47 protein-coding genes, 1 pseudogene and 1 riboswitch (1 of these 49 running past the window's edge) are annotated in these 57,467 nt (G+C 73.9%); of the genes and pseudogenes, 23 read left to right on the forward strand and 25 right to left on the reverse strand.

Annotated elements, in window-relative coordinates:
- Positions 1-119: 119 nt before the first annotated feature.
- The 4 genes from ACZ4V6_RS19935 to ACZ4V6_RS19950 all read right to left on the reverse strand — a co-directional run bounded on the left by ACZ4V6_RS19935 (position 120) and on the right by ACZ4V6_RS19950 (position 5,576).
- On the reverse strand, positions 120-629 hold the full coding sequence (locus tag ACZ4V6_RS19935) for a nucleoside deaminase (RefSeq protein ID WP_467829003.1): 510 nt from the start codon (positions 627-629) through the stop codon (positions 120-122).
- Between the two features lie 192 nt (positions 630-821).
- The gene (xdhC, locus tag ACZ4V6_RS19940) at positions 822-1,706 is read right to left on the reverse strand and encodes a xanthine dehydrogenase accessory protein XdhC (protein ID WP_467829006.1); all 885 of its coding nucleotides are present in this window, start codon (positions 1,704-1,706) and stop codon (positions 822-824) included.
- Position 1,707: 1 nt separating this feature from the next.
- Positions 1,708-4,104 carry a xanthine dehydrogenase molybdopterin binding subunit gene (gene xdhB / locus ACZ4V6_RS19945; RefSeq protein ID WP_467829009.1) on the reverse strand — a complete coding sequence of 799 codons (2,397 nt, stop codon included), beginning with the start codon at positions 4,102-4,104 and terminating at the stop codon, positions 1,708-1,710.
- Positions 4,101-5,576 (reverse strand): xanthine dehydrogenase small subunit, encoded by a 1,476-nt coding sequence (locus ACZ4V6_RS19950; RefSeq protein ID WP_467829011.1) that lies wholly within the window; start codon positions 5,574-5,576, stop codon positions 4,101-4,103. Before ACZ4V6_RS19950 ends, xdhB begins: the two co-directional genes overlap by 4 nt.
- A gap of 678 nt (positions 5,577-6,254) precedes the next feature.
- Here ACZ4V6_RS19950 and ACZ4V6_RS19955 point away from each other — a divergent pair.
- From ACZ4V6_RS19955 to ACZ4V6_RS19970, 4 genes are all read left to right on the forward strand, one after another.
- A complete protein-coding gene (locus tag ACZ4V6_RS19955; protein ID WP_467829013.1) occupies positions 6,255-7,313 on the forward strand; it encodes a vWA domain-containing protein in 1,059 nt (352 codons plus the stop codon).
- A 225-nt stretch (positions 7,314-7,538) separates the two neighbouring features.
- Positions 7,539-8,000 (forward strand): VOC family protein, encoded by a 462-nt coding sequence (locus tag ACZ4V6_RS19960; RefSeq protein WP_467829015.1) that lies wholly within the window; start codon positions 7,539-7,541, stop codon positions 7,998-8,000.
- Positions 8,001-8,212: 212 nt separating this feature from the next.
- The gene (locus ACZ4V6_RS19965) at positions 8,213-8,869 is read left to right on the forward strand and encodes a TetR/AcrR family transcriptional regulator (protein WP_467829017.1); all 657 of its coding nucleotides are present in this window, start codon (positions 8,213-8,215) and stop codon (positions 8,867-8,869) included.
- A gap of 409 nt (positions 8,870-9,278) precedes the next feature.
- A complete protein-coding gene (locus ACZ4V6_RS19970; protein WP_467829019.1) occupies positions 9,279-10,895 on the forward strand; it encodes an MFS transporter in 1,617 nt (538 codons plus the stop codon).
- A gap of 15 nt (positions 10,896-10,910) precedes the next feature.
- Here ACZ4V6_RS19970 and ACZ4V6_RS19975 read toward each other — a convergent pair whose 3' ends face one another.
- The 7 genes from ACZ4V6_RS19975 to ACZ4V6_RS20005 all read right to left on the reverse strand — a co-directional run bounded on the left by ACZ4V6_RS19975 (position 10,911) and on the right by ACZ4V6_RS20005 (position 19,267).
- Positions 10,911-11,750: an ATP-binding cassette domain-containing protein gene (locus tag ACZ4V6_RS19975; RefSeq protein ID WP_467829022.1), complete on the reverse strand. Its 840-nt coding sequence runs from the start codon at positions 11,748-11,750 to the stop codon at positions 10,911-10,913.
- A complete protein-coding gene (gene cbiQ, locus ACZ4V6_RS19980) occupies positions 11,747-12,496 on the reverse strand; it encodes a cobalt ECF transporter T component CbiQ (protein WP_467829024.1) in 750 nt (249 codons plus the stop codon). The genes ACZ4V6_RS19975 and cbiQ overlap by 4 nt, the downstream gene beginning before the upstream one ends.
- Positions 12,497-12,844: an energy-coupling factor ABC transporter substrate-binding protein gene (locus ACZ4V6_RS19985; RefSeq protein ID WP_467829026.1), complete on the reverse strand. Its 348-nt coding sequence runs from the start codon at positions 12,842-12,844 to the stop codon at positions 12,497-12,499. It abuts the gene before it with no gap.
- Positions 12,841-13,536: an energy-coupling factor ABC transporter permease gene (locus tag ACZ4V6_RS19990; protein WP_467829029.1), complete on the reverse strand. Its 696-nt coding sequence runs from the start codon at positions 13,534-13,536 to the stop codon at positions 12,841-12,843. Before ACZ4V6_RS19990 ends, ACZ4V6_RS19985 begins: the two co-directional genes overlap by 4 nt.
- Positions 13,537-13,566: 30 nt before the next feature.
- Positions 13,567-13,750, reverse strand: a riboswitch (cobalamin riboswitch).
- Positions 13,751-13,878: 128 nt separating this feature from the next.
- Positions 13,879-14,454 (reverse strand): potassium channel family protein, encoded by a 576-nt coding sequence (locus ACZ4V6_RS19995; protein WP_467829032.1) that lies wholly within the window; start codon positions 14,452-14,454, stop codon positions 13,879-13,881.
- Entirely contained in the window at positions 14,451-15,836 is a 1,386-nt protein-coding gene (locus tag ACZ4V6_RS20000) for a chloride channel protein (protein WP_467829035.1), read from the reverse strand. The genes ACZ4V6_RS19995 and ACZ4V6_RS20000 overlap by 4 nt, the downstream gene beginning before the upstream one ends.
- A 299-nt stretch (positions 15,837-16,135) precedes the next feature.
- A complete protein-coding gene (locus tag ACZ4V6_RS20005; RefSeq protein ID WP_467829038.1) occupies positions 16,136-19,267 on the reverse strand; it encodes an FAD-binding and (Fe-S)-binding domain-containing protein in 3,132 nt (1,043 codons plus the stop codon).
- A gap of 215 nt (positions 19,268-19,482) precedes the next feature.
- Between ACZ4V6_RS20005 and ACZ4V6_RS20010 the strand changes: the two genes are divergently transcribed.
- The 10 genes from ACZ4V6_RS20010 (at position 19,483) to ACZ4V6_RS20055 (ending at position 31,565) form a co-directional block, all read left to right on the forward strand.
- Entirely contained in the window at positions 19,483-19,875 is a 393-nt protein-coding gene (locus ACZ4V6_RS20010; RefSeq protein WP_467829040.1) for a cell division protein SepF, read from the forward strand.
- Positions 19,876-20,121: 246 nt separating this feature from the next.
- Positions 20,122-21,306 (forward strand): AAA family ATPase, encoded by a 1,185-nt coding sequence (locus tag ACZ4V6_RS20015; protein WP_467829042.1) that lies wholly within the window; start codon positions 20,122-20,124, stop codon positions 21,304-21,306.
- Positions 21,303-21,665: a nucleotide pyrophosphohydrolase gene (locus ACZ4V6_RS20020; RefSeq protein ID WP_467829045.1), complete on the forward strand. Its 363-nt coding sequence runs from the start codon at positions 21,303-21,305 to the stop codon at positions 21,663-21,665. The genes ACZ4V6_RS20015 and ACZ4V6_RS20020 overlap by 4 nt, the downstream gene beginning before the upstream one ends.
- Positions 21,666-21,877: 212 nt before the next feature.
- On the forward strand, positions 21,878-22,411 hold the full coding sequence (locus ACZ4V6_RS20025; protein ID WP_467829048.1) for a DUF6099 family protein: 534 nt from the start codon (positions 21,878-21,880) through the stop codon (positions 22,409-22,411).
- A gap of 51 nt (positions 22,412-22,462) precedes the next feature.
- Positions 22,463-23,386, forward strand: a complete 924-nt coding sequence (locus tag ACZ4V6_RS20030) for an LLM class F420-dependent oxidoreductase (protein WP_467829050.1) — start codon at positions 22,463-22,465, stop codon at positions 23,384-23,386.
- 149 nt (positions 23,387-23,535) lie between these two features.
- Positions 23,536-25,044, forward strand: coding sequence for a 3' terminal RNA ribose 2'-O-methyltransferase Hen1 (locus tag ACZ4V6_RS20035; protein ID WP_467829052.1), 1,509 nt, complete (start codon positions 23,536-23,538; stop codon positions 25,042-25,044).
- On the forward strand, positions 25,041-27,599 hold the full coding sequence (locus ACZ4V6_RS20040; RefSeq protein WP_467829055.1) for a polynucleotide kinase-phosphatase: 2,559 nt from the start codon (positions 25,041-25,043) through the stop codon (positions 27,597-27,599). Before ACZ4V6_RS20035 ends, ACZ4V6_RS20040 begins: the two co-directional genes overlap by 4 nt.
- Before the next feature lie 100 nt (positions 27,600-27,699).
- Positions 27,700-28,923, forward strand: a complete 1,224-nt coding sequence (locus ACZ4V6_RS20045; protein ID WP_467829057.1) for an arginine deiminase — start codon at positions 27,700-27,702, stop codon at positions 28,921-28,923.
- Between the two features lie 89 nt (positions 28,924-29,012).
- Complete coding sequence (gene argF, locus ACZ4V6_RS20050; protein WP_467829059.1) at positions 29,013-30,020, forward strand: ornithine carbamoyltransferase; 1,008 nt, start codon at positions 29,013-29,015, stop codon at positions 30,018-30,020.
- Positions 30,021-30,122: 102 nt separating this feature from the next.
- Positions 30,123-31,565 carry an amino acid permease gene (locus ACZ4V6_RS20055; RefSeq protein WP_467829061.1) on the forward strand — a complete coding sequence of 481 codons (1,443 nt, stop codon included), beginning with the start codon at positions 30,123-30,125 and terminating at the stop codon, positions 31,563-31,565.
- On the opposite strand, the gene ACZ4V6_RS20060 is transcribed toward ACZ4V6_RS20055, so the two are convergent.
- Positions 31,522-32,010, reverse strand: coding sequence for an ATP-binding protein (locus tag ACZ4V6_RS20060; RefSeq protein ID WP_467829064.1), 489 nt, complete (start codon positions 32,008-32,010; stop codon positions 31,522-31,524). The two genes, ACZ4V6_RS20055 and ACZ4V6_RS20060, sit on opposite strands and share 44 nt — an antisense overlap.
- Positions 32,011-32,287: 277 nt before the next feature.
- On the opposite strand from ACZ4V6_RS20060, the gene ACZ4V6_RS20065 reads away from it, so the two are divergent.
- Positions 32,288-33,115 (forward strand): enoyl-CoA hydratase family protein, encoded by an 828-nt coding sequence (locus ACZ4V6_RS20065; RefSeq protein WP_467829067.1) that lies wholly within the window; start codon positions 32,288-32,290, stop codon positions 33,113-33,115.
- Between the two features lie 6 nt (positions 33,116-33,121).
- Positions 33,122-35,488: a bifunctional salicylyl-CoA 5-hydroxylase/oxidoreductase gene (locus tag ACZ4V6_RS20070; protein WP_467829069.1), complete on the forward strand. Its 2,367-nt coding sequence runs from the start codon at positions 33,122-33,124 to the stop codon at positions 35,486-35,488.
- A 430-nt stretch (positions 35,489-35,918) separates the two neighbouring features.
- Here the strand turns inward: ACZ4V6_RS20070 and ACZ4V6_RS20075 are convergent.
- The 3 genes and pseudogenes from ACZ4V6_RS20075 to ACZ4V6_RS20085 all read right to left on the reverse strand — a co-directional run.
- Positions 35,919-36,563, reverse strand: a pseudogene (locus ACZ4V6_RS20075) (sulfotransferase); the annotation flags it as partial.
- A 96-nt stretch (positions 36,564-36,659) separates the two neighbouring features.
- A complete protein-coding gene (locus ACZ4V6_RS20080; protein ID WP_467829072.1) occupies positions 36,660-37,490 on the reverse strand; it encodes a PaaX family transcriptional regulator in 831 nt (276 codons plus the stop codon).
- A 15-nt stretch (positions 37,491-37,505) separates the two neighbouring features.
- A complete protein-coding gene (locus ACZ4V6_RS20085; RefSeq protein ID WP_467829640.1) occupies positions 37,506-39,239 on the reverse strand; it encodes an AMP-binding protein in 1,734 nt (577 codons plus the stop codon).
- 64 nt (positions 39,240-39,303) lie between these two features.
- Here ACZ4V6_RS20085 and ACZ4V6_RS20090 point away from each other — a divergent pair, with 64 nt between their 5' ends.
- A complete protein-coding gene (locus ACZ4V6_RS20090; RefSeq protein ID WP_467829075.1) occupies positions 39,304-40,509 on the forward strand; it encodes an acyl-CoA dehydrogenase family protein in 1,206 nt (401 codons plus the stop codon).
- A complete protein-coding gene (locus ACZ4V6_RS20095) occupies positions 40,506-40,904 on the forward strand; it encodes a RidA family protein (RefSeq protein WP_467829077.1) in 399 nt (132 codons plus the stop codon). The genes ACZ4V6_RS20090 and ACZ4V6_RS20095 overlap by 4 nt, the downstream gene beginning before the upstream one ends.
- Before the next feature lie 40 nt (positions 40,905-40,944).
- Here the strand turns inward: ACZ4V6_RS20095 and ACZ4V6_RS20100 are convergent, their stop codons facing one another.
- On the reverse strand, positions 40,945-41,139 hold the full coding sequence (locus tag ACZ4V6_RS20100) for a DUF5999 family protein (RefSeq protein WP_467829079.1): 195 nt from the start codon (positions 41,137-41,139) through the stop codon (positions 40,945-40,947).
- A 242-nt stretch (positions 41,140-41,381) separates the two neighbouring features.
- On the opposite strand from ACZ4V6_RS20100, the gene ACZ4V6_RS20105 reads away from it, so the two are divergent.
- The gene (locus tag ACZ4V6_RS20105; RefSeq protein ID WP_467829081.1) at positions 41,382-41,819 is read left to right on the forward strand and encodes a DUF6299 family protein; all 438 of its coding nucleotides are present in this window, start codon (positions 41,382-41,384) and stop codon (positions 41,817-41,819) included.
- Between the two features lie 128 nt (positions 41,820-41,947).
- Here the strand turns inward: ACZ4V6_RS20105 and ACZ4V6_RS20110 are convergent, their stop codons facing one another.
- The 5 genes from ACZ4V6_RS20110 to ACZ4V6_RS20130 form a co-directional block, all read right to left on the reverse strand.
- Positions 41,948-43,216, reverse strand: a complete 1,269-nt coding sequence (locus ACZ4V6_RS20110) for an ABC transporter substrate-binding protein (RefSeq protein WP_467829084.1) — start codon at positions 43,214-43,216, stop codon at positions 41,948-41,950.
- Positions 43,213-44,238, reverse strand: a complete 1,026-nt coding sequence (locus ACZ4V6_RS20115; protein ID WP_467829087.1) for a hypothetical protein — start codon at positions 44,236-44,238, stop codon at positions 43,213-43,215. Before ACZ4V6_RS20115 ends, ACZ4V6_RS20110 begins: the two co-directional genes overlap by 4 nt.
- Positions 44,235-45,623 (reverse strand): vWA domain-containing protein, encoded by a 1,389-nt coding sequence (locus ACZ4V6_RS20120; protein ID WP_467829089.1) that lies wholly within the window; start codon positions 45,621-45,623, stop codon positions 44,235-44,237. The genes ACZ4V6_RS20115 and ACZ4V6_RS20120 overlap by 4 nt, the downstream gene beginning before the upstream one ends.
- Before the next feature lie 91 nt (positions 45,624-45,714).
- The gene (locus tag ACZ4V6_RS20125) at positions 45,715-48,024 is read right to left on the reverse strand and encodes a tetratricopeptide repeat protein (protein WP_467829091.1); all 2,310 of its coding nucleotides are present in this window, start codon (positions 48,022-48,024) and stop codon (positions 45,715-45,717) included.
- 43 nt (positions 48,025-48,067) lie between these two features.
- Positions 48,068-49,390, reverse strand: coding sequence for a S1 family peptidase (locus ACZ4V6_RS20130; RefSeq protein WP_467829093.1), 1,323 nt, complete (start codon positions 49,388-49,390; stop codon positions 48,068-48,070).
- A gap of 100 nt (positions 49,391-49,490) precedes the next feature.
- Between ACZ4V6_RS20130 and ACZ4V6_RS20135 the strand changes: the two genes are divergently transcribed.
- From ACZ4V6_RS20135 to ACZ4V6_RS20145, 3 genes are all read left to right on the forward strand, one after another.
- Positions 49,491-49,835: a trypco2 family protein gene (locus ACZ4V6_RS20135; protein ID WP_467829096.1), complete on the forward strand. Its 345-nt coding sequence runs from the start codon at positions 49,491-49,493 to the stop codon at positions 49,833-49,835.
- A 173-nt stretch (positions 49,836-50,008) separates the two neighbouring features.
- The gene (locus ACZ4V6_RS20140; RefSeq protein WP_467829099.1) at positions 50,009-50,710 is read left to right on the forward strand and encodes a GNAT family N-acetyltransferase; all 702 of its coding nucleotides are present in this window, start codon (positions 50,009-50,011) and stop codon (positions 50,708-50,710) included.
- Between the two features lie 64 nt (positions 50,711-50,774).
- A complete protein-coding gene (locus tag ACZ4V6_RS20145) occupies positions 50,775-51,656 on the forward strand; it encodes a Vgb family protein (protein ID WP_467829102.1) in 882 nt (293 codons plus the stop codon).
- 121 nt (positions 51,657-51,777) lie between these two features.
- Here the strand turns inward: ACZ4V6_RS20145 and ACZ4V6_RS20150 are convergent, their stop codons facing one another.
- Both ACZ4V6_RS20150 and ACZ4V6_RS20155 read right to left on the reverse strand, forming a co-directional pair.
- Entirely contained in the window at positions 51,778-53,307 is a 1,530-nt protein-coding gene (locus ACZ4V6_RS20150) for a helix-turn-helix domain-containing protein (RefSeq protein WP_467829105.1), read from the reverse strand.
- 76 nt (positions 53,308-53,383) lie between these two features.
- Complete coding sequence (locus tag ACZ4V6_RS20155) at positions 53,384-53,581, reverse strand: DUF4236 domain-containing protein (protein WP_467829107.1); 198 nt, start codon at positions 53,579-53,581, stop codon at positions 53,384-53,386.
- A 291-nt stretch (positions 53,582-53,872) separates the two neighbouring features.
- Here ACZ4V6_RS20155 and ACZ4V6_RS20160 point away from each other — a divergent pair, with 291 nt between their 5' ends.
- The gene (locus ACZ4V6_RS20160) at positions 53,873-56,668 is read left to right on the forward strand and encodes an aconitate hydratase (RefSeq protein WP_467829110.1); all 2,796 of its coding nucleotides are present in this window, start codon (positions 53,873-53,875) and stop codon (positions 56,666-56,668) included.
- Between the two features lie 82 nt (positions 56,669-56,750).
- Here ACZ4V6_RS20160 and ACZ4V6_RS20165 read toward each other — a convergent pair whose 3' ends face one another.
- A complete protein-coding gene (locus tag ACZ4V6_RS20165) occupies positions 56,751-57,281 on the reverse strand; it encodes a hypothetical protein (protein WP_467829112.1) in 531 nt (176 codons plus the stop codon).
- Positions 57,282-57,442: 161 nt separating this feature from the next.
- Positions 57,443-57,467, reverse strand: the 3' end of a protein-coding gene (locus ACZ4V6_RS20170; protein WP_467829115.1) for a GH92 family glycosyl hydrolase. Its footprint extends 3,779 nt past the window's final position; only the last 25 of its 3,804 coding nucleotides appear in the window; the start codon falls outside the window, past its right edge; its stop codon occupies positions 57,443-57,445.

Below are 57,467 nucleotides of genomic sequence, written 5' to 3' on the forward strand. Positions count from 1 at the left end.
ACAGCCAGGCCGCACTTGAGCGGTTCTTGCGCGGGGTGAGGGAGGGGGCCGGGCCCGCCCGCACCGCGCGGGCCTCGGTACGTACGGACGCCGGTCCGGTGCCGGTGGGCGGTGAACCGTCAGTAGTCGATGCGGTCGGACTTGGCCAGCCACGCGTCGAACGGCGCCGTGCGGTTCGGCAGGTCCAGGTGCTCGATCTGCGTGGGCCACATCGACTGGGGCTTCTTGTCGAACAGGTCGTAGAACTTGCGGTCGTCGAAACCGGCCACCGCGGCGTCGTGCCGGTCGGCCGAGTAGACGATCCCGTCGACGCGCGCCCACAGCGCCGAGGACAGGCACATCGGGCACGGCTCGCACGAGGTGACGAGGACACAGCCCTCGAGCGAGAAGGAGCCCAGTTCCCTGCAGGCGGCACGCAGCGCGCTCACCTCGGCGTGCGCCGTCGGGTCGAGGGTCGCGGTGACCTGGTTGTTCCCGAGCGCGACGATCTGCCCGTCCTTGGCGACCAGCGCGCCGAACGGGCCGCCGCCGTTCCTCACGCTGTCGGTGGCCAGGCTGATCGCCTTCTCCATCCAGGCGTGCTTGAGTTCCTGGATGCTCGCTTCTTGGGTGTGCGCGGTCACGGTCACTCCTTCTCGGAAACGGTGGGGACTTCCCCAAAAGCCCTGCCCGTGCGGGACACCGCCGCATCCCCCGGCCGTCGAGGACCGTCGCGATGCGAAGGGCGGCTTGTGTGAGAAGTACACAGCCTGCCGAGGAGCGTCAGCCAGAGGTGGAAAACATGAAAACCCCGCAGGCGGAGACCGGCTCTCCGTAGTTTCCTACGAGGCCGGTCCGTCGTCCTCCCTGTGGGTTGGCTCGACTCCCGGGCCGGCCGGCGCCGGTCCCCGCACCGCTCGGCGCCGGTCCCGTTCGAAGGTCAGGAGCAGGTCCGCCGCGACGCTCACCGCGATCGTGGCGGGCTCCTTGCCGGTGATCCCGGCCAGGCCGATCGGGGTCTTGATCCGGTCGATGGCGGCGGCGTCGTGACCGCCCTCGGTGGCCAGACGGTGCCGGAACCGCGTCCACTTGGCGGCCGAGCCGATCAGGCCGATCGAGCCGAGACCGGCGGTGCGCAGGGCGGCGTCGGCCAGTGCGGCGTCCTCGGCGTGGTCATGCGTCATGATCAGGACGTGGGTGCCCGGCGCCAGCTCCTCGAGCACCTCCTCCGGAAGCAGCGGCGTGTGGTGCACGTGGACCTGCGCCACCGCGTCCGCCAGCACGCCGAGCCGTTCGTCGGTGAGCATGTCGGGCCGGGTGTCGATCAGGTGCAGGTCGAGGTGGTGGCGGGCCAGGATGCGGGCAAGCTCCAGCCCGACGTGGCCGACGCCGAAGACCGCCACCGCCGGCACCACCGGCAGCGGTTCGAGCAGGACGGTGACGGCTCCGCCGCAGCACTGCACGCCGTGCCGGTTGGTCACCTTGTCGTTGAGCTTGAAGTCCATCAGCTCCGGCTCCGCCTCGGGCGTGCCGATCAGTTCGCGGGCCCGGTCGATCGCGACCGCCTCGATGTTGCCGCCGCCGATCGAACCCCATGTCCCGGACCGTCCCACGACGAGTTTGGCGCCGGCCTTGCGGGGGGCGTGACCGCGCACGGCCGCGACGGTCACGAGCACGCCGGCCTCCCGGCGTGCCCGCAACCGCGCGACCGCGGCCACCCAGGTCATGTCAGGCATTGCTCAGGGCGCTGCCGCCGACGGGGACCTCGCCGGCGTCGCCGTCGCCCCGGGTGCCGCCCCCGCGGGCGGCTTCGATCGCCCAGTACACGGCCTCCGGAGTCGCCGGGGAGGCGAGCTCCAGGCTGATGCCGGCCGGTCCGAACGCCGCGGCGGCCTGCCGCAGCGCCTCGCGCACCGAGAACGCCAGCATCAGCGGGGGCTCACCGACCGCCTTGGACCCGTACACCGCGCCTTCCTCGGTGGCGTTCTCCAGCAGCCTGACGTTGAACTCCCCGGGCATCTCCGAGAAGCTCGGCAGCTTGTACGTGCTCGCCGCCTGGGTCAGCAGCCGGCCGCGGTTCGGGCCGTCGCCGGTGTCCCAGCGCAGGTCCTCCAGCGTCAGCCAGCCAGCGCCCTGCACGAACCCGCCCTCGACCTGGCCGATGTCGATCATCGGGGACAGGCTGTCGCCGACGTCGTGCACGATGTCCACCCGCCGGATGCGGTAGGCGCCGGTGAAGCCGTCCACCTCCACCTCGGTCGCGGCGGCGCCGTGGGCGAAGTACTTGAACGGCGAGCCCCGGAACGTCTTCGCGTCCCAGTGCAGACCCTCGGTCCGGTAGAAACCGGCCGCCGACAGCTGCACGCGCTGGAAGTACGCGGTGCGCACCAGGTCGTCCCAGGCCAGCTCCTCGTCGCTGCCCAGGGCGCGCGCGACGCCCTCGACGATGCGCACGTCCGAGGCGTTCGCACCGAGCTGCGAGGCGGCCACCCGCAGCAGTCGCCCGCGCAGCTGCTCGCAGGCGTTCTTGATCGCGCCGCCGTTGAGGTCCGCGCCGGAACTGGCGGCGGTGGCCGAGGTGTTGGGCACCTTGTCGGTGCGCGTCGGGGCGAGGCGCACCTTGTGCAGCGGGATGCCCAGCGTGGTGGCGGCCACCTGCATCATCTTGGTGTGCAGGCCCTGGCCCATCTCGGTGCCGCCGTGGTTGATCAGGACCGAGCCGTCCTTGTAGATCAGCACCAGCGCGCCGCCCTGGTTGAAGGCGGTGAGGTTGAACGAGATGCCGAACTTGATGCCGGTGATCGCCAGCGCCCGCTTGGTGTGCGGGTGCGCGGCGTTGAAGGCCGCGATCTCCCGCTTGCGGTCGGCGATGCCGGCGTCCTCCTGCACCTGCCGCCAGACGGTGGAGATCCGCTCGGGCTGCGTGACCGGCTGCCCGTACGGCGTGGTCTGGCCCTGGCCCGGCTGGTAGAAGTTGCGCTCGCGCAGCTCCATGGGGTCCAGGCCGAGCCGCGGCGCGCAGCGGCCCAGGATGTCCTCGATCACCAGCATGCCCTGCGGGCCGCCGAAGCCGCGGAAGGCGGTGTTGGAGACCGTGTTGGTCCTGGCGATGCGGCCGGCGACGCGCGCGTTGGGGATCCAGTACGTGTTGTCGATGTGGCACAGCGCGCGGGCCAGCACCGGCTCGGACAGGTCCAGGCTCCAGCCGCCGTCGGCGACCAGGGTGGCGTCCAGGGCCTGGATGCGGCCGTCCGCGTCGAAGCCGATCTTCCACGTGGCGTGGAAGCCGTGCCGCTTGCCGGACATGGTGAGGTCCTGGGTCCGGTTGAGCCGGAACCGGACCGGCCGGCCGGTGAGCTTGGCGCCGAGCGCGGCGACGGCCGCGAACCCGTGCGGCTGCATCTCCTTGCCGCCGAAGCCGCCGCCCATCCGCAGGCACTGCACGGTCACCTCGTGGGCGGGCACGCCGAGCACGTGGGAGACGATCTCCTGGGTCTCCGACGGGTGCTGGGTGCTGCTCTGGACGAACACCTGCCCGTTCTCGTCGACCTGGGCGAGCGCCGCGTGCGTCTCCAGGTAGAAGTGCTCCTGGCCGGCGAACTGGAACTCGCCGGTGAACACGTGCGCCGAGTCTGCGAACCCGGCGTCGATGTCGCCGTTCTCCATCACGGGCTGGGCGCCGTGGTAGCTGCCGGCCGCCATCGCGTCCTGCAGCGTGACCAGGGCGGGCAGTTCGTCGAGTTCCACCTCGACGGCCGCCGCCCCGAGCCGGGCCGCCTCCAGGGTCTCGCCGAGCACCCAGGCGACGGCGTGGCCGTGGAACATGACCTCGTCGGGGAAGAGCGGCTCGTCGTGCTTCATGCCGGCGTCGTTGACGCCGGGCACGTCGGCCTTGGTCAGCACGCGCACCACGCCGGGCACCGCGAGCGCGGGCTCGGTGTTCAGCGCGAGGATCTGGCCGTGGGCCTTCATGACCTGGACCGGGTAGGCGTGCAGCACGTCCTTGGTGCGGTGGACCAGGTCGTCGGTGTAGAGCGCGGTGCCGGTGACGTGCAGGCTCGCGCTCTCGTGCGGCATCGAGACACCGACGACGGGCTTCTCGGGACGCTCGGACAGATGGCTCATGACGACACCGCCTCGGTGGTCTGTGCGTGCAGCTTCAGCAGGCTCTGGCCGAGCATCGCGGCGCGGTAGTCGGCGCTGGCACGGTGGTCGCTCATCGGCGTGCCCTGTGCCCGCAGCACCTGCGCCGCGGCCTCGACGGTCTCCGTCACCCACGGCTCGCCCTCCAGGGCCGCCTCGGTGGCGAGGGCGCGGATCGGGGTGGCGGCCACGCCGCCCAGGCCGATGCGCGCCTTGCGGACGATCCCGTCCTCGATGTCGAGGGCGAAGGCGACCGCCACGCTGGAGATGTCGTCGAAGCGTCGCTTGGCGATCTTGTGGAAGGCCGTGACGGGCGACAGCGGCAGCGGGACGCGCACCGCGCGGATCAGCTCGCCCGGACGGCGCACGCTCTGCCGGTAACCGGTGAAGTAGTCGGCCAGCGGGACCACGCGCTCACCGTCGGCGTCGGCGAGCACCAGCGACGCCTCCAGCGCGAGCAGCACCGGCGGGCTGTCACCGATGGGGGAGCCGGTACCCAGGTTGCCGCCGAGGGTCGCGCTGTTGCGGATGAGCCGGGAGGCGAACTGCGGGAACAGCTCCGCCAGGAGGGGGACGCTGCCGTCCAGGCGGCGCTCGATCTCGGTGAGGGTCAGCGCGGCGCCGATCTCGATGTGGTCGGACTCGACGCGCAGCTCCCGCAGTTCGGGCAGCCGGTCGACGGCGACCACGCAGTTCGCCCGGCGGGAACGGATGTTGACCTCGACGCCCCAGTCGGTGCTGCCCGCGACGACCACGGCGTCGGGACGCCCGCGCAGCAGCCGGACCGTCTCGGCCAGGGTGCCCGGCCGCACGAACACGCTGTCGCCCCGGGTGTATTCGGTGGCGACCGGTTCGGGCGGGGACTGCTCGCGACGCTGCGCCAGCGGGTCGTCCTCGGTGGGGGCGCCGACGGCGAACGCGGCGTCGCGGATCGGGCGGTAACCGGTGCAGCGGCACAGGTTCCCGCTCAGCGAGTGCAGGTCGAAACCGTTCGGGCCGTGCTCGGTGTCGTGTCCGTCGGCCGCGTCGGCGTCCGTGGCCGCGTGCGCGCAGCGGTCGGGCCGGTAGTACTCGGCGGCCATGCTGCACACGAACCCCGGCGTGCAGTAACCGCACTGGGAGCCGCCGCGGACCGCCATCTCCTCCTGCACCGGGTGCAGCGTGGGCGGTGTGCCGGCTTCACCGGGGGTGGCGAGGCCCTCGGAGGTGACGATCTCCTGACCGTCGAGGGAGGCGACCGGGACCAGGCAGGCGTTGACCGCCACCCAGTCGGTGGGCTTGTTCACCCCGGGACGGGCCACCAGGACCGAACACGCGCCGCACTCACCCTCGGCGCAGCCTTCCTTGGTCCCGGTGAGGCCGCGCTCACGCAGGAAATCCAGGACCGTCGTCTGGGGTGCGGCCGGGGAAATCGGTGTGCTCTTCCCGTTGACCGTGATCCGTGCCTCTACCATGGCACATCCTCATTTCGGAGCGCGGTCGTACAGATGTTGCTCGTCGCCATTTCAGGGACTTTCTCTTTCGGTGGCGCAGCTGAAGCGTGAGAATCCCGGCCGGAAATCGGCGCGCGAGAGCGTGCCGCGGACGGGTGAGGAAAATCAGGGGAAACCGGGGCCAGTGATCCGGCACACCGGGAAAGAAGGGCTGTTCAGCAGCCGTGTGCTACACGACCCGGGACCCAGACGGTCCGCTGCGCGAGGCGATGCAGGTCGGAGATGATCGACATCCGACTTCGCCTCCTTCCGGCAGCTCACGAGTCGGTCCGGTCGAAAATACGGTGCCACGGGCCTGCCGGTCAAGGCTCTGCCGCCGGCCGATTCCCGCCGCCGCGCGAGCACCCGCTCACGAGGCGACCGGGCGGGGCCGTCCCGCGGCCGCCGCGTACCCGTCCCACGGAAGTCGTCCTCGCATTTACGAGGGGTTCGGGTCGCATTTCCTCGCATGTGCGACGGGCCGTTCGGGAATTGCGTCGGCGTATTTCCCCCGGGCACGGGCGGCAGGGGCCGGGCCGGCGTCCCCTGGGCGCCGGGCGCGCCGTCGCGGGACGGGTGATCGCGCGTCAGGAGCCGTTGTCAGTGCCTCCTCCTAGGGTTCGAGCACCAGTCGGGGAGCCTCGCAGAAGGAGCAGAACCATGTCCGCCAACAGGATCCAGCACAAGGTGAATCACGTCGCGCTGGTCGTGGACTGCTCGGGTTCCATGCATCGGCACCAGAGCCAACTCGTCCGCGTCGTGGACGAGTTCGTGGCCGGCCTCAAGGCCGAGTCGGACAGCCTCGGTCACGAGACCCGGATCAGCCTCTACTCCTTCGACCACCGGGTGGAGAACCTGGTCTGGGACATGGACGTGAAGCACCTGCCGTCCATGCGGGGGCTGTACAAGGTCAACAACGGCGCCACGGCCCTGATCGAGGCCTCCCTCAAGTCCCTGGACGACCTGGGGCACATCTGGGAGGAGTACGGCGAGCACAGCTTCCTCCAGATCGTGGTGACGGACGGCGAGGAGAACGCCTCCGGCGGCGACAGGCGCCACGACGGCGACATGACCGTCCTCGGCCCCTGGCTCGACAGGATCACGGCGAAGATGAACGGTCTCCCGGGCCACTGGACGTCCGCGATCCTCGTCCCGAACTCCCTGGCGAAGCGCACTGCCCAGAACTACGGCTTCCCGGCGGGCAACATCGCCATCTGGGACGCGGACTCCCAGGAGGGTGTCGAGGAGGCGATCGGCACCGTGCGGGCCGCCGCCACCGGCTTCCTGAGGGGCCGCGAACAGGGTGTCCGCGGCACGAAGAACCTGTTCGCCGTCGGCCAGGACATATCCGTCGACGACGTGCGGGCGAACCTCGAACCGATCCCGGCCGGCAAGTACCGGCTCCTGAAGGTCGACAAGGAGACCGAGATCCGGCCCTTCGTCGACTCGCACCCGGGCGTGACGTACGAACGCGGCTGTTGCTTCTACCAGTTGGGCGCCCGGGCTCTGGTCCAGCCCGACAAGGAGGTCGTCGTGGTCGAGAAGAGGACCGACCGCGCCTACACGGGGGACGCGGCGCGCAGCCTCCTGTTCGGCACCGGTGTCCAGGGCACCGTGTCCGTGAAGGCGGGCAACAACCCCGAGCTGGAGGTGTACGTGCAGAGTCGTTCGGTGAACAGGAAGCTCAAGCCGCGGACGCGCCTGCTCGTCATGGTCTGAGGGCAACCCGCCGCTCCGCCCCGCCTGCCCGGGCGCGGACGGCCCGCGGGGCTGGTCCAGCCCCGCGGGCGGGTGAACACCGCCGACCGCCGGCCGTATGCGTGCCGCCGATGCGGGAAAGCCGATGCGGGAAAGCGGACGGATTCCGGCCGCGAGGGGTGTCAGGGTGGGCGCGATGTGCACGGACGCACTCGACCGACATCCCGTTGTGAACGGAGCAACCCGATGAGCCGTCATTTCCAGGTCACCTTCGACGCCCATGACCCCCGGGCGCTGTCGAGCTTCTGGCGCGACGTCCTGGGCTACGTCCACCCCGGCCCGCCCGGAACCGACGTGCCCGAGGGCGCCGACCCGCTCGCCGCGTGGGACGACTTCCTCGCGGGGATCGGCGTACCGGAGGAGCAGCGCGACAGCCGCTCGGCCATCGAGGACCCGGACGGGCACGGCCCGCGGCTGTTCTTCCAGCGGGTCCCGGAGGGCAAGAGCGCCAAGAACCGGGTCCACCTCGACGTCCGGGCGGCCCCCGGACTCCAGGGGGAGGAGCGGATGGCGGCGCTGGAGGCCGAGTGCGAACGGCTCGTCGCGCTGGGCGCGACGCGGGTGCGCCGCTTCGAGCCGGAGCCCCCGATGAGCACCGGTTTCATCGTGATGACCGACCCCGAGGGCAACGAGTTCTGCCTGGACTGACACGCCCGGCCGCGGTCGCCGGAGGCCGCGGCCGGTCCCTCGTCCGGCTCGCCGGGCGGGTCGCCGCCGGGCGGGCCCGCGCCCGTGCGGTGCGGACCGGCCGGCGCCCGCGGGACCGGAGGCGGCGACCGGCCCGCGGGAGTCCTCCGTGCCAGAATGGTCGCCCCGCCGTCCCGCCCCGCCCCGCCGCACCGATCCACCGAGGTCCTCCCGTGTCCAAGCCCGTGGCCCGCGAGCCGCAGCGACGCAACGCGCGCTCCAACCGGGCGCGCATCCTGGCCACGGCCCGCCGGGAGCTGGGGCGGAACCCGGACACCACCCTCGAGGAACTGGCGCGGGCCGCCGGCGTCGTACGGCGCACCCTGTTCGGTCACTTCCCGGGGCGCGCGGCGCTGCTGGAGGCCCTCGCCGAGGAGGCCTCCGAGGTGCTGCGGAGCACGATGGCGTCGGCCGCGGAGGGGTCCGGGCCCACCGAACCGGCCGAGCGTGCCCTCGCGTACTTCATGCTGATGATGTGGCCCGTCGGCGACCGCTACCGGATGCTGCTGGCGCTGGCCCGGCACGACCTGGGCGCGGAGCGCGTGGCCGAGATCCTCACGCCGGCCCGCGCCGAGGTCACCGCCATCCTGGAACGTGGCCAGCGCGACGGCGCCTTTCCCGCCCACCTGCCGCCCGCCGTGCTGAGCGCCGGGCTGGAGGCGATGACGGTCGCCCTGCTGGAGCAGGTCAACACGGGCGCGCTGGAGGACGACGGCACCCGGGCCGTCGTCGCCGCGCTCGTCGCGGCCGGCGTCCCCCAGGAGCGGGCCCGCACCGTCGTCGAGTCCGTGGCCCCGACGGTCCCCGCGAAGCCGGCGACCGGCGACTGATCCCCGCGGACCCCGTCCGCGCTCCCGGTGCGAGCGGGTCCCTTCCGTGCCGGACGCCCGGCGCGTGCGGACCCGCGCGCCGGGTCGTTTCCGCGCCCGCGCCCGCGCCCGTGCCCGTGCCCGACGGGCCGTCTCCGTCGCGGCGCGGGCCGTGGCACCCGCCGCGATCGGTGCGGCCCGCCCCGGGAAGCGCCCGTCCGGGTGCGGCGCGCCACGCCGGCCGCCTCACCGGGCGTGCCGTCGGTGCCGCCGTCCGTCCGCGTCCGGCCCGGTGCGGGATCCGGGGGCGTGCGGCGGCCGCCGACGGGCACCCGAAGGCTGTTTGCACATCGATGGGCAAGAACCTAACCTGACACGAGACTGCACATCGATGGGCAATTAACTCGCCCTCGCATCCGGGAGCCCCTCCATGCCCCTACTGGCCACCACACCCGTCGAGAAGATGACCGGGCCGTACCCACGGCGCTGGTGGGCCCTGACCGTGCTGTGCCTCAGCCTGCTGATCGTCGTCATGGCCAACACCTCCCTGATCGTGGCCGCCCCGGCCATGACCGCCGACCTGGGTCTGAGCAGCAGCGACCTGCAGTGGGTCATCGACGGCTACACCGTCCCGTACGCCGCGCTGATGCTGGTGCTGGGCGCGATCGGCGACAAGTACAGCCGCCGCGGCGCCCTGGTCGCCGGCCTGGCCGTCTTCGCGGGCGGCTCGGTGATGGGCAGCCTGGTCCACGAGACCGGCCTGGTCATCGCGGCCCGGGCGATCATGGGCGTCGGCGCCGCCGTCGTCATGCCGGCCACGCTGTCCCTGCTGGTCGCGATGTTCCCGAGGGGTGAGCGGGCCCGCGCCATCACGGCCTGGACGGCCACCTCCGGACTCGCCATCGCCGTCGGCCCGCTGGTCGCCGGCTGGCTGCTCGGCGACCACTCCTGGGGCTCGACCTTCCTGGTCAACGTCCCCGTCGCGGTCCTCGCCGTCATCGGCGCGCTGCTTCTCGTACCCCCGTCCCGCGCGACCGGCATGGGCCGCATCGACTACGTGGGCGGCCTGCTCTCCATCGTCTCCGTCGGCAGCCTGGTCTACGCGACCATCGAGGGCCCGCACTTCGGCTGGGGCGCCGGTCCGGTCACCGCCGCCGTCGTCGCGGCCGTCGGCCTGGCCGCCTTCGTGGCCTGGGAACTGCGCCACCCGCAGCCCATGCTGGACGTGCGCAGGTTCCTCCAGCGGCCGTTCAGCGGCTCGATGCTGGCCGTGCTGTTCTTCTTCTTCGGCACCTACGGCGCCATCTACTACTCCACGCAGTTCCTGCAGTTCGTCCTCGGCTACGGCGCCCTGGAGACCGGCGTGCGGCTGCTGCCGCTGGCCGGGGCCGTGTTCGTCGGCGCCGCCGTGACCGGGCGCCTGACCCCGAAGCTGGGCGTCAAGGCCATGATCGGGTCCGGCATGGTGATCGGCACCGTCGGCGTCTTCCTGCTCGTCCTCGTCGACGAGGGCTCGACGTACTCCGGCTTCCTGGCCCCGATGCTGCTGCTCGGCCTCGCGATCGGCCTCAGCGTCTCCCCGGCCACCGACACCATCATGGGCTCCTTCCCGGAGAGCGAACTCGGCGTCGGCGGCGGCGCCAACGACACCGCGCTGGAACTCGGCGGCTCGCTCGGCATCGCCGTCCTCGGCTCCCTGCTCGGCACCGCCTACCGGGACGACCTGGCCGACCTGGCCGGCGACCGGCTCCCGGCGGCCGCGCTGGACACCGCCCAGGACTCCGTCGGCGCCGGACTGGCCGTCGCCGAACGGGTCGCCACGTCGCCGTCGGCCGGGCCGCAGCAGGCCCAGGCCCTGGTCGACGCCGTCCACGAGGCCTTCGCCCACGGCGTCGCCACGACCAGCCTGATCGGCGGGATCATCATGGCCGCCGGCACCGCGATCGTCCTCGCCGTCCTGCCCGGCCGCCGCGCCGCCGCACAGCACCGGCCCGCGGACGAGCCGGCGCCGGCCCGGGACGCGGAGTACAGCGACTCCGCGAACTGAGCGGCGCCGGGCGGGTCAGTCGGCCAGGGCCGCCAGGTCCTCCGCCGTGCGCGGGCCCGCGGCCGGGTCCGTCAGCAGCCCCCGGGCGCACAGCAGCCGTGCCGCCGCCACGCCCCACGGCAGCCGCAGTCCCGCCGGACCGAGCAGGTCCGTGCGGGCCAGCGTCGGCGCCGTGGGGCCGGTGTGCACCCCGGTCGGGGTGAGCAGGGCGGCGTCGTCCGACCAGCGCAGGGCGAGATCGACGTCGTGCGTGGCCATCACCACCGTGGTGCCGCCCTCCCGCAGCCGGTCGAGGGTGGCCAGCAGCCGCTCCTGTCCGTCCGGATCGAGCCCGGCGGTCGGCTCGTCGAGGATCAGCACCCGGGGCCGCATCGCGACCGCGCCGGCGATCGCGGTCCGCTTGCGCTGTCCGTACGACAGCAGGTGCGTGGGCCGGTCGGCGAGCGCGGCGATGTCCAGCGCGGCGAGCGCCTCCTCGACCCGGGAGCGGACCTCCGGATCCGGCAGCCCCAGGTTCAGCGGCCCGAAGGACACGTCCTGGGCGACGGACGCGGCGAACAACTGGTCGTCCGGGTCCTGCACCACCAGCTGCACCGTCGTCCGCAGCCGCGTCAGCCCCGCGCGGTCGTACGTCACCGGCCGCCCCTCGACGCTCAACCGCCCGGCGTGCGGCCGAAGTCCGCCGCTGAGCAGCCGCATCAGCGTCGTCTTGCCGCTGCCGTTGCGGCCCAGCAGCGCCAGCGCGCGCCCCTCGCGCACCTCGAAGTCCAGGCCGCTCAGCACCAGCGGCCCCTCCTCGTACCCGAAGGACGCGCCCCGCAGGGAGACCAGGGCCGGTTCGGCGGGCTCGTTCACGACAACGGCCTTTCCAGTACGAAGGTGAGCACGGCCAGCGCCGCCAGCAGCGTGACGCTCGCCGCGGTGAAGGGCACGGAGACCCGGGCCTCGGGCACCAGCACGCGCAGCGTGCCGTCGTAACCGCGCCCGGCGAGCCCCGCCTGCAGCCGCGTCGCCCGGCCGAAGGCCCGCACGAACGCCGTGGCGCCCAGCCCGCCGAGCGAACGCCAGGCGGCGGCCCGGGTGGTGTGCCCCAGCCGCGCGGCCTGCGCCTCGCGGATCCGGCGCACGGAGTCCAGCAGCAGGAAGCTCATGCGGTACGTCACCAGCGCCACGTCCACCACCGGCGCCGGCACCCCGGCCCGCACCAGACGGGGCAGCAGGTCGGACATCGGGGTGGTGAACGCGAACAGCAGCACCCCGAGGGACGCCGCCGACGTGCGCAGCAGCAGCTCCCCGGCACGCGCCGCGCCGCCGTCCGCCACGCCCACGAACCCGCCGGGACCCCCGACCCGCACCAGCAGCGGCAGCGCGCCGGTCACGCAGAACCCCAGCGGCACCCGGTACGCCCGCCACAGCCGCCGCCGGGGCACACCCGCCGGACCGAGCAGCACGGCCAGCGCCGCGACCAGCACCAGCGCCGCGCCCGGCCAGGGCGGCAGCGAGACCGCCAGCACGGTCAGGCCCAGCCCGAGCACGGCCTTGTCCACCGGGTGGCGGTGGCGCCACCGGCTGCTGTGCGCCGCCGCGTCGATCGGCAGCACTCAGTCCCCTTCGGACGCGCGCGCGTCCTGCCGGGCGGCCCGGGCCGCCCGCTCCTCGCCCTGCCGCCGTCCCCGGCGCAGCCCGAAGTAGTAGGCCAGCACCCCGGCACCGAGCGCCGCCTGCACGGCGAACAGCGCGGACTCGATCTCCCCGGACGGCGGCTCGTACAACGGCGAGAACCACGGCTCGTAGTCCGGCTCGATCTGCGTGATCGCCGTCTCCGCCTCGGCGTCGGCACCGGTGAACGGCTCCTCCTTGTGGTCGCCGAGGCCGAGCACCAGCGGCAGCACCGCGAGCGCGGCCACGACGGCCAGCAGCAGGACGTTGATCTTCGTGTTGCGGCTCATCGGACGACCGCCTCCTCGCGGGCGCCGGTGCCGGCCGGCAGCACGCCCAGCCGGGTCAGCTCGCCCTTGCTGGACTGCACCAGCAGCCGCATCACGACCACCGTGAGCAGGCCCTCGCTCACCGCGAGCGGGATCTGCGTGACGGCGAAGATGGACCCGAACTTGCCGAGCGCGCCCAGGAATCCGCTGCTCGGGTCGGGGAAGGCCAGCGCCAGCTGCACGCTGGTGACGCAGTACGTGGACAGGTCGGCGACGAACGCCGCGAAGAACACCGTGACCATCAGCGGCGCCCCGTACCGGCGCAGCAGGCGGTAGGTGCCGTACCCGGCCCACGGGCCGGCGATCGCCATCGAGAAGGCGTTGGCGCCGAGCGTGGTCAGCCCGCCGTGGGCGAGCAGCAGCGCCTGGAAGAGCAGGGTGATGGTGCCCAGGACCGCCATGACGGGCGGCCGGAACAGGACGGCGCCCAGGCCGGTCCCGGTGGGGTGCGAGCAACTCCCGGTGACGGACGGCAGTTTCAGGGCCGACAGTACGAACGTGAAGGCTCCGGACGCCCCGAGCAGCAGCGTGCTCTCGGGATGTTCCCGGACCTCACGGGTGAGTGACCGTACTCCGTGGACGACGAACGGCGCGGACGCGACGCCCCAGGCGATCGCGTGCGCCGGAGGCAGGAAGCCCTCGGCTATGTGCATGGCTCAGCAGACCCTCTCCAGCACCTCGTGGATGGACGACGCGCCTTGGCCGGTCTCCTGGCTGACGGGTACCACCGCCCGAACTCCGCCTTCCCGGGTCACGAGGACCCAGTGGCTGCCCGCGAGGGCCGGAGCCGGACTTCCCGATCACAGTGGCGAGGGCCGCACCGGTACTTCACCGGATTTCCCGTTCACCAAGGCGTGGCGACAGTAGTGCGCCCACGAGGGTGGTGACAAGCGGGCCTCCCGGCGGCCGGCCCCCGGGGCCGGGGGGACTTCCCGCGCGGGCACGCCGTCGTACGGGGCCGCGCGCCCCCGCCCGACGTGGCGAAGATCTCAGCCTCACATGCCCTCGCCGTCGGGGGCGCCGCCGCCGGAGTCCCGGGCCACCCGGGAACGCAGCTGCTGGCTCAGCGCCGTCCCCGCGGCGGTGAGGAAGACGAAGCTGTAGACGATCTGCAGGAGCGTCACGAGCCGTGCCGTCTGGCCCCGTGGGGTGATGTCCCCGTACCCGACGGTGGCCAGGGTGACGACGGTGAAGTACAGGGAGTCGACACGCGTGTGCAGCCCGTGGAACTCACCGGGCTGCTTGGCCAGGAGGTAGTAGGCCGCGGCGAAGACGTGCACCGACAGCAGGACCAGCAGGGAGATGGCCACGCCGGGGTGGGTCTCCGTGCGGCCGGTGAGGACGCGGCGGATCTGCCGCAGCAGCAGAACGGCGACGGTCGCCAGGCCCAGGGCGAACAAGAGCCAGCTCAGAACCGGGTGACGGGGACCCAGCCGGTCGAGGGGCAGCAGGAAGTAGGCGGCGACCAGGCACACGACCGCACCGCCCCGCGCCAGCCAGGGACGCGCCGAACGCCAGGGGACACCGGACCCGGCCCGGTGCGCCCGCCCGGCGCCCCCGCGGCCGGTCACCGGCCCGTCCCCGGCCCGGAACGCGCCTCCGCCCCCGCCGGCGGCCCGGGCTCCGGCGGGCTCCGGCGGAGCGCCTGGGCGACGACGAAGGCGACCACCGACGAGATGACGACCAGCGGCATCTGTTCGTGCGCGTCCGCGCCCAGCAGCAGGACCGCGAGCACCGAACTGGCCAGCGGCAGCCCCGTCACCGCGGCCATGGCGGCGGGCATGCCGAGGGCGAGGGCCGGGGTCACGCCGAAGCCGGGCAGGCCGGAGCAGGCCACGGCCGTGGCCGCGCCCAGCAGCAGGGAGGGGAAGATCGGACCACCGCGCAGACTGCCCAGCGCGATGCCCCACGCCAGCCCCTTGCACGCGACGAGCGCGACCAGCGCCCCCACGGACCAGGCGTGCGGATGCGCGGCGAGCTGGGCCAGGGCGGCCTGCCCGGACAGCGCCGCCTCCGCCGGTGAACGGCCGGTGATCAGGGCGTACGCGGTGATGCAGACGCCGACCGCCGTGGCGCACAGGACGGTTCGGACGGCCGTGCGGTGCTCCGCCCAGGCCCTGGTGCGGCGGCCGAGCCCGCGGGCCAGCGTGACCAGCACCGCGATCAGCGCCGCCGTCGGGACGCCCCACAGGAAGTCGCCGGCGTCGGGGGCGGTGCTCGGCGGCACGTCGGGCAGCGACAGCGCGCCGATCGTCAGGCCGGTCCACTGCCCGAAGCCGGTGAAGACCAGGGCGCCCGTCGCGCTGGCCAGCAGACAGGGCAGCAGCAGGGCGACCATCCGGGTGCCGGCCAGCCCCGCGCCCTCCAGGAGCAGGACGGCCGCCGCCACCGGGCCGCCGAGGATGGTGGAGATCGCGGCGGTGGAGCCGGCCGTCGCCAGGACCGCGCCCGCCTTCGGATCCGCGCGCGCGCCGGCCCGCCGCACCGCGAGCAGGGCGAGCCCGCTGCCGAGGGCCATCAGGGGCGCCTCGGGTCCCAGGACCACACCGAGCGGCAGGGTGGCCAGTGCGGCCAGGACGGTGCCGGGCAGCTCCTTCGGCCCGACGGGCCCGCCGCCCAGCCCGTTCACCGGCAGATGGCCTCCGCCGCCCGGCATCCGGGTGACGATCGGCGCCAGGACCAGCCCCGCCAGCACCAGCGCGGGCAGCGGCCACCACCAGGGCGGGGTGCCATACCCGGCGGCCTTCGGCAGCGACGTCCACACCCAGTGCTGGAGCTCGTGCTGGAGGCCGACGAAGAAGAAGCAGGCCAGCGCGATGGGAACGCCGATCAGCACGCACAGCAGCAACAGCAGCAGGTAGCCGGGGCTGAGCAGGGTGTTCCGCAGGGACTGCTCGGCCTCGGCGGGGACGGCGTTCGCCGGTGCGGCCGGCGGACTCCCGGGCGCGGTCACGGGGCCGTCCGGCGCACCGCCGGTACGGAGCCGGCGAGCGGCGGCAGGGGTCGAGTCGTCACGGGCCCTCCCATCGGTCCGCCCACCTCTCGGCACGGACCGACGGCCCGTCGCGCTCCGTGCGCATCGTGTGCGTCTCAGTAAACGCGAGGCGGTGCGGCGCCGCATGCCACGGACCGCCCTCCGGGGCCCGGCACCCCGGACGGCACACTGCCGCGCCCTCCCGGTACGGCGGCCGGCGCCGCGGGCACGCGTCCCGCCCGCCCCGCGCGTCGGCGACGGCCGGACGCCGGCCCCGCTCAGCGCCGCCGCAGTGCCCGGGCCAGGGCCGCCGCCGTGCCGGCGGCGGCCAGGCCGGTGCCCGCGAGGGCCAGTGCCCGTGCCCGGCGGCCGGGCGGCGCGGGGCGGACGCCCGGCGCGGTGCCGTACGCGCTGTCCCGCACGCCGGTCCCCGCGGCCGGGCCGGGCAGCGCCGAGGCCAGCAGCTCCGCCAGGTGCACGCCCTCGTGACCGCCGCTGTCGAACTCGTGGATCTGGGTACGGCAGCTGAACCCGTCGGCGAGCACGACGGTCGCCTCGTCCTCCTCCCGCAGCCGCGGCAGCAGCACCCGCTCCGCGCACGCCTCGCTGACGTCCAGGTGGCCGCGTTCGAAGCCGAAGTTGCCGGCCAGCCCGCAGCACCCGGAGTCCAGCCGCTCGGCGTCCACCCCGGCCCGGCGCAGCAGTTCCCGGTCGGCGTCCCAGCCCATGACCGCGTGCTGGTGGCAGTGCACCTGGGCCAGCGCCTTCGCGGACCGCTCGGGCACCCGCGGCGGCTCGTAGCCGGGGGAGTGCCCGGTCAGCAGCTCCGACAGCGTGACCGTCTGCCCGGCCAGCCGGTTCACGTCCTGGTCGCCGGGGAACAGTTCCACCGCGTCCGCCCGGAACACGGCCGTGCAGCTGGGCTCCAGGGCCACCACCAGTCCACCCGCCCGCACGTGCGGGGCCAGGGCGCGCACCGTCCGGGTGAGGACCCGCTGCGCCGTGCCGAGCTGCCCGGTGGAGATCCAGGTCAGCCCGCAGCACAGCGGCTCGCCCGGCAGCTCCACCCGCCAGCCCGCGTGCTCCAGCACCCGCACGGCCGCCTGCCCGACGTGCGGGTGGAAATGGTTCGTGAAGGTGTCCGGCCACAGCAGCACGGTGCCGCGCCGCCCGTCGCCCTCCGGCTCGTGCCGGGCGAACCACTGCTCGAACGTCCGTTCCGCGAACAGCGGCACCTCCCGGTCCGCCACCCCCGCGAGGGCCACGGCGGCCCGGGACAGCAACGGGGCGTGGGTGAGGGCGTTGACGACCGGCCCGAGGCGGGTGCGGCCCACGGCCCGCGCGAGCACCGGCAGCCAGCCCATCGACCAGTCGGAGCGCGGCCTGCGCCAGGGCCGCCCCGCGTAGTGGTGGGACAGGAACTCCGCCTTGTACGTGGCCATGTCCACGTCCGCCGGGCAGTCCTTCCTGCAGCCCTTGCAGGCCAGGCACAGGTCGAGGGCGTCCTTGACCGCCTGCGAGCGCCAGCCGTCCCGGAGCGCCGCGTCCCCGTGCCCGTCGAGCATCTCGAACAGCAGCCGGGCCCGGCCCCGCGTGGAGTGCTCCTCCTCCCGGGTCACCTGGTACGACGGGCACATCACGGTGCCGTCGCTGGTGTGCTGGCGGCACTTGCCGACGCCGACGCACCGGTTGGCGGCCTGGGCGAACGACCCGCCGTCGTGCGGGAAGCGGAAGTGCAGGTCGCGGGGGTCGTACGGGGCCCAGTCGCCGCCGAGGCGCAGGTTCTCGTCGAGCCGGTGGGGGGCGACGACCTTCCCGGGGTTCATCCGGTCCAGCGGGTCGAAGACGGCCTTCAGCCGGCCGAACGCCTCCACCAGCTCGTCGCCGAACATGCGCGGCAGCAGCTCGCCCCGGCTCTGTCCGTCGCCGTGCTCGCCCGACAGCGACCCGCCGAACTCGGCGACCAGGTCGGCCGCCCGTTCCATGAACCGGCGGTAGGCCGCCACCCCGTCCGCGGTGTACAGGTCGAAGGGGATGCGGGTGTGCACGCAGCCCTGCCCGAAGTGGCCGTACAGGCTGGGTCCGGTGTCGCTGAGGTAGCCGAACTCCTCGAACAGCGCCCGCAGTCGGCGCAGGTAGGCGCCGAGCTTCCCGGGCGCCACCGCCGAGTCCTCCCAGCCCTCGAAGGTGTCGCGCCTGCCGGGGATGTGGGCGGTCGCGCCGAGCCCGGCCTCGCGGACCTGCCACAGGTCCTGCTCGTGCGCCGGGTCGTCCATGAACGCGCAGTCGGCGTCGTGCTCGGAGCGGTGCAGCGCGTCCAGCATCCGGTGGGCCCGCGCACCGGCCTCCTCCACCGTGTCGCCGCCGAACTGCACCAGCAGGTAGGCGTCGCCGTCGGGCATCTCGGCCAGCGCGTCCTCGTTGAGGTGCTTGATCCGCTCGTCGCGCACCAGCCGGGCGTCGACGCCCTCCAGCGCGATCGGCTCGTGCGGCAGCAGACCGGGCACCGCGTCGGCGGCCTCCTCGATGCTGTCGAAGCCCAGCACCACCAGGGTGCGTTCCTTCACCACCGGCACGAGCTCCAGTTCCGCCCGCAGGACGGTGACCAGCGTCGACTCGCTGCCCACCAGCAGCCCGGCGACGTCGAAACCGTACTCCGGCAGCAGCGAGTCCAGGTTGTAGCCCGACACCCGGCGCGGGATGTCCGGGAACCGGCGGCGGATCTCGTCGGCGTACGTGTCGCGCAGCGCCCGCAGCCGCCGGTACACCGTCGCCCGCAGGTCGCCCTGCCGTTCGATCTCGGCGTACTCCTCGTCGCCGGTCTCCCCGCACCAGAAGCGGGTGCCGTCGTAGAGCAGCACCTCCAGGCGGGCGATGTTGTCGACGACCTTGCCGTACGCCTGGGCGGTGGCACCGCAAGAGTTGTTGCCGATCATGCCGCCGATGGTGCAGTTGGCGTGGGTGGCGGGCTCGGGTCCGAAGCGCAGGCCGTGCGGGGCGAGCCGCCGGTTGAGGTCGTCCAGCACGATCCCGGGCTGTACGACACAGGTGCGGGCGTGCGCGTCCACGGACTCCACGCGCGTGCAGTACTTCGACCAGTCGAGCACCACACCGGCGTTGGTGCACTGCCCGGCCAGGCTGGTCCCGCCGCCCCGCGACAGCACCGGCGCGCCGAACTCCCGCGCCACGGCCACCGCCTCGGCGCCGGCCTCGGGGGTGCGCGGGACGACCACGCCGATCGGCGTCTGCCGGAAGTTCGAGGCGTCCGTCGAGTACGCGGCCCGGCTGCCCGCGTCGAACCTGACCTCGCCGTCGACCCGTGTGCGCAGGGCCGCCTCGAGCGCGGTCGTGTCGACCGGCGGCGGCGTCCCTTCGCGGACGACGGGTCCGGGCAGATCCAGTGCGCCCATGGGCCCTCCTCGGGGAGATGCGCGGTGCGGCGGCCACGGCCGGCCGTACCCGCGGCACGGCAGCCGGCGGGTACCCCGCCGCAGGACACGGCAATCTCCGGGTGGCGCTGCGCGCCGGGACGGTCGCCGACCGTGTCGTTGTTGGGCCGAACGGGTGAGTTGACGTAAGAATTGGCTGGTGCACGCATTGAAGGCGAGTGGAATCGGGGGAGCCGGTGAACAGCTACGACGTCACCGATGAACAATGGGAAGGGCTCGCCCAGGTCGTTCCGTTGCGCGGGCGCGACGCCTGGCCGTCGTCGGTCGGCCATCGCGCGATGCCGGAGGCGGAGACGGAGGCACGCCGCCGTTTCGTCGTCCTGCGGGTCAACGTCTTCGCGGACGCCCGCGAGGTCGCCGAGACGCTGATGACCGGCATCCCGGTGCTGCTGGACCTGACCAACGCCGAGACCGAGGTCGCCAAGCGCGTCCTGGACTTCAGCACGGGCGTGGTCTTCGGCCTGGCCAGCGGCATGCACCGGGTCGACCGCAACGTGTTCCTGCTGACTCCGGCCGGGACCGAGGTCAACGGCCTGATGGAGGGCGCGGCCGGGGTTCCGGGGATGTGACGGCGGAGGCGGGGGTGTGCCCCGGCGCCGGTCCCGCCGCCGGGGGCGGGCTGTCCGCCCCCGGGCCGGTGGCGTCCGGGTCGGCCGCCGGCGTGCGGGGGCGCCCCCGCACGCCGGCGCGCGGGGCCGCCCACCCGGCCCCGCGGCGCGACGGACACCCGTGAGCCGGCCGTCCCGTCCCCCGTTCGTAGGAACGACGCGCAGACGGAACGGTTCGCCCGGAACGCGGAGCCCTACGGTCCGGACATGGCCGTGTCACCCGCGTCGACGGCGTCCGCGCCGACGGCCTCCATCGCCCCCGCCCCCGCTCCCGCGCACCCGGACCGACCGCGCGTCACGGAACTGCGGCTGTCCGCGTTCGCCCGGCACCGGGGCACCGAGATCCCGCTCGCGCCCCTCACCCTGCTCGCCGGGCCCAGCGGCTGCGGCAAGACCAGCGCGCTGCGGGCGTACGAGGCGCTCGCCAGGCTCGGCGGCGGCGCGGAACTCGGCGCGGTCTTCCCCGACCCGCTCGCCTGCGTCCCCGAACGGGCCCGGCCCGACGCCCAGCGGCGCCGCGGTTTCCGCATCGGCTGCACGGTCGACGGTCCCGAGGGCCCCGTACGCCTCGACGTGGCCGTGCAGGCGGAGCCCGAGCTGCGCATCGTGGGGGAGCGGCTGACGGCCGGCGGGCTCGTCCTGCTGCAGACCGCCCTGCGCGACCCCGGCCGGCGTGCCGTGCAGGCCGCCTGGCACACGGCGGGTTCGGCGCCGGTCACGCGCGCCCCGCTGCCCGACGACCGGCTCGGCACCCCGCTGCTGCCGCTGCGCGTGGCCGGCAAGACGGACGGGCAGCGCAGGGTGCTGGCGGCGGCCGAGCAGACGGTGGTCGCCCTGCGCTCCGTCTTCGCCTGCGACCCGCGCCCCGCCGGGATGCGCGAGCCCGTTCCCACCGGCTCCGGGCGGCTGCTCGGCGGCTGCGACAACCTCGCCGACGTCCTGTGGCGCACCCGGGCCGAGTGCGGCCGGCGGCACGCCCGGTTCGTCGCCGCCGTACGGGCCGGGTGCGCGGGCCCGGTCGAGGACGTCCTGGCCGAGCCGGTCGCCGGCGGAGCGGTCCGCGCGCTGCTGGACCGGGGCGACGGCGTCCGCACCGGCCTTCCGCGCCTCGGCTACGGCGAGCTGCGCTACCTCGCCCTCGCGCTCGTGCTGTTCACCGGCCCCGGTGTGCTGGAGGTCGACCCGGCCGGCGAGGTGCCCGCCGCGCTGCAGACGCTCACCGTCCTCGCCGACGGCCTCGACCGCGGCCTGGACGTGCGCCAGCGCGCGGAACTGCTCCGGCTGGCGGCCCGGATGTGCGACCGCGGCCACATCCGCCTCGTCGGCACCGTCGCGGACGCCTCGTGGACGGCGGCGGCGCAGGGCGTCACGGTGGTACACCTGGGGCCGTGACCGATCATCCCCGTCCTGCCCCGGACCTGGCGGCGTTGCGGCGCAGACTGGCCGAGTTCGCCGCCGCGCGGAACTGGCAGCCCTACCACACCCCGAAGAACCTGGTCGCCGCCCTCAGCGTGGAGGCCTCCGAACTCCTCGAGATCTTCCAGTGGCTGACGCCCGAGCAGTCGGCCCGCGTCATGGACGACCCGGGGACCGCGCACCGCGTCCGGGACGAGGTCGCCGACGTCCTGGCGTACCTGCTCCAGTTCTGCGAGGTGCTCGGCATCGATCCGCTCGCCGCGCTGGACGCGAAGATCGACCGCAACGAGTCCCGTTTCCCCGCGCGCGGGGAGCCCGGAGGGCACGGGGACTGAGGACGGAGGAGAGGGGTCCCGGGGAGGAGCGCAGAGGAGTCGCGCACTCCGTTATCACTCTACGTAGTTGGTTCCGCGTCCGTATCCTTATTGTTGTCCGAATATTTCTGCCCAGCTCTGGCTTTTCGCCCCACACGCCTTCACTCTGGGTAGTGGACAACGGAGTTCGGGCGGACGCGTCGCGGACGCGTCGGAACAGACGGGGGCAGCGCATGGACGCGGTGCGGCTCATCGTGACGAGCGGGCGTGCCCTGGCCGCCGGCGGCGAGGTGCCGGAGATCCTGACGGAGGTGTGGCAGGCGCAGGCCCTCGCCCAGGCGATCGGCAGCCGGCTGGCGGTCCACGGACCACCCGAACTGCGCGGCGAGGCCCTGGGACTGACCGAACTGGCGGGCCGGGGCTGCGGCGTGCTGAGCACCCCCGACCTGGCCCCGGGCGAACTGCGCGCCGCCCGGCTCACCGAACTGGGCGACGCCCGCCAGGCCCTGATGTGCCTGGGCACCCTGCTCGGCGAGATCGGCATCGCCCTCGTCGGGATCGCCTGCGCGGTGGACGACGAGGGCACGTACTGGCAGTGCATGGAGGCCATCGACGCGGCGGACGAGTCGCGGGACCGGGTCCTGGAGATGCTGCGCAAACTGGCGGACCGGGACGCGGCGTCACCGGAACGGGAGGCGGGACAGCTCCCCCTCCTCCCGGCGCCCGGCCGGTGCCGTTCACCCGGCGGGGCCGGGTGCGCGCCGTGACGCGCGGGAGCCTGTCCGGCGGACGCGGCCCGACCAGGCAGGATGGAAGGCATGGAACTGCGTATCTTCACCGAGCCCCAGCAGGGGGCCACCTACGACACCTTGCTCACCGTGGCGAAGGCCACCGAGGACCTAGGCTTTGACGCCTTCTTCCGCAGCGACCACTACCTCGCCATGGGCTCCGCGGACGGCCTCCCCGGCCCCACCGACGCCTGGATCACCCTCGCCGGCCTCGCCCGCGAGACCCGGCGCATCCGGCTCGGCACGCTCATGACCGCCGGCACCTTCCGGCTGCCCGGCGTGCTCGCCATCCAGGTCGCGCAGGTCGACCAGATGTCCGGCGGCCGCATCGAGCTGGGCCTGGGCGCCGGCTGGTTCGAGGAGGAGCACAAGGCGTACGGCATCCCCTTCCCGAAGGAGAAGTTCGCCCGCCTCGAGGAGCAGCTGGCGATCGTCACCGGGCTGTGGGCCACGGAGGCCGGCAAGACCTTCGACTTCCACGGGAAGTTCTACGACCTCACCGGGTCGCCCGCGCTGCCCAAGCCCGCGCAGGCGAAGGTCCCCGTGCTCATCGGCGGCCACGGCGCCACGCGCACCCCGCGTCTCGCCGCGCGGTACGCCGACGAGTTCAACATCCCCTTCGCCTCGATCGAGGACACCGAGCGCCAGTTCGCCCGGGTGCGGGCCGCCGCCGAGGAGGCCGGGCGCGGCGCCGACGCGCTGACCTACTCCAACGCCCTCGTCGTCTGCGTCGGCAAGGACGACGCCGAGGTCGCCCGCCGGGCCGCCGTGATCGGCCGCGAGGTCGACGAGCTGAAGGCCAACGGCCTGGCGGGCTCTCCGGCCGAGGTCGTCGACAAGATCGGCCGCTACGCCGCCGCCGGCGCCCAGCGGATCTACCTCCAGATCCTCGACCTCGACGACCTGGACCACCTGGAGCTGATCTCCTCCCAGGTGCAGACGCAACTGTCCTGACCGTGACCCCGCGATAAACGAAGGCGCCGGTCGGCCGCCCTGTGCGATGGTGTGACCGTCGTCCTGCCGAGCCCCCAGGATCACCACTCCTGGGGGCTTTCGCGTACGACGGCGCAGTTGTGTCCGCCCAAGCCGGAGAGGCCCTCCGCATGTTCCTGACCATCACCACCACCGGTACCCCCGAGCGCCCCGCGACCGACCTCGGCTTCCTGCTGCACAAGCACCCCGGCAAGGCGCAGGCGTTCTCCACCTCCTTCGGCACGGCCCACGTGCTCTACCCCGAGGCGGAGGAACAGCGCTGCACGGCGGCGCTGCTGCTGGAGGTGGACACGGTGGCCCTGGTCCGGCGCGGCAAGGGCAAGGGCCGGGGCGGCGCCCCCGACGCGGCACTCGCGCAGTACGTCAACGACCGTCCCTACGCGGCCTCCTCCCTCCTCGCCGTGGCGCTGAGCAACGTCTTCTCCAGCGCGCTGCGCGGCGTGTGCAAGGCCCGCCCCGAGCGTGCCGCCGAGCCGCTCCCGCTGCGGATCGAGGTGCCCGCGCTGCCCGCCCGCGGCGGCCCCGGCCTCGTACGCCGCCTGTTCGAGCCGCTCGGCTGGGCGGTGACCGCGGAGCCCGTCCCGCTGGACACCGCGTTCCCCGAGTGGGGCGACTCCCGGTACGTGCGGCTGACGCTGGAGGCGGACACCCTCACCCTCTCCGACGCGCTGCGCCACCTGTACGTCCTCCTGCCGGTGCTCGACGACGCCAAGCACTACTGGGTCGCCCCGGACGAGGTGGACAAGCTGATGCGGGCCGGCGGGGCCTGGCTGCACCACCACCCCGAGGTCCGGCTGATCACCAACCGCTACCTGTCCCGCCGCTGGTCGCTGACGCGCGAGGCGATGGGCCGGCTGGAGCTCGTCCGGCTGGCCGAGACCGACGACAGCGACGTCGAGGAGATCGACAACGCCGTGGCCGAGGAGGCGGCCCCGGAGACCGAGGAGAAGCCCACCCCGCTCGCCGTGCAGCGCCGCGAGGCGATCCTGACCGCGCTGCGGGACGGCGGCGCCGCCCGCGTCCTCGACCTCGGCTGCGGCGAGGGCCACCTGGTGCGCGAGCTGCTCAAGGAGCCGCGGTTCACCGAGATCGCCGGTGTGGACGTGTCCGTGCGCGCGCTCGCCATCGCCTCCCGCCGGCTGAAGCTGGACCGCATGGGCGAGCGGCAGGCCGCCCGCGTGCGGCTCTTCCAGGGCTCCCTCGCCTACACCGACAAGCGCCTCAAGGGCTACGACGCCGCCGTGCTCAGCGAGGTGATCGAGCACCTCGACCTGCCGAGGCTGCCCGCGCTGGAGTACGCCGTCTTCGGCTCGGCCCGCCCCCGCACCGTCGTCGTCACCACGCCGAACGTGGAGTACAACGTGCGCTGGGAGACCCTCCCGGCCGGCCGCGTACGCCACCGCGACCACCGCTTCGAGTGGACCCGCGAGGAGTTCCGCACCTGGGCGCGGACGGTCGCCGAACGGCACGGCTACGGCGTGGGGTTCCGCCCCGTCGGCCCCGACGACCCCGAGGTGGGCCCGCCCACGCAGCTGGCCGTGTTCACCCTGGCCGCGAGCGGCCCCCGGCCCGCGAACGACCCGAAGACCGCGAACGAGAAGGAGGCGGAGGCCGCATGACCACCACCGACACCACCGGTGCCGCCGCACGGGCCCGCGCCCTGCCGGTCACCGACCTCTCCCTCGTCGTGCTGATCGGCGCCTCGGGCTCCGGCAAGTCCACCTTCGCCCGGCGTCACTTCACGCCCACCGAGGTCATCTCCTCCGACTTCTGCCGGGGGCTGGTCGCGGACGACGAGAACGACCAGAGCGCGAGCCGGGACGCCTTCGACGTCCTGCACTACATCGCGGGCAAGCGGCTCGCCGCCGGCCGCCGCACCGTCGTGGACGCGACGAACGTGCAGCAGGACGCCCGGCGTCAGCTGATCGACCTGGCCAGGAAGCACGACGTCCTGCCGATCGCCATCGTCCTCGACGTGCCCGAGCAGGTCTGCGCCGAGCGCAACGCGACCCGCACCGACCGGGCCGACATGCCCCGCCGGGTCATCCAGCGCCACACCCGCGAACTCCGCCGCTCCCTGCGCCACCTGGAGCGCGAGGGCTTCCGCAAGGTGCACGTCCTGCGCGGCACCGAGGAGATCGAGCACGCCACCGTCGTCACCGAGAAGCGGTTCAACGACCTCACCCACCTCACCGGCCCCTTCGACATCATCGGCGACGTCCACGGCTGCGCCGCCGAGCTGGAGGCCCTGCTCGGCAGGCTCGGCTACACCGACGGCGTCCACCCCGAGGGCCGCACCGCCGTCTTCGTCGGCGACCTCGTCGACCGCGGCCCGGACAGCCCCGGCGTACTGCGCCGCGTGATGGCGATGGTGAAGTCGGGCGACGCGCTGTGCGTGCCCGGCAACCACGAGAACAAGTACGGCCGCCACCTCAAGGGCCGCAAGGTCCAGCACACCCACGGACTCGCCGAGACCATCGAGCAGATGGAGGGCGAGAGCGAGGAGTTCCGCGCCGAGGTGCGGGAGTTCATCGACGGCCTGGTCAGCCACTACGTCCTCGACGGCGGCCGGCTCGTGGTCTGCCACGCCGGTCTGCCGGAGAAGTACCACGGCCGCACCTCCGGCCGGGTCCGCAGCCACGCCCTGTACGGCGACACCACCGGCGAGACCGACGAGTTCGGCCTGCCGGTGCGCTACCCGTGGGCCGAGGACTACCGGGGCCGCGCCGCCGTCGTCTACGGCCACACCCCCGTCCCCGAGGCCACCTGGCTCAACAACACCATCTGCCTGGACACCGGCGCCGTCTTCGGCGGCAAGCTCACGGCGCTGCGCTGGCCGGAGCGCGAGCTGGTCGACGTGCCCGCCGAGCGGGTCTGGTACGAGCCGGCGAAGCCGCTGCGCACCGAGGCGCCCGGCGGGCACGACGGCCGGCCGCTGGACCTGGCGGACGTCCAGGGCCGCCGGGTCGTGGAGACCCGGCACGCGGGCCGGATCACGGTACGGGAGGAGAACGGCGCCGCCGCCCTGGAGGTCATGAGCCGCTTCGCGACCGACCCCCGGCTGCTGCCGTACCTCCCGCCGACCATGGCACCGACCGCCACCTCCGGGGTGGACGGCTACCTGGAGCACCCGAAGGAGGCGTTCGCGCAGTACGCGGCCGACGGGGTGGCGCGGGTCGTGTGCGAGGAGAAGCACATGGGCTCGCGGGCGGTGGCCCTGGTCTGCCGCGACGCGGAGGCGGCGAGCCGCCGCTTCGGCGTGGAGGGCCCCACCGGATCCCTCTACACCCGCACCGGCCGCCCCTTCCTCGACGACGCGTCCCTCACCGAGGAGGTCCTCGGCCGGCTGCGCACGGCGATCGGCGACGCCGGCCTGTGGGACGAACTGTCCACCGACTGGCTGCTGCTGGACGCCGAGCTGATGCCGTGGTCGCTGAAGGCCTCCGGACTGCTGCGCTCCCAGTACGCCGCCGTGGGGGCCGCCTCCGGCGCGGTGTTCCCGGGCGCGCTGGCCGCCCTGGAGGGCGCCGCGGCCCGTGGCGTCGACGTCACCGGGCTGCTGGACCGCCAGCGCGCCCGCTCCGCCGACGCCGCCGCGTTCACCGACGCCTACCGCCGCTACTGCTGGACCACCGACGGCCTGGACGGCGTGCGCCTGGCGCCGTTCCAGATCCTCGCCGTCCAGGGCCGCAGCCTGGCCGCCCTGCCGCACGACGAGCAGCTCGCCCTCATCGACCGGCTCGTCGAGCACGACGGCAGCGGCCTGCTGCGGACCACCCGGCGGCTGTACGTCGACACCGGGGACGCCGAGTCGGTGCGCGCCGGCACCGACTGGTGGCTGGAGATGACCGGCCGGGGCGGCGAGGGCATGGTCGTCAAGCCCGTGGGCGCGCTGGTACGGGACGGGAAGGGCCGCCTGGTGCAGCCCGGCGTCAAGTGCCGGGGCCGCGAGTACCTGCGGATCGTCTACGGCCCCGAGTACACGCGTCCCGACAACCTGGCCCGGCTGCGGCAGCGGTTCCTGAACCACAAGCGGTCCCTGGCGATCCGCGAGTACGCCCTCGGCCTGGAGGCCCTGGACCGGCTCGCGGACGGCGAACCGCTGTGGCGGGTGCACGAGGCGGTCTTCGGCGTCCTGGCGCTGGAGTCGGAGCCGGTGGACCCGCGGCTGTGACCCCGGTCCCGGCCGGCCCCGCGGACGGGCCGGCCGGGACCGGCGCACGGGTCCGCGCGAGCGGGGGATGAAGGCGCGCCCGAGCGGTCAGGATGGAGGCATGGGATTCCACGTCGACTCCGAGGCCGGGCGGCTCAGCCGCGTCATCCTGCACCGGCCGGATCTCGAGCTCAAAAGGCTCACCCCCAGCAACAAGGACGCCCTCCTCTTCGACGACGTGCTCTGGGTGCGCCGGGCGCGCGCCGAGCACGACGGGTTCGCCGACGTGCTCCGCGACCGCGGGGTCGAGGTGCACCTCTTCGGCGACCTGCTCGCCGAGACCCTCCAGGTCCCGGCGGCCCGGCGGCTCGTCCTGGACCGGGTCTTCGACGAGAAGGAGTACGGAGTGCTGGCCACGGACCACCTCCGGGCCGCCTTCGAGACCCTGCCCGCCCCCGAGCTCGCCGAGGTCCTGGTCGGCGGCATGACCAAGCGGGAGTTCCTGGAGGCGCACACGGAGCCGACCTCCGTGCGCTTCCACGTGATGGAGCTGGACGACTTCCTGCTCGGCCCGCTGCCCAACCACCTGTTCACCCGGGACACCTCGGCCTGGATCTACGACGGCGTCTCCATCAACGCCATGCGCCGGCCGGCCCGGCAGCGCGAGACGGTCCACTTCGAGGCGATCTACCGGCACCACCCGCTCTTCCGCGACGAGGCGTTCCCCCTGTGGTCCGAGGGGCAGGCCGACTACCCCTCCACCATCGAGGGCGGGGACGTGCTGGTCATCGGCAACGGCGCCGTGCTCATCGGCATGAGCGAGCGGACCACCCCCCAGGCCGTGGAGATGCTCGCCCACAAGCTGTTCGCGGCCGGCTCCGCGCGCACGATCGTGGCCCTCGACATGCCCAAGCGGCGGGCCTTCATGCACCTCGACACCGTGATGACCATGGTCGACGGCGACACCTTCACCCAGTACGCCGGGCTCGGCATGCTGCGCTCGTACACCATCGAGCCCGGCGTGGGGGAGAAGGAGCTGAAGGTCACCGACCATCCGCCGGAGCACATGCACCGCGCGATCGCCGCCGCGCTCGGACTGGGCGAGATCCGCGTCCTGACCGCGACGCAGGACGTCCACGCGGCCGAGCGCGAGCAGTGGGACGACGGCTGCAACGTCCTGGCCGTCGAGCCGGGCGTCGTCGTCGCCTACGAACGCAACGCCACCACCAACACGCACCTGCGCAAGCAGGGCATCGAGGTGATCGAGATCCCGGGCAGCGAGCTGGGCCGGGGCCGGGGCGGGCCGCGCTGCATGAGCTGCCCGGTGGAGCGCGCGGCCGTGTAGCTCCCCCGCGGGCGCCGGCGCCGCATATAAATTCAGAAGTTCGTATACACTTCCAGGAGTCCCAGCCCCTGCACCTCTGGAGCGCCCCCATGGCGACAGTCCCGACCGCCCTCGCCGGCCGCCACTTCCTCAAGGAGACCGACCTCACCGCGGACGAGTTCCGCGGCCTGGTCGAGCTGGCCGCGGAGCTGAAGGCCGCCAAGAAGGCCGGGACCGAGACGCAGCACCTGCGGGGCAGGAACATCGCGCTGATCTTCGAGAAGACCTCCACGCGCACCCGCTGCGCCTTCGAGGTCGCCGCCGCCGACCAGGGTGCCTCGACCACGTACCTCGACCCGTCGGGCTCGCAGATCGGCCACAAGGAGTCGGTGAAGGACACCGCCCGCGTCCTCGGGCGGATGTTCGACGGCATCGAGTACCGCGGCGACAGCCAGCACAAGGTCGAGGAGCTGGCCGCCCACGCCGGGGTGCCCGTCTACAACGGCCTCACCGACGACTGGCACCCCACCCAGATGCTCGCCGACGTGCTCACCATGACCGAGCACAGCGCCAAGCCCCTGCCGGAGATCTCCTTCGCCTACCTCGGCGACGCCCGCTTCAACATGGGCAACTCCTACCTGGTCACCGGCGCCCTGCTCGGCATGGACGTGCGCATCGTCGCCCCGAAGGACTACTGGCCCGCCCAGGAGGTCGTCGACGCGGCGCGGGAGCTCGCCGGGGGGAGTGGGGCGCGCATCACCCTCACCGAGGCCGTGGACGAGGGCGTGCGCGGCGCCGACTTCGTCGTCACGGACGTCTGGGTGTCCATGGGGGAGCCCAAGGAGGTCTGGGCCGAGCGGATCGCCGCGCTGTCCCCGTACGCGGTGACCATGGACGTCCTGCGCGCCACCGGCAACCCGGACGTGAAGTTCCTGCACTGCCTGCCCGCCTTCCACGACCTGGGCACCAAGGTCGGCCAGGAGATCTTCGAGGCCCACGGCCTCGACTCCCTCGAGGTCACGGACGAGGTCTTCGAGTCCGCGCACTCGGTCGTCTTCGACGAGGCGGAGAACCGCCTGCACACCATCAAGGCCGTCCTGGTCGCCACTCTCGCCTGAGCGGCACCGATAAACTGACCGGCGGCCCGGAGCCACCCCTTCCGCGCCGCCGGCCGCGACCACCGTCGCGCCTCGCACCACCAGAAACGAGCACCACCCCTCATGCCCGCTCCCCGCATCAAGTCGCCCCGAGACCTCGTCGCCGAATCCGGCGCCGACCGCGAAGGCCACGGCCTGAAGCGCACCATGGGGCTGTTCCAGCTCGTCTGCTTCGGCGTCGGCGCCATCGTCGGCACCGGCATCTTCGTCGGCCTGTCCGACTCCGTCGCCGAGGCCGGCCCGGCCGTCGTCGTCTCCTTCGTGCTCGCCGCGATCACCTGCGTCTTCACCGCGTTCGCCTTCGCCGAGCTGGGCGGCGCGATCCCCGTCTCCGGCTCCTCGTACTCCTTCGCCTACGCCGGACTCGGCGAGCGCACCGCCTTCCTGGTCGGCTGGTGCCTGCTGCTGGAGTACGGCGTGTCGGTGTCCGCGGTCGCGGTCGGCTGGAGCCAGTACGTCAACGAGCTGCTGGACAGCGTCATCGGCCTCCGGCTCCCGCACGCCCTCTCCGCCGGCCCCGCCGACGGCGGCCTGGTCAACCTCCCCGCGGTGATCGTCATCGCCCTGGCCTGCGTGCTGCTGGTGCGGGGCGTGCGCGAGAGCGCCCGGGCCACCGCCGCGATGGCCGTCCTCAAGCTCGCCGTCCTGGTCGCCTTCTGCGCCATCGGCTTCTGCGCCTTCGAGGACGGCAACCTCACCCCGTTCTCCCCGGCCGGCCTCGGCGGCATCGGCGCCGGCACCACGGCCGCCTTCTTCTCGTACATCGGCTTCGACGCCATCACCACCGCCGGTGAGGAGGCCAAGAACCCGCGCCGGGACATCCCGATCGCGATCCTGGTCTGCATCGGCCTGGTCACCCTGCTCTACTGCGCGGTCGCCGTCGCCGCGATCGGCGCGGTCGGCGGCGACACGGTCGGTGACCGGCCCGCCGCGCTGTCCTACGTCGTCGACGAGGTCACGGGCTCCGCGATCGGCGGCGGCGTCGTCGCCTTCGGCGCGGTCGTGGCCATCGCCTCGGTGGTGCTCGCCGTGATGTACGGCCAGACCCGCATCCTGCTGTCCATGTCCCGCGACGGACTCGTCCCGCCGGTGTTCGAGAAGGTCTCGCCGCGCACGGCCACGCCCGTCGCCGGCACCCTGATCGTCGGCGTCGTCTTCGCGCTCCCGGCCGCCTTCGCCCCGCTGGACGCGGTGGTCAACCTGTGCACCATCGGCACCCTGGCCACGATGGCCGCCGTCAACGTCGCGGTGATCGCCCTGCGCCGCCGCGAGCCGGGCCTCGCCCGCACCTTCCGCGTCCCGCTGTACCCGGTGACGCCGCTGCTCGGCGTCGGCTTCTGCCTCTACCTGATCTACGAGACGGGCGCCGCGACCTGGCTCCAGTTCGCCGTGTTCCTCGCGGTGGGCCTGCTGGTCTACTCGGCCTACGGACGCCGGCACTCCCGGCTCGCCCGGGCCGGGCTCACTCCGCGGGACCCCGCTGAGCGGGAACCCCAGGAAGCCTGAACCAGACCGCCTTGCCGGAGTCGGTGGGGCGGTGGCCGCAGGACGAGCTCAGGGCGCGGATCAGCAGCAGACCGCGCCCGTGCTCCTGCCAGGGGTCGGGCGGCTCCTCGTCCGGGAGCGTGAGGTCGCCCGGCGGCCGCGGGTCGGGGTCGTGCACCTCGACCTGGCAGCCGGTCGGCAGCAGCTCCACCACCAGCTCGATCGGCGCCCCGCCGGAGGTGTGCTCGACGGCGTTGGCGACCAGCTCGGCCGTCAGCAGCTCCGCGGTGTCGCTGTCGGCCGAGTGCTCCAGTTCGGCCAGGGCCGTACGCACCAGGGCACGGGCCACCGGCACGGCCGCGGTGGTGTGCGGCAGCGCGATGCGCCAGAGGGCGGGGGCAGAGGGGCGATCGTGCACGGCGAGTCCGTTCCGGAGCAGGCGGTCCTGTCCTGCTTTCAACCTCATGAATGGTACGGCGCCCCCGGCGGAGCCCTTCGACGGGCACCGCACGGGACCTTCGGCCCCGGTACCGGGCGGCCTGCCCGGGGGAACGTCCTCCCCGCCCCGGTGCTCCCGCCGTCACCGCGTTGTCGGTGCCCGGTGACGGATGTGACGGAAGCCGATCGTCCGCAACCCGGACCCACCTGGCCTATCGCGTACTCGTGACGATAGTCACAGAAAAGTGATAGCTTCGAGGGGCAGCGCTCGGTGATGCCGTGCCCGTCCCAGGAGGCCGCCCGCCATGAGTCCCTTCACCGGCTCCGCCGCCCGCACCCCCGACTGGCGGCACCTGCGCGTCGATCTCACCGACGGTGTCGCCACCGTCACCCTGGCCCGCCCCGACAAGCTCAACGCGCTGACCTTCGAGGCCTACGCCGACCTGCGCGACCTGCTCGCCGAACTGTCCCGGGAGCGGTCCGTGCGGGCCCTGGTGCTGGCCGGCGAGGGGCGCGGCTTCTGCTCCGGCGGCGACGTCGACGAGATCATCGGCGCCACCCTGTCCATGGACACCGCACAGCTCCTGGACTTCAACCGGATGACCGGCCAGGTGGTGCGGGCCGTGCGGGAGTGCCCCTTCCCGGTGGTCGCCGCGCTGCACGGCGTCGCGGCCGGGGCGGGGGCCGTCCTCGCCCTGGCGGCCGACTTCCGCGTCGCCGACCCCGGCGCCCGTTTCGCCTTCCTCTTCACCCGCGTCGGCCTGTCCGGCGGCGACATGGGCGCCGCCTACCTGCTGCCCCGGGTCGTCGGCCTCGGTCACGCCACCCGCCTGCTGATGCTCGGCGAACCGGTGCGCGCGATCGAGGCCGAGCGGATCGGCCTGATCAGCGAGCTCACCGACGAGGGCCACGCCGACGAGGCCGCCCGGGCCCTCGCCCGCCGCCTCGCCGACGGCCCGGCCCTGGCGTACGCCCAGACCAAGGCGCTGCTGACGGCCGAGCTGGACATGCCCCTGGCGGCAGCGGTGGAACTGGACGCCTCCACCCAGGCCCTCCTGATGAACGGCGAGGACTACGCGGAGTTCCACGCGGCCTTCACGGAGAAGCGCCCCCCGAAATGGCGAGGGAGGTAGGGCGGCATGCTCTCGGCCAAGGGAACCGGTCCCACCTCGGGGGCGCGGGGAACCGCGCGACCGGCCACGACGAACCCGCACCCCCCGGCGGACACCACCCACCCCCTGCGCACGGCGGTCATCGGTGGCGGCCCCGGCGGCCTCTACACCGCCGCCCTCCTCAAACGCCTCGCCCCCGACCGCGAGGTCACCGTCTGGGAGCGCAACGCCCCCGACGACACCTTCGGCTTCGGCGTCGTCCTCTCCGACGAGACCCTCGGCGGCATCGAGCACGCCGACCCGGAGGTCTACGCGGCCCTCCGGAAGGACCTCGTCCACTGGGACGACATCGACATCGTCCATCGGGGCACCCGCCAGACCTCCACGGGACACCGCTTCGCCGCCCTGGGCCGCCGCCGCCTCCTGGAGATCCTGCACGCCCGCTGCCACGCCCTCGGCGTGGACCTCCGCTTCCGCGCCGAGGCCCCGCACCCGGACCGGCTCGCGCGGGCGTACGACCTCGTCGTCGCCGCCGACGGGGTGCACAGCACCACCCGGGACGCCTACGCGGAGGTGTTCCGCCCGCACGTCACCTCCCACCGTTGCCGCTACATCTGGCTGGCGGCCGACTTCGCCTTCGACGCCTTCCGCTTCGAGATCGCCGAGACCGGGCACGGCGTGATGCAGCTGCACGGATACCCGTACGCGGCCGACGCGTCGACCGTCATCGTCGAGATGCGCGAGGAGGTGTGGCGGGCGGCCGGCCTCCACCGGCTGGACGAACGCGCATCCGCCGACCGCTGCGCCGAGATCTTCGCCGACGCCCTCGGCGGACGGCCGCTCAGCTCCAACAGGTCGGCGTGGACCACCTTCCGCACGGTGGTCAGCGAACGCTGGTCGCACGGCAACGTCGTCCTCCTCGGCGACGCCGCCCACACCGCCCACTTCTCCATCGGCTCCGGCACCAAGCTCGCCGTCGAGGACGCCCTCGCGCTCGCCGCCTGCCTGGACGAGCAGCCCTCGCTCAAGGAGGCGCTGGCCGCCTACGAGGAGGAGCGGCGCCCCGTCGTCGCCTCCACCCAGCGGGCGGCCCGCGCCAGCCTGGAGTGGTTCGAGGACCTCGCCCGGTACCTGGACCAGCCGCCCCGCCGCTTCGCCTTCAACCTGCTCACCCGCAGCCGCCGCGTCACCCACGGCAACCTGCGGCTGCGCGACCCCCGCTTCACCGAGTCCGTCGAGCGCGAGTTCGGCTGCCCGCCCGGCACGCCCCCGATGTTCACCCCGTTCCGGCTGCGCGGCCTGACCCTGCGCAACCGCGTCGTCGTCTCCCCGATGGACATGTACTCCGCCACCGACGGCGTCCCCGGCGACTTCCACCTGGTCCACCTGGGCGCCAGGGCGCTGGGCGGCGCCGGGCTGGTGATGACGGAGATGGTGTGCGTCAGCCCGGAGGGCCGCATCACCCCCGGCTGCGCCGGCCTGTACACCGGACGGCAGACCGAGGCGTGGCGGCGGATCACCGACTTCGCGCACGCCCGGGCGCCCGGCACCGCGATCGGCGTGCAGCTCGGGCACAGCGGGCGCAAGGGCTCGACCCGGCTGATGTGGGAGGGCATGGACGAACCGCTCCCGGAGGGCAACTGGCCCCTCGTGGCCGCCTCCCCGCTGCCCTACCGGCCGGACAGCCAGGTTCCGCGCGAGCTGTCCCGGGCGCAACTGACGGACGTGCGCGAGCAGTTCGCGGCCGCCGCCGTCCGCGCCGCACGTGCCGGTTTCGACCTGCTCGAACTGCACTGCGCCCACGGCTACCTGCTCTCCGGCTTCCTCTCCCCGCTCACCAACCACCGCACGGACGCCTACGGCGGCACCCTGGAGAAACGGCTCCGCTTCCCGCTGGAGGTCTTCGACGCCGTACGCGGCGTGTGGCCGGGGGAGCGGCCCATGACCGTGCGGATCTCCGCGACCGACTGGGCCGAGGGCGGCACGAGCGCCGAGGAGGCCGTGGAGATCGCCCGTGCCTTCGCCGCGCACGGCGCCGACGCGATCGACGTGTCCACCGGACAGGTCGTGGCCGACGAGCGGCCGGAGTTCGGGCGGTCGTACCAGACGCCCTTCGCGGACCGCGTCCGGCACGAGGCGGGCGTCCCGGTGATCGCCGTCGGCGCCATCTCCTCCTGGGACGACGTCAACTCGCTGATCCTGGCCGGACGCGCCGACCTGTGCGCCCTCGCCCGTCCCCACCTGTACGACCCGCACTGGACGCTGCACGCGGCGGCCGAGCAGGACTACGCGGGCCCGGGCGCCGTCTGGCCGGCGCCGTACCGGGCGGGCAGCCGCCGCCCGCGGACCGGGCGCACCGACGCCCCCAGGCCCCGGCTCGCGCTGCGCGACTGACCCGGCTCAGGAGGCGTCGTCCCAGGCCGTGCGCATGGCGCACAGGGGTGAGGGGCTCCGGTCCGCCCCGGGCAGCGGGTGGCCCGGGCGCCGTCTGGCCGGCGCCGTACCGGGCGGGCGGCCGCCGCCCGCGGACCGGGCGCGCCGACGCCCCCAGGCCCCGGCTCGCGCTGCGCGACTGACCCGGCTCAGGAGGCGTCGTCCCAGGCCGTGCGCATGGCGCGCAGGGGTGCGGGGCTCCGGTCCGCCCCGGGCAGCGGGCGGCCCGGCCGCACCGTGCCGGTGCGGATGTTGCCGCGCCGGCCGCCGAGGCCCTGACCAGCCCGGCGCCGCTCCTCCCGCCGTGGTGCGGCACGGCCGGTCCGTGGCCGAGGCCGAGGAACGCGCACGGGCGGCGCATCTCCCGCTCGGGGGCCGCGGTGATGTCCTCGTGGCGCACGGCGAAGCCGTCGGCGTCGGCGGTGCGGGCCTCCTCGACGGCCGTCAGGCAGAGGGCAGCACGTCCCCGACGGCCTTGTCGTAGGACCGCGTCGACGGGGTCGCTCTCGGGCCAGGAGCGGGCGACCGACTCGGGGTGGCGCGGCGGGAACACGAACCGGGCGTCGGGCCGGCCGTCCTTCGGGCGCCGGTGCACGCAGACGTCGGCCGGCGTCTTCCCGGCGACGAAGTCCTGGCCGGACCCGAGCGGTTCACGGTGCGGGACGCGGTCCCACGGCAGGTGCTCCGGGTCGCCGCGCTCCGGTCCGAGGGCGCCCGTCGCCCGCTGGGAGAACCAGTCGGTGCGGGTCACCTCCATCCGCCCGAGGCGCAGTTCGTGCGGGGCGTGCGGACACGGGCGGACTCCCGGCACCATGCGCAGCAGGGTCGAGCCGGAGCGGACGGACGAGATGACGAGGACCGGTTGCCGCGGCAGCCGCTCGGTCTCCGGCTCCCCGCCCGACGGACACCGGTACGGGGCCGCTTGGCGCCTCGCGGCCCGCGGCGCGGGCTTCGGCGCCGTGGGCCGGGGAGCCCACCGCGCCCGGAGGCCGGTGGCGACGGTCAGGGCCCGGTTCGGGCTCCGCGTGGGACTCATGGGCCGGGACGCCGGGCAGGGAAACCGGGAAGAGGGCCGGAAGGGGCTGAGGGCTCCCTTGCCGCAGGCGAAGGCGGCGCGGATCCCGGCGACGGCTCAGATCGGTTCCCGAGCCGCGAAGGCCGCCCCGGCGTCCCGGAGCCGCTCGTGCAACGCCCGGAAGACGGCCGCCGAGCGGGTGCCGGGCCAGTCGGCGGGCAGCAGCCGGGCCGGCAGGCCCGGATCGGTGTAGGGGAGGTGGCGCCAGGAGTCCAGGGCCAGGAGGTAGTCCCGGTACGCCTCCTCGGGCGGGGTGTCCGGACGGCGCTCCCAGGCGCGCAGCACGCGCGCGTGGCGGTCGAGGAACGCCTCGTGCTCCTCGGCGATCGCGGCCAGGTCCCACCACCGCGCCACCGCCTCGGCGGTCGGGGAGAAGCCCAGGTGCTCCCCGCGGAAGAAGTCCACGTAGGCGTCCAGGCCCAGGCGGGCCAGCGTGTGCCGGGTCTCCTCGTACAGCCGGGCCGGGGCGATCCACACGCCGGGCGCGGCGGTGCCGAAGCCCAGACCGGCCAGGCGGGAGCGCAGCACGTGCCGTCTCTGCCGCTCCGACTCGGGCACGGAGAACACGGCGAGCACCCAGCCCTCGTCGGCGTACGGCGCGGTGGCGTAGATGCGCCGGTCCCCGTCCTCCAGCAACTGCCGTGCCTCGACGGACAGTTCGTACCCGGCCGCACCGTTGACCGTTCGGGCGGGCAGCAGCAGTCCGCGCCGCTTCAGCCGCGACACCGACGAACGCACGGAGGGCGCGTCCACCCCCACCGCGGCCAGCAGCCGGATCAGTTCGGCGACGGGCACCGGGCCCGGCGCGAAACGGCCGTAGGCGCCGTAGAGCGTGACGATCAGGGACCTCGGGGCGTGCTGCGCGTGCTGGTCGGACACGTCGATCATCTTAGATCGCCGGCATCAGCCCTGGTCACCCCGGGTCTTGGGGGCGGCCAGGAGCCTGTACCGCTGGAGCTTGCCGGTCGCCGTGCGCGGCAGCGCGTCCCGGAAGTGGATCTCGCGCGGGCACTTGTACGGCGCCAGCTCGGACCTGAGGTACGCGCGCAGGGCCTCGCCGTCCCGCTCGGCGCCGTCCTTCAGCACCACGTGGGCCACCACGACCTGCCCGCGCGCCGCGTCGGGCCGCCCCACCACCGCCGCCTCCACCACGTCCGGGTGCCGCAGCAGCGCGTCCTCCACCTCCGGCCCGGCGATGTTGTACCCGGCGGAGATGATCATGTCGTCGGCGCGCGCGACGTAGCGGAAGTACCCGTCGGGCTCGCGGACGTAGGTGTCCCCGGTGATGTTCCAGCCGCCCCGCACGTACTCCCGCTGCCGCGGATCGGCGAGGTAGCGGCAGCCGACGGGCCCGCGCACCGCCAGCAGCCCGGGCTCCCCGTCCGGCACGGGCCCGCCGTCCGCGTCCTGCACGCGCGCCTGCCACCCCGGCACCGGCACGCCCGTGGTGCCGGGCCGGACGGCGTCGTCGGCCGCCGAGACGAAGATGTGCAGCAGTTCGGTGGCGCCGATGCCGTTGATGATGCGCAGGCCGGTGCGCTCGTGCCAGGAGTGCCAGGTGGCCGCCGGCAGGTTCTCGCCCGCCGAGACGCAGCGCCGCAGACACCTCACGTCGTACGCGTCCAGCTCGTCCAGCATCGCCCGGTAGGCCGTCGGCGCGGTGAACAGCACCGACACCCGGTGCTCGGCGACCGCGGGCAACAGCTGTCTCGGCCCCGCCTGTTCGAGCAGCAGCGCGCTCGCCCCGGCCCGCATCGGGAAGATCACCAGTCCGCCGAGCCCGAAGGTGAACCCGAGCGGCGGACTGCCCGCGAAGAGGTCGTCCGCGCGCGGCCGCAGGACGTACCGGGAGAAGGTGTCGGCGACCGCGAGCACGTCGCGGTGGAAGTGCATGCACCCCTTGGGGCGCCCGGTGGTGCCCGAGGTGAAGGCGATCAGCGCGACGTCGTCGGACGCGGTCGCCACGGCCGGGAACGGGGTGTCCGGCGCGACGCCGGCTTCCGCGCGGGCCGGCAGGTCGCCGGGCGCGTCCCCGCCGTACGTCGTGATCTGCAGCCCCGGGATCTCCGCCTTCGCGAGGTCGTCGACGGCGCGGACGTCGCACAGGGCGTGCCGCACGCGGGCGATCTCGCAGATCGCGCGCAGCTCGTGCGGGCGCTGCTGCGCCAGTACGGTGACCGCCACCGCGCCCGCCTTCAGCACCGCCAGCCAGCAGGCGGCCAGCCACGGGGTGGTGGGGCCGCGCAGCAGCACCCGGTTGCCGGGGACGACGCCGAGGCCGCCGGTGAGCAGATGCGCGATCCGGTCGACGCGGGTCCGCAACTGCCCGTACGTCCAGACGTCCCCGGACGCGGTGCGGAAGACCGGGCGGTCGCCGGGCGGACCGGTGAGCAGCTCGGCGGCGCAGTTCAGGCGGGCCGGGTAGCGCAGTTCCGGCAGGTCGAAGCGGAGCTCGGGCCACTGGTCGGGGGGCGGAAGGTGCTCGCGCGCGAACGTGTCGACGTGGGCGGAGGGGTGCGGTCCGGCGGGGTGGGGATCCGCTGCGCGCGGATCCGCGGCGTGCGCTTCTGCCATGACGGTTCGCCCCCTTTGTCGTGGTGGGCTCGCGCATCGAGCGTATCGTGTCGGTGACGGCAGTCAACGGTGCGCGATAACCTCGGGTGTGGCCCGGTGGGCAGGGGAGCAGGGGAAGGGACCGGCGATGACCGCATTCTCGCTCGAACCGGCACGACTCGCCTGGTGCGAGCGGCTGCGCGCCCTGGCCGCCGAACGGCTGCGCCCCCTGGCCGACGAGGGCGAGCCGGGCCGCGTCAACCGCCCCCTCGTCGCCGCACTCGGCGCCCTCGGCCTGCTGCCCCGCCTGTTCACCTCCGGCGCCCTCGACCTGTGCCTGATGCGCGAGTCCCTCGCCTACGCCTGCACGGAGGCCGAGACCGCGCTCGCCCTCCAGGGGCTCGGCGCCCACCCGGTGTACGCCCACGGCACCGAGGCCCAGCGCGCCCGCTGGCTGCCCCGCGTGAGCGACGGAACCGCGGTGGCCGCCTTCGCCCTCAGCGAGCCCACGGCGGGCTCGGACGCGGCGGCCCTGGCCCTGAGGGCCGAGCCGGGACAGCCGGGACAGCCGGCACAGCCGGCACGGCCGACCGGCGCCGCCCCGGCCGCGGAACCCGACGGCCGCTCCGCCTGGCGGCTCACCGGTGAGAAGTGCTGGATCTCCAACGCCCCCGAGGCCGACTTCTACACCGTCTTCGCCCGCACCACCCCCGGCGCCGGCGCCCGCGGCGTCACCGCCTTCCTCGTGCCGGCCGACCGTCCCGGCCTCACCGGCACCCCCCTCGACATGCTCTCGCCGCACCCCATCGGCGCCCTGGCCTTCGACGCCGTCCCCGTCACCGCCGACGACGTGCTCGGCGAGCCGGACCGCGGTTTCCGCGTCGCCATGGGCACCCTCAACCTGTTCCGCCCCAGCGTCGGCGCCTTCGCCGTCGGCATGGCCCGCGCGGCCCTGGACGCCACCTTGGCCCACACCTCGGCCCGCGACGCCTTCGGCGGCAAACTCCGCGACCTCCAGACCGTCTCCCACCAGGTCGCCGAGATGGCCCTGCGCACCGAGGCGGCCCGCCTCATGGTGTACGCGGCGGCGACGGCGTACGACGAGAACGCGCCGGACGTGCCGAAGCGCGCCGCGATGGCCAAGCTCCTCGCCACCGAGACCGCCCAGTACGTCGTCGACACGGCGGTCCAACTGCACGGCGCCCGCGCCCTGCGACGCGGCCACCTCCTCGAACACCTCTACCGCGAGGTCCGCGCCCCCCGCGTCTACGAGGGTGCGAGCGAGGTGCAGCGCGACATCATCGCCAAGGAGCTGTACCGCACCGAGGACACGACCGGGGAGGCCGGCACATGACCGCCGAACGCGTGAACCCGCCCGGCCTGTCCCCGCCCACCGGCTTCTCCCACGCCGTCGTCGCCACCGGCACCCGCGTCGTCTTCCTGGCCGGCCAGACCGCGCTGGACAGCGACGGGAAGGTCACCGGCGCCACCCTCCCCGAACAGTTCGAGAAGGCCCTCGCCAACCTCCTCGCCGCCCTGCGCGCCGCCGGCGGCACCCCCGCCGACCTGGCCCGCGTCACCGTCTACGCCACCGACGTGGCCGACTACCGCCGCCACGCCGCCGGCCTCGGCCGCACCTGGCGCGAACTCGCCGGCCGCGACTACCCGGCGATGGCGGTGGTGGAGGTCGTCCGCCTGTGGGACGAGCGGGCGCTGGTGGAACTGGACGGCTTCGCCGTACTGCCCTGAGCGCCCCGCCGTCACCGTCCCGGGGCGGTCCCCGCGACGATCAGGCGGCCGCCGCCGGACGCTCGGCGGGCGCCCGGCGCGGCGCGACGGCACGGCCGTCGGGCAGCAGCTCACCGGTGTCGTCGAAGACGACGCCGCCGTCGCACAGCAGGTTCCACCCCTGCTCGGGACGGGCGGCGACGACGTGCGCGACGGGGGAGTCGGCCGCGGGGCAGGAAGGCCGGTGGGAACACATGGCGCACCTCCACGTCATGGGGGCCGTCCCGTCGGTGGGACCGCCCGTACGCACCGACCGTGCGCCCCGCGGGCGGCCTTCGCCAAGGGGCGGCGGCCGAACGTGACAGCACCCGGACGGCACGGCGACGGTTCCACGACGGCCGGCGCGGACTCGCCACCGAAGGAGTGAGGGTCACCCCCTTCGGACCGCCCGCCCGGTACGAGTGGAATCCCTCATTCCGATCGACCGGGAGGTCTCCCATGTCCCTGCGCCCCGCCGCCCTCGCCGCCCTCGCCGCGGCCGCCGGCGCCGCCCTGCTGCTGCCGGCCGCCCCCACCGCGACCGCGAAGGCCGACGCCGCCGAGACGGTGACCGTCGACCCCACCGGCCGCATCGCCGCGGACGGCACCCTCACCCTCTCCGGGACCTACCGCTGCACCGGCAACACCGGCCCGGTGTACGTCAGCTCCACCGTGAGCCAGGGCGACGACCCCGACGACCACGGCATCGGAGGCACCCGCGCGGTGTGCGACGGCCTCCAGCACCGCTGGACCAACACCGGCAGACCCTCCCGCGCCCTGCAGCCCGGCGCGGCCCACGTCGACGCCACCCTGATGGAGCTGCGGCCGTTCGGCATCATCCCGCTGCCGGTCTTCCACGCCCTGAACGCACAGGACGTCACCCTGGTCCGGGGCTGAGCCGCGCCGCGGCCGCGCCGGGCGGCCCGGGCCACGTCACTCCGCCACCGCCGGACCCGTCGGGAGACCGCCGGGCCCGACGCGGACGCCCCCGTACGGGCGGCGGCGTCCGGGGCGGGGCCGCCCGCTCACCGTCTGCTGCACACCGCCTTCGGCGCCGTCCTGGCGGCGGCACCCCGCGCGCCCTGGGCGTCCTGCACCCGCTGCACGTCCTGCAAGAGGTCCGCGATGCCGAGGTCCTGGCCGGCGGCGGCCCTCGCGAGGGTCAGCAGGACGGCCTCGTAGAAGGCGTCCCGCACGGCGGGCGGCATCACGTCCGAGGCGTCCAGGCAACGGGGCCCCTCGCCGAGCCGCCGGGCGATCTCCCGCTCGACCGCGCCCCCCTTCGCCGACACCCGGCGGTTCGCCGAGAACACATCCGCCAGGTCGGCCCACTTCTGCTGGCCCTCCACGGAGGCCAGCCGCCGGATGAGCGCACGGGCCTGGGGGCGGTCGCCGAACAGCGCCGCGAAGTCCCCGGTCACCTCGTGCGCCCGGACCCGGCCGCCGGCCCCGGGCAGGAGGGAAGCGGAGTCCGTCATCCGCGCGTGCCGCGCCTGCTCCTTGTAGAAGGAGGGCGCGAAGGACCCCTGGTGCTCCAGGGTGCACCCGCCGCGGCCCTCGAACAGCAGCCCGTTGCCGTCCGGGGCACCGCGGTGGTCGGTGAGCAGGGCCTGTCCGGCCGCGTGCCCGTCCTGCCGCAGCAGGCCCGCCCACGCCTCCCAGGCGCCGCGCACCGCAGCACTGCGCCACCACCGCACCCCGCCCGAGCCCAGCGCCCACTTCTCGTAGACCCCGGGCCCCTCCCGCTGCAGCACGAGGTCCTCGATCCAGTCGGTGCCGGGCCAGCCGGACGCGCCGTCGTCGCCCATGCCGACGCACCAGCTCTTCGCCGGCGCCGGGCCGTCGGGCGGCTCGTGCCCCTGCCGGTACCAGACGATGCTCTTCAGGTCCGCCTTGACCGGAACCCAGTACACGTGCTCGGAGGGCGAGCCGGTCGACTTCCACGGCGCGCCGTACTCCTGCGGGTCGTAGAGACCGTCCAACGGTTCGAGGAGGTTCTGGTCCGCGTACTCGGCGAGTTCACCGATACCCGGCATGATCACGATGTCCGGGGGCTCCCCGGACTGCACCTTGGAGAGCAGCACCTCCCGCTGGGCCGCCGTGCCCTGGTAGCGGAAGGGGATGCCGAAGCCCCGCAGCACGGTCTCGAACTGTTCCGCCTGCTTGGCCGTCCACGTGCCGAGGATGGTCACCGGCTGCTCCTCGTCGTGCTGTGCCCACACCACCACCAGGCCGCCGGCGGCGAGCAGCAGCATGACCACGACGAAGATCAGCATGTTGAACCGCCGTGTCACCGTCGTCTCCAGTAGTCGTTGTCGAGCCGGTGCCCGAGCCCCAGCGCGGGCAGCACGATGGCCAGCAGACTGCCGACGAGAGTGCCCCGGTACACCGTGTCCGGCCAGGTGCCGTCGGCCGCCCTGCTCCGGACGTCCTCGGACATCTCCGTGACGCGCTGCTGCGCGTCGGCCACCCCGAAGCCGTCGTCGCGCTGGGACACCGCGGTGATCCGCCGCAGGTCCTCGAGCGCCCCGTCGAGGGCGTTCCCGGTGGAGGACGCCGTCGTCACCGGCACCACCGCGAGCAGCACGGTCAGCACGAAGGCCGCCAGCAGGCAGGGACTCCAGTCACGGCCGCAGCGGTCACGCAGCACGAACAGTGCCGACAGGAGGGTCAGCGCCACCGCCGCCAGGGCGAGTTCGACGACCCACCATCCGGAGCGCTGCCACCACCCCATGGTGACGGTGGCCTCGGCGTGCTCCATCTGGACGCGCTGCAACGCCTCCAGGCGCGGCGCGAGCCCCACCGTCTCGCGGGTGAGCAGCGACTCCGACTCCTGGAGCTTCTGCTGCCGCATGAACGGCTGGTCACGGTAGAGGGACGTGCCGAGACCGAGCGAGTTGCTGTAGGTGGCGAGGAGACCCTTGACCGTGCCGAGGTCCTGGTCCGTGCGGTCGGCGATGCGGGACAGGCCCTGGTCGGCGGCCGACAGCTGGGACCGGTACGTCTCGCCGGAGCCCGCGACACCGAGGAGGTCCATCCTGACCAGGGCACGGGCCTCCTGATCGGCCCGCAGGACCGCGAGCCGGGTGGCGGCGAGCCCCTGCACGGCGGGCGCCTCGCGGGACGCGAGTGCCTCGGCGCCGAGCTGGGCCTGACGGCAGGAGAGGAACAGGGCGGCCGACGCCACGGCCGTGAGCGCGAACAGCACCACCAGATGCGCCTCCAGCAGCCGGCGGGTCCGCCAGGGGCTCAGCCGCGCGCGCCAGTACCCGGCGGGGGACCACCGGCGCCGCCGGACGGCGCGTCCGGCCGTCACAGCAGCTTCTCCCCGCACGCGATGCAGTGCCGGGCCTCGCTGCCGGCCGGGTGGCCGCAGACGTGGCAGCACGGCCCCGGGCGGGCACCGGCGACGAGGGGCGGGAGGCCGCCGGGACGGGAGCCGGCCCGCAGGATCATCGGCCCGAGGGTCCCCGCGTCGACCGCGCGCAGCCGCACGAGCCCCGCGGCCGCGTCGTCGACGTCGGCGACCGTGAGGATCTCGTCCAGCACCCAGTCGGTGCCGAACCGCGCCGCCAGTCGGGCGGCCTCCCCCAGACGGTCCTCGGCGATGTCCCGACGGTGCTTCTGCAGAGCGACGAGCCCCTCGCGCAGGGCGCTCCGCATCCGGGCGGTGGCGTTGATGCCGCGCACGCTGTCGGCGCCCGCCCGGGCCTGGGGCGGGGACTGCCCGGGCAGGTGCCAGCGGGCGACGACGGGCGCGTGGACGTCACCGATGGAGACCAGGGCGAACTGCAGCTCGGTCTCCAGCGGATCGGTGTCGGAGTCGGCGGTCAGGGTGAGCAGGTAGTCGCGTCCGCCCTGCTCCCACTGGTAGGTCGGAAAACTCCAGCGGTCCGGCCGGCCGGACGGGCGCAGCGCGCCCAGGCGGTGCGGCCGGGGAGCCTTCTCGCTGAGCGAGACCTGACGCACGGAGGGCCGCACGGTCACGTCGATCGGCAGGTGCGGGGTGTGCACCCGGCGCAGCCGCCGGATGGCGGCGGTGACCGCACGGCCGAGCCCGTCGTCCACGAACTCGGCGGTTCCGTGCAGCCGTTCGGCGAGGGTCAGCAGGGGGTCCGGTGCCCAGTCCGCGCCCACGGCGAACACGTCGCAGGTGAACTGCCCGGCACAGGCCGCCAGTTCCTCCTCGAGTCGGGTCTCGCCGGCCGCGCTGCTGCCGTCGGTGATCAGCACCAGATGACGCACCGACACGGGCCGGGTGGCGAGCATGGCACGGGACGCGGCCACCCAGGCGGCGTACCCGGCGGGACGCGGCCCCCGCCGGTGCAGCGGGAGGGAGCCCGTGGCGAAGGCGGCGCGGCGCCTGACGTCCGGGTCGGCCACGGCCCACTCGTCGCCGTCCCGCGGATAGCACCGGACCGGCTCGGGGCCGCTGCCCAGTACGGCGAAGGAGATCCGGTCGGGCAGTGCGCGCAGCGCGGCCGGCAGGGCGTGCCGGACGGCCGGCCGGTTGGCCTCGGCGACGTCCACCGCGATGATCACGGCGAGCTGGACCGCGGGCAGCTCGGTGGGAGCGCCGTCGGCGGCCACGTCGACCCGGAGGCGGGCCTCGATCCGCGCGTTGCGGCGCGGACGCAGATCGCCGTCGAGGTCGACGTGCAGACGGATGCCCGGCTGCGACGGCCGGAAGTGACTGCTCATGTCGTACGTCACCGCTCCTTCACCCTCGTCGCCGGGCACACCGCCTGCGGGGTGCCCGGCCCGCTCTGTCGTGGCGTGCCGTGCCGCCGGATCAGAACACGGTCTGCGGCCGGACCGCGTGCATGAGGTCCACGAGGTGCTCGTGGGCGGCGGCCGGTTCCTGGTGGTGTTCCGCCAGCCGCCGGTAGAGCGCCTCCAGTTGTTCGCGCAGTGCGCGCTCCGGCGCGCTCAGACGTCTCAGACCCCGGGCGTCGAGGCGTCCGCCCCCGCCGCCCGGGGCACCGGGCCGGTCGGCGAGGCCGTGCACCGCGTCCAGTTTCCACTCGTGCAGCTCGGTGCTCAGACGCAGCGCCTCGTCCTCGGACAGGCTCGGCTGCCCTGCCCCCGGCCCGAGGCCCACCAGGCCGTGCAGGTCGGCCAGCGCCGCGTCGACCTCGGCGGGCGAGGGCAGCGGATCAGCGGCACCCGGCAGCCGGGCCGCGCGGATGCGCAGGGACGCGGTCCGGGCGACGGTGTGGTCCAGGGTGCCCTGCCGCACCCGGCCGAGCACGTCGAGGGCCGCCCGGCGGTCGCCCGCGCGCAGCGCCAGCCTGGCCAGGCCGAGAGCGGCACCGCCGTGCGCGGGATTGCGCGCGAACACCGCCTCGTACAGCTCTCCGGCCGCGGGCCCGGCCGTGTCCTCACCGAGCCACTCCGCGCAGTAGGCGAGGGCCAGCTTCGGGGCGTACTCGCCGGGCAGTTCGAGGTGGACCCGGGTGAAGCGGGCCCGGGCCTCGGCGACCTGCCGGGGATCGCCGTCCAGGCCGGCGCTGCGCAGGGCGAGCAGGGCGCGGTGCCACTCCAGCCGCCACCGGCGCACGGCGGGCGGCCCGGGGATGGAGTCGGCCGTGTCCAGCTCCTCCTGGGCCTCCCGCAGGTCCTCGCGCGTGTCGCGGTCCAGCAGGACGCGCACGTTGTGCAGGCAGATCTCCACCGAGCGCGGCTTCTCGTCCTCCTGCGCGAGGAGCTGGCCCGGGTCGAAGCCGCTGCTCACCGCGAAGCGGGTGGCCTGTGGATCACCCGGGTACGGCCTCGGCACCGGCAGACAGCCGGCGATCTCCGCGGGGGTGGGGGCGCCCAGGTCGAGCGCCGGTGCCACGGGCGGCTCGTAACGGTCGCGGCGGGGCCGGTCCAGCCAGTGCTCGATGCCCGGCACCGTGCCGAGCCGGGCGCCGGGCAGCCGGGTGGACGGCTGGAAGTAGTCGGAGGGTTCGGGCGGGTCGCTCTTGCCGCGCAGCGCGCGGATCTCCCGCAGCGCGCCGCGCAGTTGGCCGGCCATCTCCCGCGCGTCGGCGAAGCGGCGGCCCGGGTCGGTTCGCACGGCACGGTCGACGACCCGGTGGAAGGACGCGGCACCGAGGCCGGGCACCTCCGTGACGGCCCAGCGGGCGAGCTCCCGCAGGGTGACGCCGACGGTGTGCAGGTCGTGGGCGACGGTGGGCACCGCCGACGTCCCGGTCTCGGGCGCCATGTAGTCGGGCGTGACGTGGGCGGGCGGCTGGACCTGGCCCCGCTCCCGCATGCCGCCGAGATCGATGACCTTGACGCCGTCCTTGTGGTGCACGACGTTGGACGGCTTCATGTCGCCGTACACGAAGACCCGGCCGCCGTCGGCGTGCAGGTGGGCGAAGGCCTCGAGGATCTGGCAGCCGTACGTCGCGACGTGCTCGATGTCGAGGACGGCCTCCCCGCGCCGCACCTCCTCGGCGACCTTCGCGAGGGTGCCGTCACCCACGTCGTCCATGACGATGTAGCCGCCGGTCACCTCACCGGTGCCGTCCCTGCGCGCGACGAAGTCGCGGATCTGGACGATGCGGGGATGACGGATGGCGACGAGGTTGCGCCGCTCCACGTCGGCGAGGCGGGCGCCGTCGTGCTCGTACCGGTTGAGCAGCCCCTTGACGGCGACGACGTCACCGAGGTGGGTGTCCTCGGCGAGGTAGACCCAGCCCTGGCCGCCGTGCGCGATGGGGCCCATGACCCGGTACTGGTCGCGCAGCAGGTCGCCCTCGGCGAGTTCGGGCCGGTACGAGTAGCGCTCGCCGCAGGCCGGGCAGAAGCCCGCGACCGGCACCGGGCCCTCGGTGTAGGGCGGGGCGAAGGTGATGCCGCAGCCGGCGGACGAGCAGCCCATGCGGATGCGCAGCGGCGCCTCGGGGTCGACGAGACGTTCCCCGGCCGGACGCGGCTCCCGCCCGGGGAGCGAGAGGAGCTCGCGGGGGCCGAGTTCCCGCGGGTCCCCGGGCAGGGCGGGCAGAGCGGGACCGTCCTGCGCGCGGCCGCACACGGCGCAGTAGCCGGTGGGCAGCACGGTGCCGCCGCAGGGGGCTCCGGTGAAGCGACGGTGCGGGCAGGGCGTCATCCTCCCGTGGTCCTCCTCTCCCGCCCCGGGACGCGGCATCGCGTCACCGGTCCTCGTGGCGGTCCAGGTCGGCGCGCAGGGCCCTGACGAGCTCGCGCAGCCGGGTGAGTTGCCGGTGCGGGTCCCGTACGTCGTCGATCAGGCGGCGGGCGGCCCGGTGCCGGTCGGCGGTCTCCGTCGCGGAGGCGAGGGAGGCGCTGTCGACGATGTCGCGGCGGATCGCCCGGCTGAACTCCGCGCGCCGCAGGCGGTCGAGCAGGGTGTCCGCGTGGTGCAGCAGCGCGGGACGCAGGAGTCGGTCGCGGCACGCGGTCCAGCCGGGGCCGCCCTCGTGGCGGAAGACGAGCAGCAGCCGGAAACCGAACACCCGCAACCGGGCCAGGACGTCGATCAGGAGCTCCGGCCGGGGCTCCAGGTCGACACCGTCGACGAGGACCGTCACCGGCCGCACGGGCACGCGGTCCGCCGCCCCGGCGGGCACGGGCCCCGCGCCGCGCAGCCAGTCCCAGTACCCCAGGTACTCGCCGGCCGGGAAGGCGATCTGGTCCAGCGCGTGGTCGATGAGGTCCGGCCGGCTGGCGCCGCCCCGGTGGACGACGTCCGCGCGGTGCGCCAGATGGCGCAGCGAACGCTCCTTACCGCTGCCCGGGGGCACCACGGTGATCTTCACCGGGTCCTCCTCCGGATCGTCGAACCACCGGGTCACCCGTTCCTCGAAGCCGCGGTCCCAGGCCCGCGGATCACTCAGTTCGGCCACGACGGGCGACAGTTCGGCGATGCGTCCGACCGGGATCAGGTAGGAGAAGGAGAGCCGGTTGTCCTCGGGCAGCACCGCGCCCAGGTCGCCGCGCCAGCTGACGACGAGGCCGACCACACGTACGGGACGGCCTTCGTGGGGCCGGGTGCACACGGCGGCGCCGCTGAAGCCGGCGCGCACCACCTCCGTCTTGGTGACGGCGTCGAGCTGCACCCGTTCACCGCTGGCGCCGCCGATGCGCCCCCACAGGCTCATGCCGTCGTCGAAGCCCTCCGCGTAACCCGTCGCGTACACCTCCATGCCGCCCCACAGCCCGGTCTGCAGCGGTGCGGGACGCGCCTGCGGCCGGGGACCGTCCAGGCGCAGCACCGCGACGTCCTCGCCGCCGGCGCCGTCCGCCAGCCAGCCGCCGGGCATGACGCGCGCGGAGACCGGCCGGATCCCGCTGTTCTCGGCGAACTCCAGCCACATGACGGCGTCCGGGCGGCGCACCACGTGCGCGCAGGTCAGCGCCGTGCACTGGTCGATGAGCACGCCGGCGCCGCAGACGGGGCCGTGCGCGTCCCCGCGCCGTAACCTGAGCCTCCAGTCCGCACGCAGTTCCCCCATGCCGTCTCACACTACGGGCAAGGCGTGGTGCATCCCTAGACTTGTGAGCACGGGAGATCGGCCAATCGACGGAAGACGGCGGTGTGTTGTCATGGGGGACATGGAACCGATCGGGCTCGCCGAGGCCATCGGCGCGGTGCGCGCGGAGCTGGCGAGGGCCCAGGCCGAAGGGGCCCGGAGCGACTGGCGGTTCAGCGTGGAGCAGGTCAGCCTGGAGTTCTCCGTGCAGTTCCACCGGGCCGGCGAGGGCGGGGCGGGACTGCGCCTGGGCGTGGTCGAGGCACGTCTGGGCGGCTCGGTAAGCCACGACTCCACGCACCGCATCGAGGTCGCCCTCAAACCCCTGCCCCGCCCCGACGGCCGCCACCACGAGGTGAGCCGCGAGGACACCGGCGCCCCCGGCCGGATCCTCCCGCAGGGGGGCCCGCACCCGCTGGACCGGTGACCCGCCGGACGGCCACGGCCGCCCGCCCTCCGGGGGCGCCCCGGGCGCGCGCGGAGCACGCCGGCCGCGTCCGCCCGCCGCGGGACACACGCTTAGGATCGCAAGCAGCCTCACCGGCCCGGAAGACGGCCGGGGCGGCACGAGCCCACTGCGCCGGGAGGCCGCGTACCACGATGAACGACGACGCCGCGGCCCTCGACGACCCCGTGGGCCGGTCACTGCGCGGCCGGCACGCGCGCTTCGCCCGGCGGCTGGGCCGGGCGGCCACCTACCTGCCGGACGTGACGACCTTCTCCTCCGTGCCCGCCGACGCGACCGCGTCGGACTGGGACGACCTGGCGGAGCTGCTCGGCCCGGGCGAACTCGCCGACATGTTCAGCTGCCCGGCCACCGCGCCCCCGGACTGGGAACCGGTCTTCCGTCTCGAGGGCCGTCAGATGATCCGGCCCCACGGCGCCCGGCTCGGACACCCCCGCGACCCGTCCGGCACCGGCGTGGCCGAACTCGGCCCGCACGACGTGCCCGAGATGCTCGACCTGGTCGCGCGGACCCGGCCGGGACCGTTCCGGCCGCGCACCCACGAACTCGGCACCTGTCTCGGCGTCCGCGACCACGGCACGCTGGTCGCGATGGCGGGGGAGCGGCTGCGGCCCCCGGGCTGGACCGAGATCAGCGCCGTCTGCACCGCACCCGAGGCACGCGGACAGGGCCACGCGGCGCGTCTGGTCATGGCCCTGGTGGCACGGATCACGGCCCGCGGCGAACGCCCCTTCCTGCACGTCGCCGAGACCAACACCGCCGCGATCACCCTGTACGAGCGCCTCGGCTTCACCACTCGCGAGCAGGTGACCTTCCGGGGCTTCCGCACGCCGTGACGGGCGAGGGCCGCGCGGACGGCACCGCCGGCGAAGACGCCGGCGAAGACCTGGAGAGGCAGCGATGACCACCCCCACCGTCCAGGAGTACACGGTGTCCGGCCGCGACAGCGGACCGTACGCGATCACCACCGGGCCGGACGGCGCGCTGTGGTTCACCCTGGTGCACAGCGGCGAGATCGGCCGGCTGGTCCCGGGGCGTGAACCGGTGCGCCACCGCCTCGCCCCGGACAGCGGTCCGACGGTCATCACCACGGGGCCCGACGGCGCGCTGTGGTTCACCGAGTACCGGGCGCACCGGATCGGCCGGATCACGACGGCCGGCCGGGTGAGCGGGTTCGCCCTGCCGACCGCGGACTGCGGGCCCTTCGGCATCGCCGCGGGGCCCGACGGCGCGCTGTGGTTCACCGAGACCGCCGCCGACCGCGTCGGCCGCATCACCACCGACGGCACGGTCACGGAGTACCCGCTGCCGCGTACCGGCGCGTTCCCCTCCGCGATCGCCGCGGCCGGGGACGCGATGTGGTTCACGATGAACCAGGCCGACGCCGTCGGCCGGATCGGCATGGACGGCCGCGTCACGGTCCACGAACTGCCCACCGAGGGGGCGGCGCCGGTCGGGATCGCCGTGGGTCCCGACGGGAGCGTCTGGTTCACCGAGATCGGGGCGGGCCGCATCGGCAGGCTGTCGGCCGACGGCCGGATCACCGAGTACCCGCTGCCCGACCGCTCCGCCCGGCCGCACGCCGTCACCACCGACGCCGCCGGCACGGCGTGGTTCACCGAGTGGGGCGGCAACCGCGTCGGCTCCGTCACCGCCGACGGCACCGTCACCGCCCACGACCTGCCCACGTCGGCGTCCGAGCCGCACGGCATCACGGTGGGCCCCGACGGCGCGCTCTGGACGGCCCTGGAGACGGGCGCACTGGCCCGCGTGGTCCCGTAGGACCGGCCGCCGGTCCCGCACGCGGATCCCCGGGCGACCGGGGCGGCGCCCCGCGGGAGGCCGGGCGGACCGGCCGCGGCGGCCCCGGTCCGACGGGCCCGGGGCACACGGCCGAAGGCCGTCAGATGTCCCGGAAGATCTCGATCTGCGCCCCGATGGAGTTCAGCCGCTCCGCCAGGTCCTCGTACCCCCGGTTGATGACGTACACGTTGCGCAGCACCGACGTGCCCTCCGCCGCCATCATCGCCAGCAGGACGACCACCGCCGGGCGCAGGGCCGGCGGGCACATCATCTCGGCGGCGCGCCAGCGGGTGGGGCCCTCGACCAGGACGCGGTGGGGGTCCAGGAGCTGGAGGCGGCCGCCGAGGCGGTTGAGGTCGGTCAGGTAGATGGCGCGGTTGTCGTAGACCCAGTCGTGGATGAGGGTCTTGCCCTGCGCGGACGCCGCGATGGCCGCGAAGAACGGGACGTTGTCGATGTTCAGGCCGGGGAAGGGCATCGGGTGGATCTTGTCGATCGGCGCCTCCAGCTTGGAGGGCCGGACGGTGAGGTCCACCAGGCGCGTGCGGCCGTTGTCCGCGACGTACTCCGGGGTGCGGTCGTGGTCGAGGCCCATCTCCTCGAGCACCGCCAGCTCGATCTCCAGGAACTCGATGGGGACGCGACGCACCGTCAGCTCCGACTCCGTCACGACGGCGGCGGCCAGCAGGCTCATCGCCTCGACCGGGTCCTCGGAGGGGGAGTAGTCCACGTCGGCGTCGATGACCGGCAGGCCGTGCACGGTGAGCGTGGTGGTGCCGATGCCCTCGACCTTGACGCCCAGGGCCTCCAGGAAGAAGCACAGGTCCTGGACCATGTAGTTGGACGAGGCGTTGCGGATGACGGTGACGCCGTCGTGCCGGGCGGCGGCCAGCAGCGCGTTCTCCGTGACCGTGTCGCCCCGCTCGGTCAGCACGATCGGGCGGTCGGGGCGCACGCTGCGGTCGACCACGGCGTGGTAGTGGCCCTCGGTCGCGGCGACGTCCAGGCCGAACCGGCGCAGCGCGATCATGTGCGGCTCGATGGTGCGCGTGCCGAGGTCGCAGCCCCCGGCGTAGGGCAGCCGGAAGCGGTCCATGCGGTGCAGCAGCGGGCCCAGGAACATGATGATGGAGCGGGTGCGCACCGCCGCCTCGGCGTCGATGGCCTCCATGTCGAGCTCGGCCGGCGGCACGATCTCCAGGTCGGTCCCGTCGTTGATCCAGCGGGTGCGGACGCCGATGGAGCCCAGCACCTCCAGGAGGCGGTAGACCTCCTCGATGCGGGCGACGCGCCGCAGCACCGTGCGCCCCTTGTTGAGCAACGAGGCGCACAGCAGGGCCACGCAGGCGTTCTTGCTGGTCTTGACGTCGATGGCACCGGAGAGGCGTCGGCCGCCGACCACGCGCAGGTGCATCGGGCCCGCGTAGCCCAGGGAGACGATCTCGCTGTCCAGCGCTTCGCCGATACGGGCGATCATCTCAAGGCTGATGTTCTGGTTGCCGCGCTCGATGCGGTTGACGGCGCTCTGACTGGTGCTGAGCGCCTCCGCGAGCTGCGACTGCGTCCAGCCGCGGTGCTGCCGGGCGTCACGGATGAGCTTGCCGATGCGTACGAGGTAGTCGTCTGCCATGGGGTTGAGGCTATCTCAGATATGAGATGGCGCCTCTCGGGGGGGTCCGTTCGGGTGATGCGGCGTCAAGGGCGCGTCAGCGGCGCTTTCCCGTGGTCGTGCGACGCCACCCGAAAGGTCCCGGCAGGTCCATCGACGTCGTGCGCCGTCCCGTGCTGCTGCGCGTGTGGCGCGGACCGCGCCCGCCGCCGGTCGTGATGGACCACGAACGTCTGTTGAGGTTCAGCCGTACTCCGGGGAGGATCCGGAAGCTCTTGCGGAACGTGAGCGGCATCGTGCCCCCTTCCGAGTCGTGCCGGGTGTGCCCGGCATGCATCGGATACCCCGGTTCGGCGTGGGGATGGCCGTCCGGGTCACTCGGGTGGGGTGCACGCCACATCGCGCCCGGGCATGACCAGTCCGCCCCTATGTACTAGAGTTATCTCGACATCGAGATATCTGCCGAGGCGCACCGCAGCCGCCACCCTGGTAAGGGTTACCTAACTTAGCCCCACCTTAGCGGACCGGCCAGGGCGGTGTGGCGGCAGGATGCGGTGGTACGCGCACATGAATGAAGGAGACTGTCGTGTCGGCGAACAGCTTCGACGCCCGCAGCACGCTGCAGGTGGGCGACGAGTCGTACGAGATCTTCCGGCTGGACAAGGTCGAGGGCTCCGCGCGCCTTCCCTACAGCCTGAAGGTGCTGCTGGAGAACCTGCTCCGCACCGAGGACGGCGCGAACATCACCGCCGACCACATCCGCGCCCTCGGCGGCTGGGACTCGCAGGCCCAGCCGTCCCAGGAGATCCAGTTCACGCCCGCCCGCGTGATCATGCAGGACTTCACCGGCGTGCCCTGCGTCGTGGACCTCGCCACCATGCGCGAGGCCGTCAAGGAGCTCGGCGGTGACCCGGCGAAGATCAACCCGCTGGCCCCGGCCGAGCTGGTCATCGACCACTCCGTCATCGCCGACAAGTTCGGCACCAACGACGCCTTCAAGCAGAACGTCGACCTGGAGTACGGCCGCAACAAGGAGCGCTACCAGTTCCTGCGCTGGGGCCAGACCGCCTTCGACGAGTTCAAGGTCGTCCCGCCCGGCACCGGCATCGTCCACCAGGTGAACATCGAGCACCTGGCCCGCGTCGTCATGATCCGTGACGGCAAGGCCTACCCCGACACCCTGGTCGGCACCGACTCGCACACCACCATGGTCAACGGCCTCGGCGTCCTCGGCTGGGGCGTCGGCGGCATCGAGGCCGAGGCCGCCATGCTCGGCCAGCCGGTCTCCATGCTCATCCCGCGCGTCGTCGGCTTCAAGCTCACCGGTGAGCTCCAGCCCGGCACCACCGCCACCGACCTCGTGCTCACGATCACCGAGATGCTGCGCAAGCACGGCGTCGTCGGCAAGTTCGTCGAGTTCTACGGCGAGGGCGTCGCCGCCACCTCGCTGGCCAACCGCGCCACCATCGGCAACATGTCGCCGGAGTTCGGCTCCACCGCCGCGATCTTCCCGATCGACGACGAGACGCTGAACTACATGCGCCTGACCGGCCGCTCCGACCAGCAGGTCGCGCTCGTCGAGGCCTACGCCAAGGAGCAGGGCCTCTGGCTGGACCCGAAGGCCGAGCCCGACTTCTCCGAGAAGCTGGAGCTCGACCTGTCCACGGTCGTGCCCTCCATCGCCGGCCCGAAGCGCCCGCAGGACCGCATCGTCCTGGCCGAGGCCGCCCAGCAGTTCGCCAAGGACGTCCTGAACTACGTCGAGGCCCCCGTCGCCCAGACGCCGGCCGCCGCCACCTCGGTGGTCGACGAGGCGAGCGCCGAGTCCTTCCCGGCCTCCGACGCCCCGGCCTACGGCCACGAGGAGAACGGCGCCGGCGCCCCGCAGCACGGCCAGGGCACCGGTTCCGTCCCGTCCAACCCGGTCCCGGTCACCGCCCCCGACGGCACGACCTACGAGCTGGACCACGGTGCGGTGACGGTCGCGGCCATCACCTCCTGCACCAACACCTCCAACCCGTACGTCATGGTCGCCGCCGCCCTGGTGGCCAAGAAGGCGGTCGAGAAGGGCCTGACCCGCAAGCCGTGGGTCAAGACCACCCTCGCCCCGGGCTCCAAGGTCGTCACCGACTACTTCGAGAAGGCGGGCCTGACCCCGTACCTCGACAAGGTCGGCTTCAACCTCGTCGGCTACGGCTGCACCACCTGCATCGGCAACTCCGGCCCGCTGCCGGACGAGGTCTCCAAGGCCGTCAACGACCACGACCTCGCCGTCACCTCGGTCCTCTCCGGCAACCGGAACTTCGAGGGCCGCATCAACCCCGACGTCAAGATGAACTACCTGGCGTCCCCGCCGCTGGTCGTCGCCTACGCCCTCGCGGGCTCCATGAAGGTCGACATCACCAAGGACGCCCTCGGCACCGACCAGGACGGCAACCCGGTCTACCTGAAGGACATCTGGCCCTCCGAGGCCGAGGTCAACGACGTCGTCGCCAACGCCATCGGCGAGGACATGTTCTCCAAGTCCTACAGCGACGTCTTCGCGGGCGACGCCCAGTGGCAGGCGCTGCCGATCCCGACCGGCGACACCTTCGAGTGGGACACCGAGTCCACCTACGTCCGCAAGCCCCCGTACTTCGAGGGCATGGGCATGGAGCCGGCCCCGGTCGAGGACATCACCGGTGCCCGCGTGCTCGCCAAGCTCGGCGACTCGGTCACCACCGACCACATCTCCCCGGCCGGTGCCATCAAGGCCGACACCCCGGCCGGCAAGTACCTGACGGAGCACGGCGTCGAGCGCCGCGACTTCAACAGCTACGGATCGCGCCGCGGCAACCACGAGATCATGATCCGCGGCACGTTCGCCAACATCCGCCTGCGCAACCAGATCGCGCCGGGCACCGAGGGCGGCTACACCCGCGACTTCACCCAGGACGGCGGTCCGGTGTCGTTCATCTACGACGCCTCCCGCAACTACATCGAGCAGAACATCCCGCTCGTCGTCCTGGCCGGCAAGGAGTACGGCTCCGGCTCGTCCCGCGACTGGGCCGCCAAGGGCACCGCGCTCCTCGGCGTCAAGGCCGTCATCGCCGAGTCCTACGAGCGCATCCACCGCTCCAACCTCATCGGCATGGGCGTCCTGCCGCTCCAGTTCCCGGAGGGCCAGTCCGCCGCCTCCCTCGGCCTGACCGGCGAGGAGACCTTCTCCGTCACCGGCGTCACCGAGCTGAACGACGGCACCACGCCGCGCACGGTCAAGGTCACCACCGACACGGGCGTCGAGTTCGACGCGGTCGTCCGCATCGACACCCCCGGTGAGGCCGACTACTACCGCAACGGCGGCATCCTGCAGTACGTGCTGCGCAGCCTGATCCGCAAGTAGGCGGTACGGCACAGCGGTCGAGGGCCGCACCCCCGGTGACGGGGGTGCGGCCCTCGGGCGTCGCGGCGGGGGCGTCCGGGCGTCAGGCGACCGCGCCGCCCGTGCCGCGGGCCGCGGCGATGTAGTCGGTGCGGCCCGCCCCGTCGTACAGCGTGATGTCGACGTACGCGCCTTCCGGGACGTCGAAGTCCTTCACCGTGAGGTCCACCGTCTCCGAGGTGCCCGGCGCGGAGAACGTGCCCAGGTCGTGGTACGAGCCGCCGGACGAGTAGCCGACGGCCACGTAGAAGGTGTCGCCGTCGTTCCTGGTGTCGTAGACCCAGAGCTTCTCGTCGGCGGGATGGAACTCCACCTTGCCCACGAACCGGCCGGCGTCGCTCAGCTCCATCTTGACGGCGGTGCCGCCCGCGTCGTACGCGAAGGAGGTGCCGTCGAACGGGTCGGTGAGGGTGCCGCCGCTGCACGGGCAGGTGTCGGTGTCGCGGTAGTACGTGGCGACGCCGGGATCGGGGTCGTAGGCCTGGGCCGGCGCGGCCGTCGCGAACAGGGCTCCCGCCGCCAGCAGCGCCCCTGTGACCAGGCCCGTGAACCGTTTGCCGGTGCTCGTCCGCACGTGTTCCCCCTCCGATGGCACGCGACGACCGTGCGCCGTCCGGCGCCGGCCGGTGACGCCCGCCCATTCTGGTGCATCCGTCACGTACGGGGAACGGGGCGACACGCGGGGGGTGGCGGTTTCGGGCCACGAGCCCGCACCCGCCGCCCCCCGCGCCCTGCTCACGCCAGCAGTTCCACCTCCGCC

This window comes from Streptomyces sp. NPDC029152 (genome assembly GCF_055564355.1).

Bases quoted from the DNA above. Each gene is read 5' to 3' on its own strand.
- xdhC (WP_467829006.1), bottom strand. From the start codon at position 1,706: ATGACCTGGGTGGCCGCGGTCGCGCGGTTGCGGGCACGCCGGGAGGCC.
- ACZ4V6_RS20035 (WP_467829052.1), top strand. From the start codon at position 23,536: ATGTTCCTGACCATCACCACCACCGGTACCCCCGAGCGCCCCGCGACC.
- ACZ4V6_RS20140 (WP_467829099.1), top strand. From the start codon at position 50,009: ATGAACGACGACGCCGCGGCCCTCGACGACCCCGTGGGCCGGTCACTG.
- ACZ4V6_RS19985 (WP_467829026.1), bottom strand. From the start codon at position 12,844: ATGAGCCGCAACACGAAGATCAACGTCCTGCTGCTGGCCGTCGTGGCC.
- ACZ4V6_RS20040 (WP_467829055.1), top strand. From the start codon at position 25,041: ATGACCACCACCGACACCACCGGTGCCGCCGCACGGGCCCGCGCCCTG.
- ACZ4V6_RS20025 (WP_467829048.1), top strand. From the start codon at position 21,878: ATGGACGCGGTGCGGCTCATCGTGACGAGCGGGCGTGCCCTGGCCGCC.
- ACZ4V6_RS20015 (WP_467829042.1), top strand. From the start codon at position 20,122: ATGGCCGTGTCACCCGCGTCGACGGCGTCCGCGCCGACGGCCTCCATC.
- ACZ4V6_RS20005 (WP_467829038.1), bottom strand. From the start codon at position 19,267: ATGGGCGCACTGGATCTGCCCGGACCCGTCGTCCGCGAAGGGACGCCG.
- ACZ4V6_RS20060 (WP_467829064.1), bottom strand. From the start codon at position 32,010: ATGAGGTTGAAAGCAGGACAGGACCGCCTGCTCCGGAACGGACTCGCC.
- ACZ4V6_RS20080 (WP_467829072.1), bottom strand. From the start codon at position 37,490: ATGATCGACGTGTCCGACCAGCACGCGCAGCACGCCCCGAGGTCCCTG.
- ACZ4V6_RS20100 (WP_467829079.1), bottom strand. From the start codon at position 41,139: ATGTGTTCCCACCGGCCTTCCTGCCCCGCGGCCGACTCCCCCGTCGCG.
- ACZ4V6_RS20120 (WP_467829089.1), bottom strand. From the start codon at position 45,623: ATGAGCAGTCACTTCCGGCCGTCGCAGCCGGGCATCCGTCTGCACGTC.
- ACZ4V6_RS20090 (WP_467829075.1), top strand. From the start codon at position 39,304: ATGACCGCATTCTCGCTCGAACCGGCACGACTCGCCTGGTGCGAGCGG.
- ACZ4V6_RS20135 (WP_467829096.1), top strand. From the start codon at position 49,491: ATGGAACCGATCGGGCTCGCCGAGGCCATCGGCGCGGTGCGCGCGGAG.
- ACZ4V6_RS20045 (WP_467829057.1), top strand. From the start codon at position 27,700: ATGGGATTCCACGTCGACTCCGAGGCCGGGCGGCTCAGCCGCGTCATC.
- ACZ4V6_RS20150 (WP_467829105.1), bottom strand. From the start codon at position 53,307: ATGGCAGACGACTACCTCGTACGCATCGGCAAGCTCATCCGTGACGCC.
- ACZ4V6_RS20030 (WP_467829050.1), top strand. From the start codon at position 22,463: ATGGAACTGCGTATCTTCACCGAGCCCCAGCAGGGGGCCACCTACGAC.
- ACZ4V6_RS20070 (WP_467829069.1), top strand. From the start codon at position 33,122: ATGCTCTCGGCCAAGGGAACCGGTCCCACCTCGGGGGCGCGGGGAACC.
- ACZ4V6_RS20105 (WP_467829081.1), top strand. From the start codon at position 41,382: ATGTCCCTGCGCCCCGCCGCCCTCGCCGCCCTCGCCGCGGCCGCCGGC.
- ACZ4V6_RS20155 (WP_467829107.1), bottom strand. From the start codon at position 53,581: ATGCCGCTCACGTTCCGCAAGAGCTTCCGGATCCTCCCCGGAGTACGG.
- ACZ4V6_RS19970 (WP_467829019.1), top strand. From the start codon at position 9,279: ATGCCCCTACTGGCCACCACACCCGTCGAGAAGATGACCGGGCCGTAC.
- ACZ4V6_RS20095 (WP_467829077.1), top strand. From the start codon at position 40,506: ATGACCGCCGAACGCGTGAACCCGCCCGGCCTGTCCCCGCCCACCGGC.
- ACZ4V6_RS20130 (WP_467829093.1), bottom strand. From the start codon at position 49,390: ATGGGGGAACTGCGTGCGGACTGGAGGCTCAGGTTACGGCGCGGGGAC.
- xdhB (WP_467829009.1), bottom strand. From the start codon at position 4,104: ATGAGCCATCTGTCCGAGCGTCCCGAGAAGCCCGTCGTCGGTGTCTCG.
- ACZ4V6_RS20125 (WP_467829091.1), bottom strand. From the start codon at position 48,024: ATGACGCCCTGCCCGCACCGTCGCTTCACCGGAGCCCCCTGCGGCGGC.
- ACZ4V6_RS20145 (WP_467829102.1), top strand. From the start codon at position 50,775: ATGACCACCCCCACCGTCCAGGAGTACACGGTGTCCGGCCGCGACAGC.
- ACZ4V6_RS19950 (WP_467829011.1), bottom strand. From the start codon at position 5,576: ATGGTAGAGGCACGGATCACGGTCAACGGGAAGAGCACACCGATTTCC.
- ACZ4V6_RS19960 (WP_467829015.1), top strand. From the start codon at position 7,539: ATGAGCCGTCATTTCCAGGTCACCTTCGACGCCCATGACCCCCGGGCG.
- ACZ4V6_RS19955 (WP_467829013.1), top strand. From the start codon at position 6,255: ATGTCCGCCAACAGGATCCAGCACAAGGTGAATCACGTCGCGCTGGTC.
- ACZ4V6_RS19990 (WP_467829029.1), bottom strand. From the start codon at position 13,536: ATGCACATAGCCGAGGGCTTCCTGCCTCCGGCGCACGCGATCGCCTGG.
- ACZ4V6_RS20065 (WP_467829067.1), top strand. From the start codon at position 32,288: ATGAGTCCCTTCACCGGCTCCGCCGCCCGCACCCCCGACTGGCGGCAC.
- ACZ4V6_RS20055 (WP_467829061.1), top strand. From the start codon at position 30,123: ATGCCCGCTCCCCGCATCAAGTCGCCCCGAGACCTCGTCGCCGAATCC.
- argF (WP_467829059.1), top strand. From the start codon at position 29,013: ATGGCGACAGTCCCGACCGCCCTCGCCGGCCGCCACTTCCTCAAGGAG.